Below are 45,796 nucleotides of genomic sequence, written 5' to 3'. Positions count from 1 at the left end.
GCGTTGCAGGAGTCGAAGCTGGAGAACCTCGGCCACCTCGGTGACCGTAACGACCACGACTCGCAGGGCCTGTTCCAGCAGCGTCCCTCCAGCGGGTGGGGCACGGTGGAGCAGATCACCGACCCCGAGTACTCCACCACCGCGTTCCTGAAGGGCCTCAAGCAGGTCGACGGCTGGCGCGACATGCCGCTGACCAAGGCCGCCCAGACCGTCCAGGTCTCGGCCTACCCCGACCACTACGCCCAGTGGGAACAGCAGGCCGCCGACCTCGTCGCCGAGCACTGGAACAAGTAAGAGGAACAACAGCGAGAGGCCGGCACCCCGAAACGAGGGGTGCCGGCCTTTACGCGTCCGCGACCAGCTCGACCTCGTACCCCTGCCCGTCGGCCAGATAGGCGGCGTAGCTGTCCGGGCCGCCCGCGTACGGGTGCCGGTCCGGGAACAGCAGCGTCCAGCCGTACTCGGAGGCGGCGGTGACCAGGCGCTCGACGGCGGCCGGCGGGCCGGCGTGGAAGGCCAGGTGGTTCAGGCCGGGCGCGCGCCTGTCGTGGGCGCGGCCGGTGAGCGCGGGTGACTCCTCCAGCACGATGTACGTCGCGCCGAGCCGCCAGGAGCGGCCGGCGGGCCAGTCCTGGTACGGCGTCCAGCCCAGCTCGCCGAGAAGCCAGCCCCAGGAACGACTGGCCGCCGCCAGGTCGGGTATCCACACCTCCAAGTGATGGAGGCCGCCGATGGTCAGCGCTTCCCGCCCGGCACCCATAGCACGTCGCCGTCCGGATTCGCCGTTCTTGACAGGATAAAGAGCAAATCGGAGAGCCGGTTGAGATACTTTGCCGGGAGAGGGCTGGTCCGGTCGGGGTCGTGTGCGACCAGCGCCCAAGCCGCACGCTCGGCGCGCCGGGCGGTCGTCCGTGCCACGTGCAGCAGTGCCGCGCCAGCGGTGCCGCCGGGGAGGATGAAGGAGTCGAGCTTGCTCAGGCGCGCGTTGTACTCGTCGCACCAGCCCTCAAGGCGCTCGACGTACTCCTCGGTCACCCGCAGCGGCGGGTACTTCGGGTCCGGCTCCACCGGCGTCGCCAGGTCGGCGCCGACGTCGAACATGTCGTTCTGCACGGATTCCAGCACGGCCCGCAGCTCGTCCGAGAGCTGCCCCAGGGCGAGCGCGACGCCGATCGAGGCGTTGCACTCGTCCACGTCCGCGTACGCGGCGATGCGCGGATCGGTCTTCGGCACCTGCTCGTTGTTGCTCAGCCTGGTCATGCCGGCGTCGCCGGCCTTGGTGTAGATGCGCGTGAGGTGGACGGCCATGACGCACAGCCTACGGATACCGGACCTGACGATCCCGGCCCGCCCGAGCCCGAGCCCGGTGGGGCCGGGGGACGCGGGAGATCCGGCGCTCAACGACGTCGACGTCATCCGGGTACGCGGTGACGCCCGGCTCGCCGGCACCGTGCACGTGGTGGGTGCGAAGAACTCCGCGTTGAAGCTGATGGCCGCCGCGCTGCTCGCACCCGGCCGCAGCGTGATCACCAACGTGCCCCGGATCACCGACATCGCGATCATGGGCGAGGTGCTGCGGCGGCTCGGCTGCGGCGTACGCTTCGGCCCGGACGACCCGGTCGACCCGATGGTGGCCCGCGGCGGTGTGGCGCGGTCCCGCTCGGTGATCATCGACGTGCCGGAGCGGCCGGGCACGGAGGCCGACTACGACCTGGTGCGGCGGCTGCGCGCGTCGATCTGCGTGCTCGGCCCGCTGCTGGCCCGCCGGGGGTACGTCCGGGTGGCCCACCCCGGCGGCGACGCCATCGGCTCGCGTGGCCTGGACATGCACATCGCCGGGCTGGCCCGGATGGGCGCGGAGATCTCCGGTGAGCACGGCTTCGTCATCGCCGAGGCGCCGGACGGGCTGCACGGCGCCGACATCGTGCTGGACTTCCCGAGCGTGGGCGCGACCGAGAACCTGGTCATGGCGGCGGTGCTGGCCCGGGGCGCAACGACGATCGACAACGCGGCCCGGGAGCCGGAGATCGTCGACATCTGCACGATGCTGACCACCATGGGCGCCCGGATCGAAGGGGCCGGCACGTCCACGCTGCACATCGTCGGCGTACCCGAGCTGCGCCCGGTCCGGCACGCCACGGTGGGGGACCGGATCGTGGCCGGGACCTGGGCGTTCGCCGCCGCGATGACCCGCGGCGACGTGACGGTGACCGGGCTGGACCCGGCGTACCTGGAGGTCGCGCTGGACAAGCTGGTCGCGGCCGGCGGCCTGGTCGAGACGCGGGGCGACGCCTTCCGGGTACGGATGGACGACCGCCCTCGGGCGGTCGACGTGGTCACGCTGCCCTACCCGGGCTTTGCCACCGATCTGCTGCCGATGGCGATCGGGCTGGCGGCGGTCAGCGACGGCGGCTCGCTCATCACCGAGAACATCTTCGACGGCCGGTTCATGTTCGCCAACGAGATGATGCGGCTGGGCGCGGAGATCCGTACCGACGGTCACCACGCCCTGGTGTGCGGCCGGGAACGGCTGTCCGGCGCTCCGGTGCGCGCGACAGACATCCGGGCCGGCGCCGGCCTGATCATCGCCGGGCTCTGCGCCGACGGCCTCTCCGAGGTCTCGCACGTGCACCACGTCGACCGGGGCTACCCGGACTTCGTGGCGGACCTGCGGGCGCTCGGCGTGGAGGTGGAACGCGGCACCGCGCCGGAGGAGCCGGACCTGGCCATCTGACGGCCGGGGCTTATCCCTCGTTAAGTAGGGTTCTGGCAGACGTTGCAGAACACGGCGAGGGAGAAGCAGATGGCGGGTCGACTCGCGGTCGTCGGTGCCGGGCTGATGGGCTCGGGCATCGCGCAGGTGGCGGCGCAGGCGGGCTGGCAGGTGACGCTGCGCGACATCGACGACGCGGCCACGAAGCGCGGCGTGGACGGTATCCGGAAGTCGCTGACGAAGTTCGCCGAGAAGGGCAAGATCGAGGCGTCCGACGTCGAGGCGACGCTGGGCCGGATCACGCCGACCACCGATCTGGAGGCCGCCGCCGACGCGGACATCGTGGTCGAGGCGGTCTTCGAGAAGATCGAGATCAAGCACGAGGTGTTCCGCGCGCTGGACAAGATCTGCAAGGCGGACGCGGTGCTCGCCACGAACACCTCCGCCATCCCGGTGACTCAGATCGCCACCGCTACCGAGCGCCCGGAGTCAGTCGTCGGCACGCACTTCTTCTCGCCGGTGCCGATGATGAAGCTCTGCGAGCTGGTACGCGGCTACAAGACCAGCGACGCGACGATGGACACGGTGAAGTCGTTCGCCGAGGGGATCGGCAAGACCGTGGTGGTGGTCAACCGGGACATCGCCGGTTTCGTCACCACCCGGCTGATCTGCGCGCTGGCGATGGAGGCGGTCAAGCTCGTCGAGTCCGGCGTGATCTCCGCCGAAGACCTGGACACCGCCTGCAAGCTGGGCTTCGGCCACGCCATGGGCCCGCTCGCCACTGTCGACCTGACCGGCGTGGACGTGCTGCTCAACGCCACCCGCAACATCTACACCGACACCGCCGACGAGAAGTTCTTCCCGCCGGAGCTGCTGCAGCGCATGGCCACCGCCGGCGACCTGGGCCGCAAGACCGGCCAGGGCTTCTACTCGTACTGACCGGCAGGTCCCGCCCCCGGCCCGCGCGGCCGGGGGCGGTTCACGTCCGGGGCCGGCTCACGGCCGGGGGCGGTTCACGTCCGGGGCCGGTTCACGGCCGGGGCGGGCTGAGCGCGGCGCCGATCAGCGCGAACGCGTCCGGGATGACCGTGCCCCAGTAGCCGAAGTTGTGCCGCCCGTCGGCCCAGGCGGCGCGGACCGGCTCCTCGGGCAGCACCCGGGCCAGCGCGCGTACGTCCTTGAGGAAGTTGTCCTGCCGCCCGCACCAGAGCCCGACGGGGGTGCCGCGCAGCTTTCCCACTCCGGTGAAGACCGCGTCGCCGGGGCTCACCGCGGGGGAGAAGGCCGCCGCCATCCGCAGCCACTCCGGGTACGTCTCGGCCAGCAGCAGCGCGCCGAAGCCCCCCATCGACCAGCCCCACACGGCCAGCCGGCTGCTGTCGAACCCGCGCCGGGCGCACCAGGTGGGCACCTCCTCGCGCACCATCCGCTGCGGGTCGTCCTCGCCCGAGGCGCGCCAGGACAGCCGCCCTCCGGCGGCGCCCGCGAGCGCGAACGGCGGGGCGCCCCGGCGTACCGCGTCGGTGAGGAAGCGGGCCAGCCCGAACCGGCCGTAGTCGCGCGGGGTGGCCGACGCGCCGTGCAGCACCAGGCAGACGGGCAGGCCGCGGCCGTCGCCGTACCCGTCGGGCACGGCCGTCCAGAAGTCCACCTCGCGACCACGTGCGGCGGACGCGATGCGGATCAGCCGTTCGTCGCCGGCCGGGGCGTCCGGCAGGGACGGCGCCGATCCCGGGCGGGGGCCGGAGAGTTGCCGGGCGGCCAGGCCGCCGACCACCGCGGCGCCGGCCACGCCGGCGGCGGTGCCGAGCAGGGTACGCCGGGACAGCGTGGGTGCCATGCCGGCGAGTGTGCCACCGCCAGGCGTGCGTTAAGAAGGGGCCCTTTCTCTACCGGAGGCGTTAAGAGGGGGCCCTTCCTTACACCTCAGCCGTCGCGCTTGGTGGTCCAGCGGAACGTGGTCAGGCAGAGCACCAGGCCGATGACGCACCACGCACCGAGGACCAGCGCGACGGTGCCCAGCTCGAACGACCCGCCCGGCTCCCGGGCGCCGAAGCTGTCCGGCAGGAAGACCGAGCGCAGTCCCTGGCACATCCACTTGAGCGGGAAGATCGCCGCCACCTGCTGCATCCAGGTGGGCAGGCTGGTGAAGACGAAGAACACGCCGGAGATGAACTGGAGGACCAGCGCGACCGGGGTGACCACCGCCGAGCCGCTGCGGGCGGTGCGGGCCAGCGACGAGATGGCGATGCCGCAGAGCGTGCAGGCGGTGATGCCGAGGATGGAGACCCAGGCGAACGTCAGCCACTTGGTGGTGGTCTGCGGCAGGTCCAGGTCGAACATCGCCACCGAGACGGCGAGCAGCAGCACGGTCTCGGCGATGCCGATGACCACCACCATGATCACCTTGCCGGCGAACCAGACCCACTTCGGCATCGGCGTGCCCCGGTAGCGCTTGAGCACGCCCCGGTCCCGCTCGATCGGGATCCAGATGCCGAGGTTCTGGAAGCTGACTGTCATCAGGCCGGTCGCGATCATGCCGGTGATGAAGTACTGCGTGTAGCTGACCCCCGGCGCGATCTCGTCACTGAAGATCGCCGCGAAGATCAGGATCATGATGATCGGGAAGCCCATCGTGAACACGACGGACTCCCGGCTGCGCAGGAACTGGGTGATCTCCAGCCGTCCCTGACGCAGCGCCAGCGCGCCCGCCCCGGACCGCCGGGCGGAGGGGGCGGCGACCGGGGCCGCCTGCTTCGTCGTGGTGCTCATGAGTGTCCGATCATCCGCAGGTAGACGTCTTCCAGGGTCGGCCGGGTCACGGTGAGGCCGGGTACCTCGCCGCCGAAGCGCGCGGCCAGGTCGGCCACCAGCGCCGTCGGCGTCGCGGTCTCCGCCGAGGCCGGCGTCCCGTCGGGGGTACGCCAGGAGACGGTCGCCAGTGACTCCTGCCGGTTGCCCAGCGCGTTCGGCGGCGCGACCTCGATCACCCGCCCGGCGGCGATCACGCCGACGCGGTCGGCGAGCGCCTCGGCCTCGTCCAGGTAGTGGGTGGTGAGCACGATCGTGGTGCCGGCTGCGGACAGGTCGCGGATCAGGTCCCAGAACTCGCGCCGGGCCTCCGGGTCGAAGCCGGTGGTCGGCTCGTCGAGGAAGAGCAGCTCGGGGCGGCCGATGATGCCCAGCGCGACGTCGAGGCGGCGCTTCTGCCCGCCGGAGAGGGTGTGCGTACGCGCCTTGGCCTTGGCGCCCAGCCCGACCCGCTCGACCACCTTGTCCGGGTCGTCGGCGCCCGGGTAGAAGCCGGAGAAGTGCCGGACCACCTCGATGACGCTGAGCTCGTCGAACTCGCCGGTGCCCTGGAGCACGATGCCGACCCGGGAGCGCCACCCGGCGTCGGGGTGGGCGGGGTCGGCGCCGAGCACGCGTACCTCGCCGGCGTCGCGCTGCCGGTAGCCCTCAAGGATCTCGACAGTTGTGGTCTTGCCGGCGCCGTTCGGGCCGAGCAGGGCGAACACCTCGCCCCGGTGGACGTCCAGGTCCACCCCGGCCACGGCGACGTTGCCGCCGTACGCCTTGCGCAGCCCTCGCACGGAAATCGCGAGCTCGTTCTCCATGCCGTCAAGTGTGCGTCGTGCGGTCGCCCGTTCGACTCCCGGGTCAGCTATATACGCGAGGTATACACTCGGTGTAGTCTCAGGTCGTGACGGTTCCCCTGACCCTGCTCGGGCTGCTCGAACGCGAGCCGAGCCACGGCTACGACCTCAAGCGCGACTACGACGCCTTCTTCGGGCGCGGCAAGCCGCTGCCGTACGGGCAGGTCTACTCGACGCTGAGCCGGCTGGCCCGCGACGGCAAGGTGGTGGTCGGCGACGTCGCTCCCGGGGCGGGGCCGGACCGCAAGCGCTACGTCATCACCGACCTGGGCGCCACCGAGGTGGAGCACTGGCTGACCGAGCCGGTCGAACCGGAACCGCACCTGCAGACCCTGCTGTTCACCAAGGTCGTGCTCGCGCTGATGCTCGACCGCCCGGCCGAGGAGTACCTGGACACCCAGCGCGCCGCCCACCTGCGCCGGATGCGCGAACTCACCGAGATCAAACGCAACGGCGAACTCGTCGACGTGATGCTCGCCGACCACGGCCTCTACCACCTGGAGGCGGACCTGCGGTGGATCGAGACGACAGGCGCCCGACTGGACGCCCTGAGAAAGAAGGTCCGACGATGAGCCCGATGATCGAGGCGCGGGACGTCACGTACGCGTTCGGCGAGACACCCGCCCTGCGCGGCGCGAGCCTCGCCGTGGCGGCCGGTGAGGTCGTCGCCGTGATGGGACCGAGCGGCTCCGGAAAGTCGACGTTGCTGCACTGCCTGGCCGGCATCCTGCGCCCCGACTCCGGCGAGGTCCGGTTCGACGGCGCCCGGATCGACACGCTCGGCGAGACCGACCGGAGCACGCTGCGCCGCGACAGCTTCGGCTTCGTCTTCCAGTTCGGCCAGCTCGTGCCGGAACTCACCGCGGCCGAGAACGTGGCGTTGCCGCTGCTGCTGCGCGGCGTCCGCCGCACCCCGGCGCTGCGCGCCGCGCGGGGCTGGTTCGAGCGGCTCGGCCTGGCCGGCCTGGAGCACCGCCGCTCGGGCGAGCTGTCCGGCGGGCAGGCCCAGCGGGTCGCGCTGGCTCGCGGCCTGGTCGCCGAGCCGCGTGTGCTGTTCGCCGACGAGCCCACCGGCGCGCTCGACTCGCTCACCGGCGAGGAGGTGATGACGCTGCTGATCGACGCCGCCCGCGAGCGCGGCACCACAGTCGTCCTGGTCACGCACGAGGCGCGCATCGCCGCGTACGCCGACCGGGAGGTCATGGTCCGCGACGGCCGGGTCAACGCGCCCGCCGGGGTCGTCTCGTGATCGGGCTGGCGCTCCGGCTCGCCGTCGCCGGTGGCAAGGAGGCGCTGCTCCGGCTGGTCGCCATCGCCGCCGCCGTCGCTGTCGGCTCCGGGCTGCTGCTCACCACGCTCGCCGGTGTGCACGCCGCCGACGCCCAGCTCACCCGGTACGCGTCGATGTACCCGCAGGAGACGGCCGACGGGTCCGCCGACCCGCTGCTGTGGTCCACCCGGACCGACTACTTCCGGGGCGATCAGATCATCCGCGTCGACGTCGCCGCGACCGGCCCCGACGCGCCGACGCCGGTCGGCGTTCCCCGCGTACCGGGGCCGGGCGAGTTCTACGCCTCCCCGGCACTGCGGAAGCTGCTGGCGACCGCCCCCGCCGACCAGCTCGCCGACCGCTACCCGGGCCGCGACCTCGGCGAGGTCGGGCCGGCGGCGCTCACCTCGCCGGACACGCTGCTCGTCCTGGTCGGCGGCACCCCGGAGCAGGTGGGGAAGCTGGACCAGGTCCGGAAGGTCACCCGGCTCGACGGCAACAGCGCTCCGCTGCCGGGGGCGGCGATCGACCTCATCCTCGGCGTGGTCGCGGGCGGCCTGCTGTTCCCCGTACTCGTCTTCATCGGTACGGCGACGCGGCTCGGCGCGGCTCGCCGGGAGCAACGGTTCGCGGCCATGCGGCTGGTCGGGGCCACGCCCCGGCAGATCTCGGCGGTCGCGGCAGTCGAGGCCGCGCTCGCGGCGGCGGCCGGCGCGGCGGTGGGTTTCGCGTTGTCCTTCGCGTTCCGTGGGCAGCTCGCCGGCATCCCGTTCACCGGCATGCCGTTCTTCCCGGACGACATGGTCCTTGGCGCGCCGGAAGCCCTGGTGGTGGCCCTCGGCGTGCCGGCGGGCGCGGCGGCTGCGGCCTGGCTCGCGCTGCGCCGGGTCCGGATCTCCCCGCTCGGCGTCACCCGCCGGGTCACGCCCCGGCCGCCCCGGGCGTACCGGCTGATCCCGCTCGCGCTCGGCCTGGCCGGGCTCGGCTTCGCCCTGGTGTACCGGCCCCCCACCTCGGACGGTCAGACCGCGCTGTTCCTGCCCGCGCTGCTGCTGATCATGGTCGGCCTGGTCGCGGGCGGCCCGTGGCTGACCATGGTCGGCGCCCGGGCGATGGCCGCTCGCGCCAGCCGGCCCGCCGCGCTCATCGCCGCGCGCCGGCTCGCCGACAACCCGGCCGCCGGGTTCCGCGCGGTGGGCGGGGTGATGCTCGCGCTGTTCGTCACGACGGTGGCGGTCGGCGTGATGGGGACGATCACGTACGAGCGCGGTCCCGCGCCCCGGGGTTCCCTGGAGGCCGGCCGGCTGTCGATGGTGCTGACGGACGACGCCCCGGCGCCCGGCACGCTGCTGGCCGACCTCGCGGCGATCCCCGGGGTCCGCAACCCGGTGCTCGTCCGGGAGAACCCGGTCCGGGAGAACGGCCGCGACCCCGGCGTGATCGCCTGCGCGGACATCCCGCCCGCGTACGGACGGTGCGCCGCCGGGGCGAGCGTCGCCGAGGTGCCGCCGGACCTGATCCCCTGGCGGGAGTCCGCCTCGGCCGACCGGATCTGGCCGGCGTCCCCGGTGGACCCGGTCGCGCTGCCCGGGCTGCCCGCCGCTTCGGTGGCGGTCGAGGCGGCGGACCCGGCCGCTGTCGAGCGCGCCCGGACGGTCCTCGAAGCCACCTTCCCCGCCTTCTTCGTGGCGCCGAACGTGCCCGGCGACTTCGAGGCCGACTTCGCCGACACGATGCGGGGCTGGCAGCGGCTGGCCGACATCGTCGTGGTGGCCGGTCTCGTGCTCGCCGGGTGCAGCCTGACCGTGGCCGTGGCGGCCGGCCTCAACGAACGGAAACGGCCGTTCAGTTTGCTCCGGCTCAGCGGCGCACCGGTACGGCTGCTGCGCCGGGTGGTGGCCCTGGAGAGCATGGTGCCGCTGCTGACAGTCGCCGTGGTGGCGGTCGGGATGGGGCTGGTCGCCGCGCACCTCTTTCTGCGCGCGCAGATGGACTACGACCTGCGCGTGCCGGGAGCCGGGTTCGCGGCGGTGGTGGCTCTCGGCGTACTGGGCTGCCTCGCGGTCGTCGCCGCCACCCTGCCGCTGCTGGAGCGGATCACCGGCCCGGAGACCGCCCGCAGCGAATGAGCCGCACGGTGGGCCGGTCGCACACCGGCCCACCGGCACGGGCGTCGGGTTGTGTGGTTTTCCACACTCTCTTTTACTGAACGGTAACTTAAACTCCGGCCATGGACGACGCGATGCCGGGACGGCTGCCCGAGCGGGACCGCCCGTGGGTGATGCGCACGTACGCCGGGCACTCCTCCGCCGCGGCCACCAACGCGCTCTTCCGCCGCAACCTGGCGAAGGGGCAGACCGGCCTGTCGGTCGCCTTCGACCTGCCCACCCAGACCGGGTACGACCCGGACCACGAGCTGGCCTCCGGTGAGGTGGGCCGGGTCGGCGTGCCGGTGGCGCACCTGGGCGACATGCGGGCCCTGTTCGAGGGCATCCCGCTCGCCGAGATGAACACCTCGATGACCATCAACGCCCCGGCGATGTGGCTGCTCGGCCTCTACGGCACCGTCGCCGCCGAGCAGGGCGCGGAGCTGAGCCGCTGTGCCGGCACCACGCAGAACGACATCATCAAGGAGTACCTGTCCCGGGGGACGTACATCTTCCCGCCGGCCGCCTCGCTGCGGCTGACCGCCGACGTGATCGCGTACACGCTGCGCGAGATGCCCCGGTGGAACCCGGTGAACATCTGCTCGTACCACCTCCAGGAGGCCGGCGCCACGCCGGTGCAGGAGGTCGGCTTCGCGCTGGCCACCGCCGTCGCCGTGCTGGACACCGTGCGCGACTCCGGCCAGGTGCCGCCCGAGCGGATGGGTGACGTGGTCCAGCGGATCTCGTTCTTCGTCAACGCCGGGGTGCGCTTCGTCGAGGAGATCGCCAAGATGCGCGCGTTCGGCGCGCTCTGGGACGAGATCACCCGCGACCGGTACGGCGTGGAGAACCCGAAGCAGCGCCGGTTCCGCTACGGCGTCCAGGTCAACTCGCTGGGCCTGACCGAGGCGCAGCCGGAGAACAACATCCAGCGCATCGTGCTGGAGATGCTCGGCGTCACGCTGTCCCGCGACGCCCGCGCCCGCGCCGTGCAGCTACCCGCCTGGAACGAGGCGCTCGGCCTGCCCCGGCCGTGGGACCAGCAGTGGTCGCTGCGCATGCAGCAGGTGCTGGCGTACGAGTCGGACCTGCTGGAGTACCCGGACCTGTTCGCCGGCTCGCACGTGATGACCGCGCTGGTCGACGACATCGTCTCCGGCGCCCGGGTCGAGCTGGAGAAGGTGCTGGAGATGGGCGGCGTGGTCACCGCCGTCGAGACCGGCTACCTCAAGAGCGCGCTGGTGGCCTCGCTCGCCGACCGGCGGCGGCGGATGGAGTCCGGCTCGGACGTGGTGGTCGGCGTCAACCGGTTCACCGAGACCGAGCCGTCCCCGCTCACCGCTGCGGGGGCCGAGGCGATCGAGCAGGTGGACCCGGCCGTCGAGGAGGCGGCCACCGCGGGCGTACGCGAATGGCGGGCCGGCCGGGACGCGGCGGCGGTGGAGGAGGCGCTGGCGAAGCTGCGCGCGGACGCTGCCACCACGGCGAACCTGATGCCGGCGACGCTCGACTGCGTGCGTGCCGGCGTCACCACCGGCGAGTGGGCGGGCGCGCTGCGCCAGGTGTACGGCGAGTACCGCGCGCCGACCGGGCTGGCCGGGGCGGTCGGCACGGCCGGTGACGCGACCCTCGCCGGGGTGCGGGAGCGGGTCGCCGCTACCGCCCGGGAGCTGGGCAGCGGCCGGCTGCGGCTGCTCGTCGGCAAGCCGGGGCTGGACGGGCACTCCAACGGCGCGGAGCAGATTGCGGTACGCGCCCGCGACGCCGGCTTCGAGGTGGTCTACCAGGGCATCCGGCTGACCGCCGGGCAGATCGTGGCGGCCGCCGTGGAGGAGGACGTCGACCTGGTCGGCCTCTCCGTGCTCTCCGGCTCGCACCTGGCCGCCGTGCCGGCGGTGCTGGACGGGCTGCGTGCCGCCGGGCGGGGCGACCTGCCGGTGGTGGTGGGCGGGATCATCCCGGCCGCCGACGCCGAGACGCTGCGGGCGGCCGGCGTGGCCCGGGTGTTCACGCCGAAGGACTTCGCGCTCACCGGCATCATCGACGAACTGGTGACAGTGATCCGCGAGGCCAACGCACTGGGGTGAAAGGAAGGGCCCCTTGTTAACGCCTCCGGTCAAGAAGGGGCCCCTTCTTGACACCCGCGCTGACGCGGCGCCCGCACGCGGGCGCCGCTTCAGCGCGGGTGGGTCAGCGGCTCTCGTAGGTCATGCAGTCGGCCATGTCCATGTCGGGGCCGACCGTGATGGCCGGGGCGTGACACTCCAGGTCGGCGTTGTGCCGGCAGTCGGCGCGCGAGCACGCGCCGACCTGGGCGACCAACTGGTCGATGCCGCCGCGCACCGGCATCTCCACGAACGTGTGGCAGTGGGCGTGGTCGCTGCTGCCGATCGTGATGGCGAACGCGTGGCAGTCGTTCGTGTGGTTGTAGGCGCAGGACCGGACGGCGCACTCCTGGACCCGGGGCATCTCCAATGACGCGGTCATCTTCCCGTACCTCCTTGGGTGTCTTGCCCCGATTTTAGAGGTTTCGGGAGTCGCTGCGGCTCAGACGCGGAAGCCGGCCGCGCGGGCCGCGGCGCGTTCCCGGCGCCGCTCCCGGCGACGGCGGAACAGCCAGGGTACGAAGATCACCAGAGCGACCAGGAACACCAGTACAAGCACCGGCAGCAGCAGCGCCACCACCGACATGATCACGCTCGTCGCGTCCTCGGCGGTGCTGGCCACCGGCGCGCCCACGCCGGCGGTGGTCGCGTTGATGACCGGCCGGGCGGCGGCCTTGAGCAGGTGCACGCCGAGCGCGATGGCCACGCCGACCACCACCGGCACCCACTGGTGGGTGGAGAAGAACGTGTCCGGGTCGCTCACGGTGACCGTCTCCGAGCCGGCGCCCGCACCGAACGCCAGGCCACCGGCGGTCGGCCGGACCACCGTCTGCACCACGTCGTTGACGTGGTCGACCACTGGCACCTTGTCGGCCACCACCTCGACCGCGAGCAGGACGGCGAGGATCAGCACCACCCAGCCGTTGCCGAGCCACTGCCAGCCGCTCGGCAGCTCGACCAGGTCGGTGTAGCGGGACAGCAGCCCCATCAGCAACAGCGGGATGTATGCGTTCAGACCCGCCGAGGCGGCCAGGCCGGAACCGGTGAGGACTTCGAGCACGATCTCAATATGGCACCGCCGTGCCAGTGGCGCTCGTCGGCGTCCACCGGGGCCTCCGCTACCCTCGGCGGGTGCGGTTGGTCATTGCGAAGTGCTCGGTGGACTACGTCGGACGGCTCTCGGCCCACCTCCCCCCGGCGACCCGGTTGCTCATGGTGAAGGCGGACGGGTCGGTGTCGATCCACGCCGACGACCGGGCCTACAAGCCGTTGAACTGGATGAGCCCGCCGTGCCGGCTGGAGGAGGCGCCGGGCGTCTGGCGGGTGGTGAACAAGGCCGGCGAGGAACTGCGCATCACCCTGGAGGAGATCTTCCAGGACACCTCGTACGAGCTGGGCGTGGACCCGGGCCTGCGCAAGGACGGCGTCGAGGCGCACCTGCAGGAGCTGCTCGCCGCGAACCCGGAGACGCTGGGGGAGGGCTTCACGCTGGTCCGGCGCGAGTACATGACCGCGATCGGGCCGGTCGACCTGCTCTGCCGGGACGCGGTCGGCGGTGCGGTGGCGGTCGAGGTGAAGCGGCGCGGCGAGATCGACGGCGTGGAGCAGCTCACCCGCTACCTGGAGCTGATGAACCGCGACCCGCTGCTCGCGCCGGTGGCCGGCGTGTTCGCCGCGCAGGAGATCAAGCCGCAGGCGCGGGTGCTCGCCACGGATCGCGGCATCCGCTGCGTGGTGGTCGACTACGACAAGCTGCGCGGCATCGAGCGCGACGAGCTGACGCTGTTCTGAGGCGCGGCCTCAGCGGCTCCGGCCGTACATCAGCTTGGCGATCTTGACGATGCGGGCGATGTCGGCCGGGGTGCGCTCGAACGTCATCGCCGGCAGCAGCGACCGGGCCCGGCGGCGGGTGACCGACTTGGGCCGGCCGAACTCGCGCAGCCCCTCCTCGCCGTGGATGCGGCCGATGCCGGACTCGCCGGTGCCGCCGAACGGCAGCGTCGACATGCCGGCGAAGGTCAGCGCCGAGTTGACCGAGGCCATCCCGGAGCGCAGGCGCCGCGCCACAGCCACCGCCCGCGCCCGGCCGAAGACCGAACCCCCGAGCCCGTACGGCAGCGCGTTGGCCCGCTCGACCGCCTCGTCCACGTCCCGGACGCGGTTGACCACGAGCGTCGGGCCGAACGTCTCCTCCCGCACGGCGGCCGAGTCCTCCGGCACGTCGACGAGCACCGTCGGGTGCACGTACGGCGGCTGGACCGCCTCCGGGCCGCCGAGCACCGCCCGGCCGCCCCGGCTGAGCGCGTCGTCGATGTGGCGGCGGATGATGTCGATCTGCGACGGCATGGTGATCGGGCCGAGGTCGGTCCCATCGGCGCCCACCGTGAGCCGCCCGGCCTTGGCCACGACCTTCTCCACGAAGGTGTCGAAGACCTGGTCGACCGCGTAGACCCGCTCGATGCCGATGCACGTCTGGCCGGCGTTCGTCATCCCGCCCCACACGCAGGCGTCGGCGGCGGCGTCCAGGTCGGCGTCGCTGTCCACGATCATCGCGTCCTTGCCGCCGGCCTCCAGCAGCACCGGCGTGAGCGTCTCCGCGCAGGCGGCCATCACCCGCTTCGCGGTGGCGGTCGAGCCGGTGAAGGCGACCTTGCCGACCCCGGAGCGGCACAGCGCCGCGCCGACCGCGCCGAAGCCGTGCACCACCTGGAACACCGGCTGCTCCGGCACCACCTCGGCGAACCTGTCGACCAGCCACTGGCCGACCGCCGGCGTGTACTCGCTCGGCTTGAACACCACGGCGTTGCCGGCCGCGAGCGCGTACGCGGCGGAGCCGATCGGGGTGAAGACCGGGTAGTTCCACGGGCCGATGACACCGATCACGCCGAACGGCTGGTATTCCAGGTGACCGCTGAACTCGGCGAGGACCAGGCGGGAGCGGACGCGGCGCGGACCGAGCACCCGCTGGGCGTTGCGGGCCGCCCAGTCGATGTGCTCCAGCGCGGTGAGGATCTCCACCACGGCGTCACCGACCGGCTTGCCGCCCTCGGTGTGCATCAGGTCGGCCAGTTCCTCGATCCGCCGGGCGAGCACGCCGCGCCAGCGCTGGAGGCGGTCCCGCCGGCCGGCGAAGCCGAGCCCGGCCCACCAGTCGCCGGCCGCCCGGGCGCGCTCGACGGCGGCGCGCACGTCCGCCTCGGTGGCCAGCGGGAAACTGCCTGCCTCGGCGCCAGTGGCCGGGCTGGTCGACACCAGCCGACCGTCGGAGATGAGCGGGGCGCCCGGCACATGCACAGCGGTCATGGCCGAAGTCTAGACCCGAGGATTACTCGTCGGTAGGTGTCGAACCGGCCGTACGCTGCGCCGATGATCAGCCCGTCGTATCGACGGAAGTGCCGTCCGAAACGGCGAACGGGAGATGACCGCCCGGGGTCGCGGGGGTGACCGCGCGGTGGTGCAAGCCACTACGGTGAGGTGGCAGGCTGACGCCGCGGGGCGATGTGGGGTGGAGGACTGTCCATGGAGGAGCATCCTGAGCTGATGCCGTTGCTGACGGTGTCCGGCGGGGCGATGCGCGGGCTCACGTTCCGGGTCGGCCAGGACGCGCAGGTGATCGGCCGGGCGCCGACCGCCGACATCGTGCTCGCCGATCCGCACCTGAGCCGGCGTCACGCCACCGTCCGGGCCACCCCGGAGGGGGTGATGCTCACCGATCTGGGCTCGACGAACGGCACCTGGCTCAACGACACCCGGGTGACCGGCAGTGTGGCGATCTCCGACGGCGACGTGGTCCGGCTGGGCCGCACCGACCTGCGTCTCTACGACCCGGGCGTGGCCCGGACCGACCCGGTCGGGATGAGCTTCGGCGCGATGCGCCGCGACCAGCGCCCCACTCTGCCGCTGCCCGTCCCCGGGCCGCGCCAGCCGATCGAGGCGCGCGAGGCACAGCCGGCCGACGTCAGCTAGACCGCCGGGCATCCGCTGGGCCCTCCGGGCCGGTGAGTGCCCGCACTCGCTGGACCCCAAGGCTGCTGACCGTCGGCACCCGCCGGGCATCGAGGCCGTGCTCGGCCCCAAGGTCGCTGCTTCCGGCGCCCGCTGACCCTACGCCCGCGCTGCCCCGGCGTCGCCCGGCCCGCGCGGCGAGCCCGCGCGCCCGACCCGCGCGCCGAGCCTCGTCCGCTGAGCCCACCGCCGCCCTCCCCGGTCCGCCCTCGCGCGATTGATCAAGGAGTTTGGGTACGGAAATGACTCCCGCGCTGACGCAAACTCCTTGATCACCGCCAGGGAAGGGTCGGCGGGCGGTCGGCGGAGGGGCGGCGGAGGAGGGTGGGCTGGGCGGGTTGGCGCTCCCGGGGTGTGGGGTGGGCCGGCGCCCACGCCTTGGCGGGGTGGTGTGTCGGTGGGGCACATGGACCGGGGTCGGCCGTCCGTGCCAGCATGCGCGGATGCGCAGCGCACGGCTCACCGTCCAGGCCAACGGCATCACCCAGGCGGTCCGCGTGGCCGGTCCACCGGACGGCGTACCGGTGCTGCTGGTGCACGGCAACGTCTCCTCCTCCGCCTTCTGGGAACCGCTGCTGGCCCGGCTGCCGGAGACGCTGCGGGTGGTCGCCCCCGACCTGCGCGGCTACGGCGGGACAGACACCGCGCCGGTCGACGCCACCCGAGGGCTCGCCGACTTCGCCGACGACGTGGCCGCGCTGCTCGACGCCCCGGAGCTGTTCCGGCCCGGCGCCCGGCCGGTGGTGGCCGGGCACTCGCTGGGCGGCGGTGTGGCGATGCGGCTGCTCGTCGACCGCCCGGAACGGATCGCCGGCCTGCTGCTGGAGGCGCCGGTGTCCCCGTACGGCTTCGGCGGCACCCGGGACCTCGACGGCACCCCCACCACGCCCGACTTCGCCGGCACCGGCGCCGGCGGCGCGAACCCGGACTTCGTGGCCCGGCTCGCCGCCGGTGACCGGAGCGCGGACGGCCCGACCAGCCCGCGCGCTGTGCTCCGTGCCGCGTACGTGGCCGACCCGGCCTCGCTCGGCGACGACGAGGACCTGCTGCTGGAGAGCATGCTGACCACCGCCGCCGGGGACGACAACTACCCGGGCACGGCTGTCGCCTCGCCGCACTGGCCGGGGACGGCCGCCGGGCCGCGCGGCGTGCTCAACGCGCTGGCCCCGGCCCACTTCCGGCTCGCCGACGAGCTGGTCGCCGCGCCGGTCAAGCCGCCGGTGACCTGGGTACGCGGCGACGCCGACGTGATCGTCTCGGACACCTCGCTGTTCGACCTGGCGTACCTCGGTCAGCTCGGCGTGGTGCCCGGCTGGCCCGGTGAGGTGGCGTGCCCGCCGCAGCCGATGGTGGGGCAGACCCGCGCGGTGCTGGACCGGTACGCGGCGGCCGGCGGGACGTACCGGGAGGTGGTGCTGCCCGGCTGCGGGCACAGCCCGCACCTGGAGCGGCCGGCGGAGTTCGTCGCCGAACTGCTGGCGCTGGCCGGGGAGAACGCCACCGCGTGAGGCACGGTGCGTGAAATATCCCACGGCGTCTCGACAACGCAGCGTCACGTGGCAGACTCCGGCGCATAACCTTAGCGGCCGTTCATGTCGCGGACGGCGGAGTCGAGCAGGGGAGGCCGGTCGTGGCGCGGGAGTTCACCAGGGTGGGCGTGGTGGGTCTGGGCACCATGGGTGCCGGCATCGTGGAGGTGTTCGCCCGCAACGGCATCGACGTGACAGCCGTCGAGATCTCCGACGGGGCGCTGGAGCGCGGCCGGGCCACGCTCACCGGCTCCACCGACCGGGCCGTGGCGAAGGGCAAGCTCGCCGAGGCCGAGCGGGACGCGCTGCTCGCGCGGGTCGACTTCCGGGTCGGGCTGGACGCGCTGCACGACGTGGACCTGGTGATCGAGGCGGTGCCCGAGCATCTCGACCTCAAGCAGCGGATCTTCGCCGAGCTGGACCGGGTCTGCAAGCCCGAGGCGATCCTGGCCACAAACACGTCCTCGCTGAGCGTCACCGAGATCTCCGTCGCCACCACCCGGCCCAACCAGGTCATCGGCATCCACTTCTTCAACCCGGCGCCGGTGATGAAGCTGGTCGAGGTGGTCCGCACGGTCGTCACCTCCGCCGACGTGGTCGCCGACGTGGAGGCGCTCTGCGAGCGGCTCGGCAAGGTCGACGTGACGATCAGCGACCGGGCCGGCTTCATCGCCAACGCGCTGCTGTTCGGCTACCTGAACCACGCGGTCGGCATGTTCGAGGCCCGGTACGCCACCCGCGAGGACATCGACGCCGCCATGAAGCTCGGCTGCGGCCTGCCGATGGGCCCGCTGGCGCTGATGGACCTGATCGGCCTGGACACCGCGTACGAGATCCTCGACACCATGTACCGGCGCGGCGGCCGGGACCGCCGGCACGCGCCGGCCCCGCTGCTCAAGCAGATGGTCACCGCCGGGCTGCTGGGCCGCAAGTCCGGTCGCGGCTTCTACACCTACGAGCGGCCGGGCTCGCCGAAGGTCGTACCCGACGAGTTCACGCCGCTGGTCGCGGACGCCGCGCTCGCCGACGGCGCCCGCGCCATCGCGAAGGTCGGCGTGGTCGGCTCCGGCACCATGGCCACCGGCATCATCGAGGTGTTCGCCAAGGCCGGGTACGAGATCATCTCGGTGACGCGGGGCGCGGAGAAGTCCGCGAAGGTCTGCGAGGCGGTAAAGACCTCGCTGAACAAGGGCGTGGTGCGGGGCAAGATCAGCGAGAGCGACCGGGACGACGCGCTCGGCCGGATCACCTGGTCCGCCACGCTTGAGCACCTGGCCGACGTCGACCTGGTGGTCGAGGCCGTGATCGAGGAGCTGAGCGTCAAGAAGGCGCTGTTCGCCAGCCTGGACGAGATCTGCAAGCCGGGCGTCGTGCTGGCCACCACCACCTCGTCGCTGCCGGTGATCGACGTGGCGATGGCGACCCAGCGCCCGGCCGACGTGATCGGCCTGCACTTCTTCAACCCGGCGCCGATCATGCCGCTGGTGGAGATCGTGCAGACCATCCGCACCTCCGCCGAGACGTCGGCCACCGCCCGCGCGGTCACCGCGAGGCTCGGCAAGACCGGCGTGGTCTGCGGCGACCGGTCCGGCTTCATCGTCAACGCGCTGCTGTTCCCGTACCTGAACGACGCGGTGAAGATGCTGGAGGCCAGCTACTCGACCGCCGACGACATCGACTACGCGATGAAGCTCGGCTGCGGCTACCCGATGGGCCCGTTCGAACTGCTCGACGTGGTGGGCCTGGACGTCTCGCTGGCCATCCAGCAGGAGCTGTACCTGGAGCTGCGTGAGCCCGGCTTCGCCCCGGCGCCGCTGCTGGAGCACCTGGTCACGGCCGGCTACCTGGGCCGCAAGTCCGGCCGCGGGTTCCGCGACCACACCCGGCGCTGACCGCTGTCAACAGCCGGGCCCGGTGACGGCGTCTTCGAGGTGTGACCTTCGAGGAGTACGTCGGCAGCCGCGGCCCGGCTCTGTTGCGTCTGGCCCGGCTGCTGACCGGCGACGCGCACCGCGCCGAGGACCTGACGCAGGACGTGCTGGCGCGCGCGTACGTGCACTGGCGGAAGATCGCCCGGGCCGACCGGCCCGACGTGTACGTGCGCCGGATGCTCGTCAACGCGAACACGTCCTGGTGGCGGCGGCGGTCCAGCCGTGAGCTGGCGGTGGACACGTTCGCCGACCGGCCCGGGCGCGGCGACCTCGGTGGCGAGGCGGCGGACCGGGACGAGATGTGGCGCCTGATCCGCGCCCTCCCGGACCGCCAGCGCGCCGTGCTGGTGCTGCGCTACTACGAGGACCTGGACGACGCCACGATCGCCCAGATCCTCGACTGCTCCCCGGTCACCGTCCGCACCCACGCGATGCGGGCGCTTGCCCACCTCCGGGAGCGCTGCGGCGTCCCGATGACGAAGGGGAGCCGGCCGTGACCGACCTCGACCAGCGGATCGCCTCGGTGCTGCGGGAGCAGGCCGAAGGGGAGATCGACACCGCACGCCTGCTGCGCGGCTCCCGCGCGTTGGGCAGGCGCCGGCAGGTACGCCGCCGGGCCACCGCCGGCACCGCGCTCGCCCTGGTCGGCGTGCTCGGTCTCGTCGGCGTGGTACGCGCGGACGTGGGCGGGCTGGCCGGGCGGATGCCCTGGACGGCCGCGACGCCCGAGGCGGCGCCACCCCTGGTGCCGCCGCTCGCCGACGGGGTGCCCGGGGCGCTTCAGCGTCCCGATCTGGTAGGTACCGACCCGCAGGTGCTGCACCTGGGCGTCGACACCACCCGGGCCCGCTATCTGGGCTGGTCCGTCCACAGCTCCAACCCGATCGAGTCGATCCGGTTCAGCGACGGTGAGGGACACCCGATCCTGCTCGAGGTCAGCCCGGTGGCGAAGGCTCTCGACAACACTTCGATCGACGGCTTCCCGACGCAGGCCGTCAGCGGCCGGCTGGCCTTCGACGGTGGCGTGCTGCGCGTCGCCGGTACTGACGGTCTGGTCACGTCGTGGCAGCCGTTCCCCGGTCTCTACGCCCGGGCGGCGACGCTCCGCGGTGACGTGGCCGCCCTGAAACGGGTCGCCGGCCTGGTGCGCTGGGACGAAGCCCGGCGATGCACCGGGCCGGTCCGACCGACCACGCTGCCGGCGAACGCGGCGGTGACGGGATGCTCGGTGGACGCGGCCGCCTTCCCGAAGGGCCTCACGGTTCAGCTCACCGTCTTCCGGGCACCTTCTTCATACATGTGGATGAAGCTGGTCCACGGGGCGGAGATGGGGGAGGACACGGGCCGCGCCAGCAACCGCGACCTGGGTGGCCGTCCGGGCTTCCGGTATCCGGGCGGCAACCGCCTGGAACTGCTCGGCCTGCCCAAGGTGCGGTTGACAGTCGACTTCGCCTGGCCCTTCCCCGGCGACGGACCCCCGGGCCAGGTGAACTTCACCGAGGCCGACGCGGCGACCGTGCTCGCCGGGACGCAGGTGGCACAAGACCTGACCCGCCCACAGACTTGGCCCTGACCGATCGCGCGAGCGATCTTGGTACGGAACTGCCCCTGAGAGGGCGTACCCGTACCAAGATCGCTCGGTTTCGGGGCATCGGCGGTGGGGTGGGGAGGGGCCGTAGGCTGGGATCGTGAGCCCCCGTCGCAACCGTCCCCGCCGGGACGAGATCGCCGCAGTGGACGGCGAGCGTGCCCGCCACGGCGTGCCGACAGTGCAGCAGTGGCGCGACGGCGACTGGCAGGTACGCGCGATCAGCGGCGGGGCGTCAGCCAAGACGTACCGCTGTCCCGGCTGCGACCAGGAGATCCGCCCCGGCGTGGCGCACCTGGTGGCCTGGCCGGCCGACGACCGGGGCGACCTGACCGACCGCCGGCACTGGCACTCCGGCTGCTGGCGGGCCCGGGACCGGCGTGGGCCGAACCTCCACCGCGGCCGGGGCGCCCCGCGCTACGGCTGAGCGATCTGGATCACCAGGTTCCCGTCCCGGTGGGCGGCGGGGCCGCCGACACGGGAGACTGGCAGGCGTGAGCACTCCGATTCGCGCGTCGTCGATCCTGCCCGGCCGCCGGGAGGACATCGAGCTGCACACCGCCGACGGGCTGACGCTCGTCGGCGAACTGGCCCGGCCGCTGGACCGCGAACCGGCCGCCACGCTGGTCTGCCTGCACCCGCTGCCCACCCACGGCGGGATGATGGACAGCCACGTGTTCCGCAAGGCCGCCTGGCGGCTGCCCGCACTGGCCGGCCTGGCCGTGCTCCGGTTCAACACCCGGGGCACCAGCAGCGTCCGCGGCACCAGCGAGGGAACCTTCGACGGCGCCGTCGGCGAGAAGTTCGACGTGGCCGCCGCGATCGAGTACGCCGAGTTCCACGAGCTGCCGAACATCTGGCTGGTCGGGTGGTCGTTCGGCACCGACCTGGCGCTGAAGTACGGCTGCGACCCGGCGGTGGCCGGCGCGATCCTGCTCTCCCCGCCGCTGCGCTTCTCCGCCCCGGAGGACCTGGCGGTCTGGGCCGATTCCGGCAAGCCGCTCACCGCGCTGGTCCCCGAGTTCGACGACTACCTGCGCCCGGAGGAGGCCCGGCAGCGCTTCGCCGCCGTGCCGCAGGCCGAGGTGGTGGGCGTGGACGGCGCCAAGCACCTCTGGGTCGGCGACGCGGAGAAGGTGCTGGACGAGATCGTCCGGCGGGTCGCCCCCGGCGTGCCGCTGCCGCTGCCGACCACCTGGGACGGCCCGATGGAGACCGGCGACGTCAGCGCGTACGCCGACCGTACGGTAGCCGCGTTCGCCGACACCCCGGTGCCCGGCCCGGCCCAGCGACGCGCCGAGTAACGGGTCAGCGCGCGTCCTGGCGGGGCAGCACCACCTCGCGCAGGATCAACTGCAACGCGGCGACCGTGGGTATCGCGATGAGCGCGCCCACCACGCCCAGCAGCGCCACCCCGAGCAGCGCGGCGAGCAACGCCGCCACCTCGTTCACCGACACCGCCCGGCGCATGATCTTCGGATAGAGCAGGTAGTTCTCCACCTGCTGGTAGAGGATGAAGAACACCAGGCACGCGATGCCCACCGGCAGGTCGGTGGCGAGCCCGACGAGCGTCACCACCACCGCGCCCAGCGTCGCGCCGATCTGCGGGATCAGGTCGGTCACCGCGACCACCACCGCCAGCGCGAACGGGTACGGCAGGCCGACCACCAGCGCGAACACGAACGTGGTCACGCCGGCCAGCACCGCGATGGCGAGCGCGCCGACCATGTACGCGCCGACCCGGGTCAGGATCTCGTCGCCGATCAGCCGGACCCGCTCCCGGCGCGAGCGCGGTGCCAGCGCGTACCCGAGTTCGCGCAGCTTGTCGAAGTACGCCAGGAAGTAGATCGTCAGCACCAGCACGGTGAGCAGGCGGAAGATCGTCCCGAAGATCAGTTGCGCCCCGCCGAGCACGCCGCCGAGCGCCCGCCCGATCGTGTCCGCGTTCGCCGCCGCCTGGACCCGCTCCATCACGTCGTACCGGATCACCAGGTCGTTCACTGTGGGATTGCGGCGCAGTTCCTCGACGTAGCCGGGTAGCTGCTGCACGAACTGGCCGGACTGGGTCACCACCGGCGGCACCAGCGCCAGCAGGCCGGCGACGATCAGCGCCAGCAGGGTGAGCGTCACCACCGCCACCGCCAGACCGCGCGGCACGCCCCACCTGCGCAGCCGGACCACCGCCGGGTGCAGGCCGACCGCGAGGAACAACGCGATCACCACGAGCACCAGGATGCCGGCCGCGTTGCGCAGGCCCAGGAACAGCGCGTACGCCAGCAGCACGCCGAGCGCGCCGGTGAAGCCGATCAGGAAGGCGCTGCGCCGCAGTGGCCGCCCCGGCACACCGAAGCGCCCGCTCGGCTCGAACTCACCCGGCTCGACGTCGGCGGGCCGCTCGCTGCTCGCCTCGATGCCGGTTCGCAGGCTCCTCGCGGCACCCGTGGTGTCGCTCGCGGCGGCGCGTGTGGTCTCGCTCGCGGGCTTCACCGGGCCGGCGATGTGCACGTCCGCGGCCTCGTCCTCGTGGGCGGCGGAGCCCTCCTGCGACACCCGTGCCTCCCGGCTCTCCCCGCTGCCCGGCGGCCCGCCGGTGACGTCCCCGGCCGACGCGCGACCCTCTGCCCGCAGGGTAGTCGCCGCCACCCCGCGCCGGCCATCCCACCACCACTGCCGCCGCGCTCGCCGGCCGGCGGTTCAGGGAAGTCGCGTGATCCGGGCGGGCCGGATGCCGCCACTTTGGCCGAAGTAGCGGCATCCGAGGCGGTCGGATCAGTCCTTGTCGACGGTGACGGCGCTGGGCTTGGCGCTGCGCTCGTCGGTGGTCGGCTTGGTGGGGCGCTTGCCGTTCTCGCCGGTGCTGGTGATCTTCGTCGGGGTGGCGCCCCGGCCACCCTCGCCCGGCACGGCGGCGACAGTCGGTTCGCCGTCGACGCCCGCCCCGGCGGGGGAGTCCATGGTGGTCACCGGCTCACCGACCGGCTTGGCCTTGCCCGCCTCGGCCGGCTCGCCGTCGCCCTTGGCCGGCGTGGTGCCCGTCGTGTCGGCCTTCGTGTCGGCCTTCGCGGCCACCGGCGCACCGCCACCGACCGGGACATCAGCCGGGGCGTCGCCGCCCGCCGGCTCGCCGTCGCCGGTCGAGCGGCCGGCGGACGCGGCAGTGGCGAGCTCGTCCGGGTCGACCGGAGTGGCCGCGATCCCGGCCGAGTCGGCGTCGCGCCGCAGGTCGCCGAGGCGGCGTTGCAGGTCGTCGGACTCCTGCCGCGACTTCCAGGTCTCGGTACGCAGGTCGGCCAGCTCCTGCTGCGCCTTGGCGATCTCCAGCATCACCCCGGCGAGCTGCTGCCGGCCGGCGGCCACCTCCTGCTGGGTGGCGGCCAGGTGCTGCTGGGTGGTGGCGAGGTGCTGCTGGGTCGTGGCCGCGTACTCCTCGAACTGGCGCCGCGAGGCCGCGACGTGCTCGTCGGCCTTGCGGCGCTGCGCGCCGGCGTCCGCCTCGGCACGGCGCAGCAGCTCGGCGGCCTCCAGCTCGGCCTGCTGCCGCATGCTGAGCGCGTCCGCCTCGGCGGCCTGCCGGACGTCGGCGGCGGTGCGCTCGATCTCGTCGCGCCGCGTGGTGTACGCCTGCTCCAGCTCCTCCTGCCGCTTGGCGTGCTGCTTGTCCAGCTCGTCCCGGCGCTTGGCGAACTCCTGCTCGGCGGCGGCCCGGCGCTGGGCCAGCTCCTTCTCCGCGCTGTCCCGCCGCTCGGTGACCTCCTTCTCCACCCCGGCCCGCCACGCGCCCAGCTCCTGCTGGGTCTGGGCGCGGGACTGCTGCACGTACGCCTCGGTCTCGGTGCGCATGCGCTGCACGTACGCCTCGACCTCGGCGCGGTTGCGCTTGCCGGCCTCGGTGGCCTCGGTGGTGAGCCGGCTGGCCTCGGCGCGGGCCCGGCCACGGGTGGCCTTGGCCGCCTCCTCCGCGTCGTCCACGATCTTCTTGGCCTCGGCCAGCGCCTTGGCGTGCGTGGCCCGGCCGGCCTCGGCGGCGGCGTCGGTGAGCCGCTTGGCCTCCTGCTGCCCCTTGGCGTGCACCTCCTTGGCCGCCTCGCGGAGCTGGTTCGCCTCCTGCTGGGCCTTGGCCAGCACCTCCTTGGCCGCCTCGCGCAGCCGGGCGGCCTCCTGCTGGGCCCGGGAGTGGATCTCCTTGGCGGTGTCGCGGAGCTGGGTGGCCTCCTGCTGGGCCTTCGCCAGCGCGTCCTGGGCGGTGCGGCGCAGCTTCTCGGCCTCGTCCTGCGCGGCCGTACGCAGCTTCGCCGACTCGTCCTGCGCGGCCTTGCGCAGCTGCGCCGACTCTTCCTTGGCGGTCTTGAGCGTGGCCTCGGCCTCGGCCTTGCGGGCGGCGGTGTGCCGCTCCTCCTCGGCCCGGCGGGCGGCCAGCGCGATCTCGAAGTCCTTCAGCGCCTGGGCGGCCTGCTCCCGCGCCTCCTCGACGATGTGCTCGGCGGCGGCGCGGCGGGCCTCGATCTCCTCGTTGGCGGCGCTCAGGATCTCGTCGGCCTGTTCCTCCGCCATGGTGAGGATCTGCTCGACGCGCGGACCCAGGTGCCGGAACGAGGCCCGGTCCACCACCCCCACCTGCTTGCGCACCTGGGCCAGGTCGCGCTGCAGCACCTCGACCTGACCGGCCAGCTTGTGGATCTGGGTGTACGCCTGTTCCCGCTCGGTGGTCAACGCCGCGATCTCGTGCTCCGCGCGAGCGACGTAGCGGTCGACCTGCCGTTTCTCGTACCCCCGAAGGGCGGACTCGAAGCTGGGCTCCGTCGTCACGTCCCCGCCGAGCGCGAACAGTTCCTCGCCGTGCGACATGCCCCCATCCTCACACGCAACCGGCTCTGCTGGGGCGATACGGACGCCCCTTCTGGGAGCTACTTCACCCTCCTGGCGAAACGGTCCGCACAAGCATGACGGCGCGGGGCGACACCGGTCACCCGGTGTCACCCCGCGCCGTGGCTCATGCCCCCGACAGCGGGTGTTCGGTCAGCCGGCCGACTCGGCCGTCACCTTCTGCGCGGAGGCGTCGGCCTTCGGCGTCTCGGTCTTGCCGCCGGCCGGCACACCCGGCACGATGCCGGCCAGGCCGGAGAGCATCTGCCCGAGCTGCGAGGTGACGGCGTCCTTCTGCCGGGTGAGGTCCTCGACCTCGCGGCGGGCCGCCTGGGTGGTCAGCTCGGCCTCGGTGCGGGCCTCGTTGAGCACCCGCTGCGCCTCGGCGCGCGCCTCGTTGAGCGTCTTGTCGGCGAGCGCCTTGGCCTTGTCGACTGTCTCGTTGGCGGTGCGCTCGGACTCGACCCGCCGGGACTCGGCCCGCTGCTCGATCTCCTTGGCCCGCTCCTGCGCGGCGCGTGCCCGCTGCTCGGCCTCGTTCACCAGCTTCTGGGTCTGCGCGACCTGGGCGGCGTGCCGCTCCGACTCCTCGCGCTCGGCCTTCTCCCGCCGCTCGGCGAGCTGGAGCTCCAGGGCCTGGAGGTCCTTGTCGCGCTTGTCGCGCGCGTCGGTGAGCAGCTTGGTCGCCTCGGCCCGCTTCTCCTCGGCCTCCCGGGCGGCCTTGGCCCGCTGCTGGGTGATCTCCCGCTCGGCGGTGGCGCGCAGCGTGGCGACCTCGCGCTCGACAGTCGACTTCAGCTCGGCGACCTCGTGCGCGGTGACCGTACGGAGCTGCTTGGTCTCCCGGTCGGCGTCGGCGCGCAGCGTGTCGGCCTCGCGGCGGGCCTGCACGCGAACCTCGGCGGCCTCCCGCTCGGCCGCGGTACGGACGCTGCCGGCCTCGCGCTCGGCGGTCGCCTTCATGGCGGCGGCCTCGGCGCGCGCCTTGTCGGTGATCTCACGCGCCTCGAGGCGGGCGGCGGAGAGGATGCCCTCCGACTCGCGCTTGGCCTCGTTGCGGTGGTCGTTGGCCTGCTCCTCGGCCAGCCGCAGGATCTGCTCGACGCGGGTGCCCAGGCCGGACAGGGTCGGCCGGCTGTTCTCCTCGAGCTGCTTGTTGGTCTCGGTGAGCTTCTGCTCCAGGGCGTTCTGGCGCTGCTCGGCCTGCCGCAGGCGGCGCTGCGCGTCGTTCATCCGCTGCTCGGCCTCGGCCCGGGCCTGCTCGGACTGGCTCAGGGCGGCGGTGAGGCGGCCGATGAAGTCGTCGACCTGGTTGGTGTTGTAACCACGCAGGCCAACGGTGAAATCGGGCTGTGAGTTCGCGTTATCGAAGAACGCGAGAGGGGAGGACTGCTGCTGGGGCATTGGGACATACTGGCAGACGCCCCAGGGTGGTTCGCAAGAGCGGTCGGCACCTTTCGCGTCCTGTTTACATGGTCAACTCGGTCGGCCGGTGACAACGGACCAACTGGCGATCTTGGCAGCTCCCGGGCGGGTGGGGCGGGTCGGGCTTCTGCGCGGAAGGCGGCGCGAAAAGGGCCGCGGGTCGGTACCCGCGGCCCTTTGTGCGTACGCCGGTCGAATGGTGCCCCGGTCGGCCGGAAAGGCAATCCCTGACGACCGTACGGTCAGTGACCGCGGAACCGGTTGATGGCGCTTTCGTGGCGCGAACGCATCTCGGTGTCGCGGACGCCGAGCCCGTCGGTGGGGGCGAGGCACCGGACGCCGACCTTGCCCTGGTGCGCGTTGCGGTGCACCTCGTACGCGGCCTGGCCGGTCTGCTCCAGCGCGTAGGTCTTCGACACGGTCGGGTGCACCTTGCCGAGCGCGACCAGCCGGTTGGCCTGCCACGCCTCGTGGTAGTTGGCGAAGTGGCTGCCGACGATGCGCTTGAGGTGCATCCACAGGTAGCGGTTGTCGTACTGGTGGTTGTAGCCGCTGGTGGAGGCGCAGGTGACGATCGTGCCGCCCTTCTTGGCGACGTAGACGCTGGCGCCGAACGTCTCCCGGCCCGGGTGCTCGAAGACGATGTCCGGGTCCTCGCCGCCGGTCAGCTCGCGGATGCGCTCACCGAAGCGCCGCCACTCGTCCTGGTCCTGGGTCTCCTCGTCCTTCCAGAACTTGAAGCCCTCGGCGGTCCGGTCGATGACCAGCTCGGCGCCCATCTTGCGGCACAGCTCGGCCTTCTCCGGCGAGGAGACCACGCAGACCGGGATCGCGCCGCCGTTGAGGGCCATCTGGGTGGCGTACCCGCCGAGGCCGCCGGAGGCGCCCCAGATCAGCACCACGTCGCCCTGCTTCATGTTCGCGCCGTGGTGCGAGACGAGCTGCCGGTACGCGGTGGAGTTGACCAGCCCGGGGCTGGCCGCCTCCTCCCAGGTCAGGTGGCGCGGCTTCGGCATGAGCTGGTTGGCCTTGACGATCGCCAGCTCGGCCAGGCCGCCGAAGTTGGTCTCGAAGCCCCAGATCCGCTGCTGCGGGTCGAGCATCGTGTCGTCGTGACCGGCGGAGTCCTCCAGCTCGACCGACAGGCAGTGCGCGACCACCTCGTCGCCGGCCTTCCACTTGGTCACGCCCGGCCCGGTACGCAGCACCACGCCCGCGGCGTCCGACCCGACCACGTGGTACGGCAGGTCGTGGCGGCGGGTCAGCTCGGAGAGCCGGCCGTAGCGCTGGAGGAACTTGAACGTGGGCAGCGGCTCGAAGATGCTCGTCCACACCGTGTTGTAGTTGATCGCGCTGGCCATCACCGCGACCAGCGCCTCACCCGGGCCCAGCTCCGGGACCGGCACCTCCTGCACGTGCAGGGCCTTGCGCGGGTCCTTGTCACGGGTGGCCATGCCCTCGAACATGCGGGTGTCCTCGGCACGCACCACCACGCCCCGGTAGCTCTCCGGCACGGGCAGGCCGGCGAGGCCGGCGAGCTCCCGCTCCGGCTGCGACGAACCCTCCGCCGCCATGATCGCTTCGAGGATGTCCTGCACGGTGACCTCCCGTTAGTCCGCACCCGCACAACGCGGGCAGGGGTGCTGCCATCGTCGGCGCCGGTGCGACGGGACCGCCATGTCGGCAATCGACACATTCCGGCACCGGTCGCGCTCCTGTCCGGCGGACGTTACTGAACGGTAGCTAAAGCGGGAAGCCCTCTGTGAAAAACTGCATCCACCGATGAGTGGAGCTGTCCGTGGGAACGCGCAAGCGCGCACGGCCGCGCGCGTTCCCACTTGTTAGGAAGGGCCCCTTCTTAACAGACGTCTGTTAAGAAGGGGCCCTTCCTTGCGGCTCAGGCGGGCTGGACCAGCTCGATCAGCACGCCGCCGGCGTCCTTCGGGTGCACGAAGTTGACCCGGGAGTCCGAGGTGCCGCGCCGGGGCGTGTCGTAGAGCAGCCGTACGCCGCGCTCGCGCAGCGCCGCGCACGCCACGTCGATGTCCGCCACCGTGTACGCGACCTGCTGGATGCCCGGCCCGCGCTTGTTCAGGAACTTGCCGATCGTGGTGTCCGGGGAGAGCGGGGCGAGCAGCTGCACCATGCCGCCGGAGGCGTCCGGCCCGACCGCGAGCATCGCCTCGCGTACGCCCTGCTCGTCGTTGGTCTCGGTGTGCACGCAGCGCATCCCGAAGGTGCGCTGGTAGAAGTCGATCGCGGCGTCCAGGTCGGCCACGGCGATCCCGACGTGGTCGATGCGGCGCAGGCCGATGTCTGTGACAAACTCGGCAGCGGGCTCGACGGGGGAGTTCTCAGCCATGACGCTAGTCTGACCGAACAATCGTTAAGGCGTACAGGTCGGCACCCCCTCGGAGGCAGGCAATGGCTTCGGTGATCGTCAGCGGCGCGCGGACCCCGATGGGGCGCCTGCTGGGCAACCTCAAGGACCTCCCCGCGACCCGGCTCGGTGGCATCGCGATCAAGGCGGCCCTGGAGCGCGCCGGCGTCGCGCCCGAGCAGGTCCAATACGTGATCATGGGCCAGGTGCTCCAGGCCGGCGCCGGGCAGATCCCGGCCCGGCAGGCGGCCGTCGAGGCCGGCATCCCGATGTCCACCCCGGCGCTGACCATCAACAAGGTCTGCCTCTCCGGGCTGGACGCGATCGCGCTCGCCGACCAGCTCATCCGGGCCGGTGAGTTCGACGTCGTGGTGGCCGGCGGCATGGAGTCCATGACGAACGCCCCGCACCTGCTGCTCGGGCAGCGCTCCGGCTACAAGTACGGCGACGTGACGGTCAAGGACCACATGGCCCTCGACGGCCTCACCGACGCCTGGGACTGCTGCTCGATGGGCGAGTCCACCGAGCGGCACGGCGCGAAGCACGGCATCACCCGCGAGGAGCAGGACGCGTTCGCCGCGGCCAGCCACCAGCGCGCCGCCGCCGCGCAGAAGAACGGCCACTTCGGCGAGGAGATCACCCCGGTGATCATCCCGCAGCGCAAGGGCGACCCGCTGGTGATCAGCGAGGACGAGGGCATCCGCCCGGACACCACCGCCGAGTCGCTGGGCCGGCTGCGTCCCGCCTTCACCAAGGACGGCACCATCACCGCCGGCAGCTCCTCGCCGATCTCCGACGGCGCCGCCGCAGTGGTCGTGATGAGCAAGGCCAAGGCCAAGGAGCTGGGCCTGACCTGGCTGGCCGAGATCGGCGCGCACGGCAACGTGGCCGGCCCGGACAACTCCCTGCACTCGCAGCCGTCGAACGCGATCAACCACGCCCTGAAGAAGGGCGGCCTGAGCATCGAGGACCTCGACCTCATCGAGATCAACGAGGCGTTCGCTGCGGTGGGCATCCAGTCCACCCGTGACCTCGGCATCAGCCCCGACAAGGTGAACGTCAACGGCGGCGCGATCGCGCTCGGCCACCCGATCGGCATGTCCGGCGCCCGCCTCGTACTCACGCTCGCGATGGAGCTGAAGCGGCGCGGCGGCGGCACCGGCGCGGCGGCGCTCTGCGGCGGTGGCGGGCAGGGCGACGCGTTGATCATCCACGTCCCGAACGGCGCCGAGAGCTGATTATCTGTGAGTGCGAGGAGTGAGCCGGGTTTGCGAGCCCCGCAGTCGCGAACGAAGGCGGCACTGTGAACGACGCAAGTAACGCCCCGGCGGCGGCCACCGGCCCGGTGCGCCGCAGCCGGGACGTACCCATGCTGGTGGAACGGGCCCGCGCGGGCGACCCCCGCGCGGTGGCCCGGCTGATCACCCTGGTCGAGTCCGGCGACGAGGTGCTGCCGCAGGTCGCGGCGGCGCTCGCGCCGTACTCCGGGCACGCCCAGGTGGTCGGCCTGACCGGTTCGCCGGGGGTGGGCAAGTCGACCACCACGAACGAGCTGGTACGGGCGCTGCGAGCGCGCGGCCACCGGGTCGGCGTGCTGGCCATCGACCCGTCCAGCCCGTTCACCGGCGGCGCCATCCTCGGTGACCGGGTCCGGATGCAGGACCACGCGACCGACCCGGGCGTCTACATCCGCTCGATGTCCAGCCGGGGTCACCTGGGCGGGCTCTCCGCCGCGACGCCGCAGGCGGTGCGGGTGCTGGAGGGCGCGGGCTGCGACGTGGTGCTGGTCGAGACCGTCGGCGTCGGGCAGGCCGAGGTGGAGGTGGCGTCGCTTGCCGACACCACGCTCGTGCTGCTCGCGCCGGGCATGGGCGACGCGATCCAGGCGGTCAAGGCCGGCATCCTGGAGATCGCCGACGTCTTCGTGGTCAACAAGGCCGACCGGGACGGCGCGGACGCGACGGTCCGCGACATCCAGGGCATGATCGCGCTCGGCGAGCGCGGGCCGGGGGAGTGGCGTCCGCAGGTGGTGCGCGCGATCGCCGCGCGCGCCGAGGGCATCGACGACATCGCCGCCGCCATCGACAAGCACCGCGAGTGGCTGGAGCGCCACGGCGAGCTGCGCCGCCGCCGGGAGGCGCGGGCCGCCGCCGAGATCGAGGCCATCGCGCTGGGCGTGCTGCGCGCCCGGATCGGCTCACTGCGCGACGGTACGCAGCTCCCGACGCTCGCGGCCAAGGTGGCCGAGGGCGCCCTCGACCCGTACGCGGCGGCCGACGAGCTGCTGGCCCAGCTCGGTTCCTGAAGGCGCGGCCGCCGGGTTCGGCCGGCCCGCCTCCGGGCTCAGAGTTCCGCGTCGGTGAGCGGGTTGGCGGCTCCGGGCCGGCTGACCGGAGCCGCCAGCATGCCGGCGATGGCGTCGGCGAGGAAGTCGCCGACGTCCAGCCAGCGCGGGTCCTGCCCCTCCTGCTCGGCCCGGGCCTCGACCTCGGCGGTGGCGGTCATGACGATGCGGGCGATCAGCGCCGACCGGCCGGCCACCACTCCCCGGTCGAGGTGCGCCAGGCGCGACGCCAGCGACGCGCGGGCCGGCAGGTCGACGAAGGCCGACTCGAACGCCTCGCGCATCAGCACCCGCAGCGTCGGGTCGTGCAGGGCCTGGGCGAGGAAGCGGGCCCGCCAACTCGGCCGGGGCAGGCTCGCGAGCACCGCCATGGACGGCTGTACGAGACTGCGCACGTCGCCGAGGACCGAGTCGGGCTGCTCGGGCATCGCCCGGCGAGGTCCGGCGAGGGCGTCCATGTGCCGGGCGACCAGTGCCCGGAGCAGGCCCTCCCGGCCGCCGAAGTAGTAGCGCACCGCCGAGTGGTTGGTGTTGCCGGCCACCTCGGCCACCCGGCGGTCGGAGACCTGGGCGATCCCCTCCTCGGCGAACAGGCGTTCGGCCGCGTCGAGCAGCGCGACGCGGGCTGCCTCCGACCGTGCCATGACCGCACCCCTCCTCGTGGACCGCGCGACTGTGGCGCAGGCCAAACCTAGTCGTTTCGTGGTCCGGTGCCGGCGTCACCTACACTACGTAAGTCAGCTGACTTACATTCTGGCCCGACGCGGCCGCGAACCCAGTCCGGAGCATGCCTGTGCCGTCCACCACCGACCCGGCGACCGCCGAGCCGAACGCCGCCGACCGCAAGGAACGGATCATCCGCTCGGTCGCCCTCTTCGTCATGCCGTTCCTCATGGTCACGATGATGTTCGCGACCTACGTGGCGACGATGCACTCCCCACACCCCCGGCAGATGCCGGTGGCGGTGGTCGGCAGCGGCGCCCAGGCGCAGGGCGTCGTCGACGCGCTCAACGCCACCCCCGGCGAGCCGGTCGAGGCCCGCCTGGTGACGTCCCGGGACGCCGCGGTCGAGCTGCTGCGGGACCGGCAGATCAGCGGCGCGCTGCAACTCCCGGCCGCCGGGTCGGACCAGGCGACGATCTTCACGGCCTCGGCGGCCGGGGCCTCCGCCTCCGCCACCGCCCAGCAGCTTCTCGCCCCGGTCGCGGTGCAGCAGCAGTGGACGTCAACGGTCGAGGAGGTCGCGGCGCTGCCCGACGAGGACCGGGCCGGCATCGCCGTGCTGTTCGCCGCGATGGGCATGATGCTCGCCGGGTACGTGCCGCTGAGCCTGCTCCTGATGGCCACCCCCCACCTGCTGCGCCTGCGGCGGTTCGTCCCGCTGGTCGCCGGCTGGTCCGCGCTGACCAGCACGATCGTCTGGCTGATCCTCGGCCCGGTCGTCGGCGCGGTGGACGGCCACTACCTCACGTTCCTCGGCGTCGGCATGCTCGCCACCGCCGCCGTCGGTCTCGCCCAGCTTCTGTTCACCAAGCTGATGGGGCCGCTGGCGGTCCTGCTCGGGATGCTGCTCTTCGTCGTGTTCGGCATGCCCGCGTCGAACCTGGCGCTGCCGGTCCACACGATGCCCGGGTTCTTCCAGTTCCTGCACGGCGTACTGCCCCTGCCGGCGGCCGGCGAGGCGCTGCGGTCGGCGCTCTACTTCGACGGCCGGGGCATCGGCGTCCACCTGCTGACGCTCGCCGCGTGGATCGTCGCCGCCGTGGCGCTCTGCCTGCTCAAGGAGCGCGGTGGGGCACCCATCCCGCAGGCACCGCAGGTCGACGGCCCGGACACGCCGCTGCCCGCGCTGGCCGGCGGGCCGCCGCGGTCCAAGCGATTCCGGTACGCGACGGTCGCGGCGTTCCCGCTGAGCATCCTTGTCGTCGTGGTGGGCCTGATGAGCTTCTCCATGCACAAGCCGGAGCCCCACGACATCCCGGTCGCGGTGGTCGCCGCCGTCCCGGAGCAGGCCGAGCGGGCCGCCGCCGGGCTGCGGGCGGGCCTGAACGGCGTCGTCGACATCTCCGTGGCCGCATCGGTGGACGAGGCCCGCGAGCGCATCCTCGCGCGTGACCTGGTCGCCGCGTACGTGCTGCCGTCCACGCCCGGTGGCGAGGCCACGCTGTACTCGTCCTCGGCCGCCGGGTCCAGCCAGCACACCATGGTCCAGACCATGTTCCAGCAGGTCGCGGCCGGGCAGCAGATGCCACTGGCGGTCACCGACGTGTCGCCGCTGAGCGAGACCGACACGATGGGCAGCAACAGCCTGTACGTCGGCATGTCCTGGATCATGTCCGGCTTCCTGATGCTCGCGGTGCTCCGGGGCGGGGCACCGCACATCCGGCGGCTGCGGCAGTTCCTGCCGATCCTCGGTGGCTGGGCGATCGGCATGTCCGCCTGGCTGTGGCTGCTGTTCGACGTGATCATCGGCGCGGTCAACGGGCACGCCCTGGAGATGATCGGCTTCGGCGCGCTCACCATCTTCGCCGTGTCGCTGGTGACCGCCGTGTTCACCCGTACCTTCGGCCTCGCCGCGATCATCCCGATGATGGTGGTCCTGATGATGGCCGGCGTGCCCGCGTCCGGGGGCGGCCTGTCGGTCTACATGGTGCCGGAGTTCTTCCGGACGCTCCAGGGCGTCCTGCCGCTGCCCGCAGCGGTGGACACGGCCCGGTCGCTCGTCTACTTCGGCGGGGTCGGCGTCGGACGGAACCTGGCCGTCGTGGCGGTCTGGGCGGCGGTCGGCCTGCTGCTCAACCTCGGTGTCGACCGCTGGCTCCGGCGTCGCGAGCAGGCAGCGGGCGGCGCCGGGCCGCACCCGGTGCCGGGCACCTCCGGCGGGCTGGACGGGATCGGCGAGCCGGCGCCGGCCGGGGCACGCTGAACCGGGCGGCCGTCCACTGCGGACCGCCTCCGCCTAGTACGCTCGCACCGCCCCACGCCGTCGGCGCGGGGCGGTGCGACGGGTGGGAGAGCATGGCTGACGAGGCGACCCAGGAACTTCAGGTGACGCCGGACGCGGTGGCGGCCGGGACCACGCACGTCTCCGACGAGGTGGTGGAGAAGATCGCGGTGGCCGCCGCCCGGGGGGTGCCCGGCGTGGCCGAGCTGGGCGGTGACGTGGCCCGGTTCTTCAACGCGGTGCTCGACCGGGTCGGGCTCGACCAGGTCGGCGACGCCCGGCGGGGCTGCACGGCCCACGTCACCGACGGCGCGGCCGTGATCAACCTGGTCCTCGTGATCGAGGCGGGCCACCCGGTTCCGCAGGTGACTGACGAGGTGCGGATCGCTGTCGCGTCCGCCGTCGAGGCGTACGGCCTGCGGGTCGACGAGATCAACATCAAGGTCGACGACGTGGCGATGGGTACGCCCACCGCCTGACGCGCGCCGCCCGGCTCAGTCGTGTGCCGGGCGGGTCAGCTCGACCTCGTCACCCGGCAGCAACTCCACGTCGCCCTCCGGGCCGTGGATCTCGAGCACCGGCACGCCCTCGTCCAGCAGCATGTTCCGGCGCTCGGCGCCGGTAGGCATCCGCGCGACGACTCTCGCGCCCGCGGCCAGCTCCACCTGCCTGCGTTGCGGCGTCTCCCGGACCCGCGTGCCGAGCGGACGGCTTGTGGTGACGAGCCCTTCCGACCGCAGCAGCGAAATCGCCATCCGGACCGCGTCGCGGCCGATCTGATGCTCCTGGCTGAGCCGCGACTCGCTGCCGACGCTCGCCCCGGGCGGCAGCGCGCCCGATTCGATCTGCTCTCGGATCAGGTCGGCGAGCTGGACGTAGACCGGCGTGTGCGAGCGCGGATCGATGGTCATGACGTAAGCCTTGTGCCCCGGTAGATCTGATCCATCAAGGCTTTATGGCAATGATGGATTGTAGCCATGTTGGATTCTTGCTCTGGTCGGAGCGTGTTCGCGCGGTAACCGGCGGACATGACTCCTTCGAGTGCGCTCGAGCCGGTCGCGGCACCACCCAGCCGGGCTGCTACCGGGCAGCCAACTACACGCCGTTGCGTCCCTGGCAGGTACGGGAACGGCGGTTCCGGACGACGCGGCTGGGCCGGCGCGGGCTCGACCCGGCCGAGGTGCAGGAGTTCCTCGACCGGGTGGCGCTCGACCTGGCCGACGTCTACCGGGCGTTCGGCGTCAGCCGGGAGGAGACCGCGCGGGTCCGGGACGCGCTGCGGCGCTGGCAGTCCGAGCAGGCGCAGAAGCGGATGAACACGGGAGTGTAGGGCCGATGAGCGAACGGTTCGTCATCCACCTGCCGGTGGTCGCCGGTGACCTGGCCGGCGCCGTACGCCTGGCCCGGGTCGTGGCCCGCTGGTCGGGCGTGCTCGCCCAGGCAGACCCGGGCGAGACCACCGTCTCGGCCGAGGACGAGCAGGGCGTACGCCATCGGGTCTTCTGCGATCTGCGGATGGTCGGCGGCCGGCGCTGCCTGCTGCGGGCCGACCACGACGGCCCGTGCGACCGCCGCCTCCTCCGGTGACCTGCCGCCCGGCCTGCGCACTCGTCGTGGCGGGCGGGGGCTGACCACCGGGCGGGTCGATGCACCGTACCGTTGTTCGCAGCGGCGCGAGGCCGCCGTGCGTCGGGAGGTTTCGCCATGCCGAAGGCTGTCTCGTTCGCTCCAGTGCGGACCGTGCGGGCGTACGAGGGGATCGTCCGGCAGGTCGAGGAGCGGATCGCCGCCGGGGATCTGCGGCCGGGGGACCGGCTGCCGAGCGAGCGCGAGCTGACGACGCAGTTCGACGTCAGCAGGTCCACTGTGCGCGAGGCGCTGCGTGTGCTGGAGAGCAGCGGCCTGGTCCGCTCGCGCCCCGGGGACCCCCTGGGGCCGCAGGTGATCGCCTCGACCGCCTCGGCGATGCGCAAGCTGTTCGCCCGGGTCGTGGACAGCCGGCGGCTCGGCGTGGCGGAGCTGCTCCAGTTCCGGATGATCATCGAGTCGGCGGCCGGATCGGTCGCTGCCCGGATGGCGTCACCGTCCGAGTTGGACGAGCTGGAGCAGGCGCTGGCGGGCATGCGGGACGCGGTGGCCGATGGCTACGAGGCGTTCAGCGCGGCGGACGTCCGCTTCCACGAGCACGTCGCGCGGCTGTCGGGGAACGAGTTGCTCGTGCTCTGCCTCGACGCGGTCCGGAGCATGGTGCTGGACCTCATCTCGACCAAGCTGGCGCAGGCGCCGGACCCGCAGGCCCTGATGGAGCGCACCCTGGCCCACCATCGCCGGGTCATCGACGCGATGCGGGCGGGCGAGGCGGACGAGGTGGCCCGGCTGACCCGCCAGGAGCTGCACCACTACTACGCCGAGTACGTGCCGGAGGAGCGGCGTTCGATGGTGGACGTATTGCTCTGATACCGCCTGATGTGGCCTGACCTGGGATTACCCGAGTGGGCCATTAGCTGGGCCAGGTCTTCCCTTCAACTGGTCTGACCAGTAGCCTCCCCCACATCGCTCGTCGTGTACCACGGGGGACCACCAGTTGACCAATGCATCGACCGCCCCGAATCGGGGTGGCGGTCGCACCGCTTCGCATAGGAGAAGCTGCATGAAGTCGTCCAGATTCGCTGCGATCGCCGCGGCAGCCCTGGTCGTCCCGGGACTCGCGCTCGTCGCGTCGCCCGCGTCGGCCAACCCCGCCGCCGGCGCCCCGGGCGCCCACAACGCCATCACCGACGTTCCCGGCATCCAGGTCGGCCAGGTGCAGTCCGACACCGCTCCGTACCTGACCGGCACCTCGGTCGTCTACATGCCGCAGATGTCGGTGGCCAGTGTGGACCAGCGCGGTGGCGCCCCCGCCACCAAGGAGACCGACCTGCTCAGCCCGCTCAACTCGAACCCGGGCGTCAACGCGATCCAGCTCGGCGGCAGCAGCATGTACGGGCTGTCGGCCACCAACGGCATCATCCGCTGGCTGGAGGACCGGGGCGAGGGCGTACGCGTCGGCGCCGGCGGCGTGGCCCCGATCGTGCCGGCCGCGGACATCTTCGACCTCGGCCGCGGCGGTGACCCGAAGGCGCGCACCTCCGCCGAGTGGGGTTACCTCGCGGCGCAGGCCACCTCGGACGGTCCGGTCCGCCAGGGCGGCGTCGGTGGCGGCACCGGTGCCCGCGGTGGCGGCCTGCGTGGCGGCGTCGGCACCGCCAGTGTCCACCTCGGCGACGGCATCTACGTCGGCGCGATGGTGATCGTCAACCCGGCCGGCTCCCCGGTCGACCCGGCGGACTGCACCCTGTACGGCGTCAAGTTCGGCATCGGCAACGAGTTCGCCGGGTACAAGGCGCCCAAGAAGCAGGAGTGCAACCCGCCGAGCACCGCCGCCCAGCAGCCGGCCAACACCACGATCGCCGTGGTCGCCACGAACGCTCCGCTGGAGAAGGCCGCCGCGCAGCGCATGTCCGGCAACGCGCACGACGGCATGGCCCGCGCGATCAGCCCGATCCACACCCTGGGCGACGGTGACACCGTCTTCGCCGTCTCCACCGGCAAGGGCGAGGCGCTGCAGATCAACGACCCGGCCGACACCCGTCAGCTGAACGCCATCTTCAACGCCGGTGCCAGCACGCTGGCCCGCGCCATTGCCAAGGCCGTCCTCTCGTCCGAGAGCATCGGCAACACCACCAGCTACTGTGACCGCTACCCCTCGGCCTGCAAGGGCATGAAGCAGCTCAAGCAGTGGCGTACGCAGGGCAACGCCCCCGACGTGACGCCGGAGACCTTCGCTCAGGCCACCCAGGCGCTGCAGCAGACGCCGGTCCCCGCGCCGGCCGCTGCCGACAACGGCAAGGACAAGCCCAAGCCGAAGCCGAAGGCCGCTCCGGCGGGCAACACCACGGAGCAGGAGTCGCAGAACGGCATGGTTCTCGCCTCCGGCAACACCGGTGGCCCCACGCTCTCCACGGGTGTGACCACGGGCCTGCTGGCCGCGGGCATCCTCGGCGTCGGCCTGCTGGGCATGCACCTGCGGGGTCGCCGACGGGCAACCACCGCCCGGCTGAGCTGACACACGCTGTCCCACCCGGCGCCGCGACTGTAGGCGCCTGACGATCGAGGCGGGCTTCGTCCACACGGACGGGGCCCGCCTCGCGTCGTTCCCGGCGCGCCCGCCCGACGGAGACGTCGTCCCCGATTGCGGGTGCGCCTCGTCGACCTTGGAGTTGTGGCACCTCACATACCTCGCTCACGGGGCACTCCGGGCGTCACAACTCCATGATCGACGACGGTGGGGCGCGCTCGGGCGCATAGGGAGCGGCGGCGGGAGTGGGTGCGGGACACCTCGGCCGGCAGGTGGCAGCGCTTCGAGGCCGACGGGCATCGGGACCGCGTCCACCGTTCAGCCGCGGCTTCCCCGCCTGGCGGCGAGTCCCCGGCCCCGTCCTGAGCCGAGGCGGCCGTGTCTGTCCGCGATCTCGGGCGGGCCTCGCGCCGACAGCGGGCTCGCCCGTACGACGGGCTCTGTGCACAGTCATTGGTGCGCGTCGCCTCATTCCAGGCGTGCCTGCCCGACCGCGAATCGCGGGCCTTACTGATTCCGCAGGACGCATCTGCGCGCGATCTCGGGCGAGCTTCGTCGACCTTGGAGTTGTGGCACCTCGTATATCTCGCTTACGGGACACTCCAGGCGCCACAACTCCATGATCGACGGACGCGCGTCAGAGCACGGGTGCGCCGGGGCGTGGGTCACCGGACGAAGTCGTCGATCTTGCACTTTGTGCCCCGGCAAAAGGGGTGAACCTCGCGCGCCGAGGGCCGAAACTGCAAGATCGCCGAGGGCGGAGGGCGGAGGGCGGAGGGCGGAGGGCGGAGGGCGGAGGGCGGAGGGCGGGGCGGGTGGGGTGGGAATGCGAGAAGGACCTGGTGGGCTGGGGAGCCCTACCAGGTCCTTCTGTGGGTGGAGCAGGTTACTTCTTCGACACCTTGGTGACGTCGAACGACTGGGTCACCGCGTCCTTCGGGTAACCCTCGACGCCGTCCCGGATCACCGCGAGGTTCGGCAGCAGGAACAGCCAGTCGCTGGCGGCCTCCTGCGAGATGACCTTCGCGGCCTCGGCGAACTTCTTGTCCCGGGTCGCCGCGTCCAGGGCCGTGTCGGCCTCCTGCATGAGCTGGGTGACGGCCGGGTTCTTGTAGCGGTGGTAGTAGCCCGGCTCGCCGTAGCGGACCAGGTCACGCGGCTCGACGTGGGCGATGATCGACAGGTCGTAGTTGGCCTTGCCGAACACCTTGTCGAGCCACTGCGGCATCTCGACGTTGTTCTGGGTCACCTTGATGCCGACCTCGTTCAGCTGCGAGGCGACGAACTGCGCCGACGCGCGGGCGTAACCCGGCGGCGGGACGTCCATGGTCAGGGTGAGCCCGTTCGCGTGGCCGGCCTCGGCCAGCAGCTGCTTGGCCTTGGCGGGGTCGTGCGGGAAGTCGCCGGTGCGGTCCTCGTACCACGGGTCGCTCGGCGGCACCATGCTGCCGATCTTCGTGCCGTACCCGGACCAGACGGTCTTGATGAGCGCGTCGTGGTCGATCGCGTGGCGGATGGCCTGGCGGACGCGGGCGTCGGCCAGCGGGCCCTTGCCGTTGTTCATGGCCAGGACGACCTCACCTGTCGTCTTGCCCTCGACCACCTCGAACTGCTTGTTGCCCTTGAACACCTCGAGCAGCTGCGGCGCCTGGATGTTCGCCACGATGTCGAGCTGACCGGAGAGCATCGCGTTGTTCAGCGCGTTGGCGTCGGTGATGTAGCGGAAGACGGCGGAGGCGACCTTCGCCTTCTCGCCCCAGTAGCCGTCGTGGCGGGCCAGCGTGATGCTGTCGCCGCGGTTCCACTTGTCGAACTTGAACGGGCCGGTGCCGTTCGGCTTCGTGCCGAGGTCGGTGGCGTTCTCCTTGAGCACCACGCCGACGCGGCCGGCGACGTCGAACAGCCAGCTCTGGCTCGGGCGGGACAGCGTGACGTCCACGGTGGTGGCGTCCGGCGCCTCGACGGTCTTCACGACGGTCATCTGCGACTTGAACGGGTTCGTCGAGCCTTCCGCGGTCACCCGCTTGAAGCTCCACACCACGTCCTGCGCGGTGAGCTTCTGACCGTCGTGGAAGGTGACGTTGTCGCGGAGCTTGAACGAGTACTTGGTGCCGTCGTCGGACACCTTCCACTCGCTGGCCAGCAGCGGCTCCACCTCACCGGTGTCCGCGTTCTGGCGCACCAGGCCCTCGTACACGTTGTAGAGCAGGACCTGCGGGATCGCGGCGCCGGCCTCGGCGGTCAGGTCGAGGCTCACCGGCTCCAGGTAGGCGCCGAGGGTGACGGTGCCGTTGCCGGAGCCACCCCCGGTGGTGGTCTCCGAGTCGTCGCCATCGCTACTGCACGCGGTCAGAGCCAGCGCCGTGGCGAGCAGCACGGCGGGCAGCGTTATCTTCAGCCGATTCATTCGTGTGTCCCATCGCGAAGAACGCCAAGGGCGCTCGTAGCCTGTGAGCCGGGACACTAGGAGCGTGGTACCCGATGCAAAAGGGCCAGTTCAGCGGGGTGGGCAGGTACCAATCGTCGCCCGGGGAGCCAGCGGTGGCCCGGTTTCGGGCGGCCGGGCGGCAACGGGCGCGGGAACACGCGGTGACACCGCCACGAACGGCTCTCAGCAGGTGAGATGCGGTTTTCGGCGGGCACGCCAGGTCCGTCCGTGAGGTCCCCGAACGTTGCCCGCGACGTCGTACGGGAGGTGGCCGTTCGGCGCTGCCCACGTCCCCGTACGCCCGACCCCGTCCAGCCGGGGTGCCAGGCGAAAAAGGTGGCGGCGGGGTCCACCCCGCCGCCACCTCGATCAGCCGATGACGCGCTACGCCGGCAGCGCCTCCGCCTGGTACGCGCCGTCGGCGATGGCGGCGGCGACGGCGTCGCCGAAGTCCTCGGTCGACATGCCCATCTCCGGCCCGCGCATGGCGCCCAGGCGCGGCAGGACCGCCTTCACGCCGTCCTCCAGGCTGCGCGCCGCGTCCGGGTGGCCCAGGTGCTCCAGCATGAGCGCGGCGCTGAGGATCGAGCCGGCGGGATTGGCCCAGCCCCGGCCGGCGATGTCCGGCGCGGAGCCGTGCACCGGCTCGAACATGCTCGGCGCCGACCCGGTCGGGTTGAGGTTGCCGCTGGCCGCCAGGCCGAGACCGCCCTGCACGGCCGCGCCCAGGTCGGTGATGATGTCGCCGAACAGGTTGTCGGTGACCACCACGTCGAACCGCTCCGGCTGGGTGACCAGGTAGAGGCACATCGCGTCGACGTGCACGTAGTCCACCTCGATGTCCGGGTACTCCGCGGCGACCTCCTCGAAGGTCCGCTGCCACAGGTCGCCGGCGTACGTCAGGATGTTCGCCTTGTGCACCAGCGTGACGTGCTTCCGGCGGCCCAGGGCCTGCCGGAAACCGTGCCGGATGAGGCGTTCGACACCCTTGCGGGTGTTCACCGACTCCTGGGTGGCGATCTCGTCCGGCCCGCCCCGGTGGATGAAGCCGCCGGCGCCGACGTAGGCGCCCTCGGTGTTCTCCCGCAGGATCACCAGGTCGCACTGCTCGGGACGCAGCCCGCCGATGGGCGAGGGCACGCCTGGCAGCAGCTTCACCGGCCGCAGGTTGACGTACTGGTCGAATGCGGTCCGCAGGTGGATGACCAGGCCGCGTTCGAGCACGCCGGGTGGCACCGACGGGTCGCCGACGGCGCCGAAGAGAATGGCGTCCGCCTTGGCCAGTTCCTGTTCCACGTCCGGCGGCACGACCTGGCCGGTTATCCGCCAGTAGTCCGCGCCGAGTTCGTAGTCTTCCCACACCAGGTCGAGCCCGAACCGTCGGGCGGCGGCGTCGCACGCCTTGACCGCCTGCGCGGTGACCTCCGGTCCGATGCCGTCGCCGGGCACCAGCGCGATTCGCTGGGCGCTCATTAGTCCACCCCTGTCCGCGTGCAGGAGACCGTCACCTGCCATCGCCCGGCCAAGCGTGGCGGGAACGGGCCCTCCGCAACAGGTCCAGGTCTCCGGCTAGGCTAGTACCAGCGGGACGCGGATGGCGTGTGCGAGGCGTGCGACGACGGGACTGGGCGAGACCCCCGCGGGAGTGGGAGGTCGAGGTGGCGGACTTCCTGCTGCCGGTCAACCCGCAGAGCACGGTTCCGCTCTACGAGCAGATCATCACCGGGCTCGAGGACGCGATCCTCGCCGGGCAGTACGACGACGGCCCGCTGCCGAGCACGCGCCGCCTGGCCGAGTCGCTCGGCGTCTCCCGGAACACGGTGCTGACCGCGTACGACCGGCTCATGGAGCAGGGCCTCATCGTGACGGTCCCGCGGCGCGGTCTCTACGTCTCCTCCGACGCGGTGGTGCGGATGCGGGCCGCGCGGCGGACCGCCCGCTCGCCGATGCGGCCGATCGACTGGGAGTCGCGGCTGCCGGAACCGCCCCCCACGCCTGTGCACCGGGATCCGGCCTGGGCGCGGGCGCCGTTCCCGTTCGTGGTCGGCCAGCCCGACCCCAGCATGTTCCCGATCGGCGCGTGGGAACGGGCGCAGCGTGAGGCGCTGCGGCAGGACGGGCTGTCCCGGGTCATCGGGGACGCCGGCCAGGCCGACGACCCGGAGCTGGTGCGTCAGCTCTGCGAGCACGTGCTGCCCGCGCGCGGCATCTCCGCGCACCCCGACCAGGTGATGATCACGCTGGGTTCGACGCACGCGCTGCACCTGCTGGCGAGCGTCCTGGTCCGGCCGGGCAGCGTGGTGCTGGTCGAGGACCCGGGCTACCCCGACGCGCGGACGATCATGCAGATGGCCGGCGCCGACGTGGTGCCCGGCCGGGTCGACGAGGACGGCCTGGTCGTCGAGGACCTGCCGGCCGACCTGCACGGCGCCCAGCTGGTGTACGTCACGCCGAGCCACCAGTATCCGACCGGCGCGACCATGTCGGCGTCCCGGCGGGAGGAGCTGCTGCGCCGGGCCGGCGCGGCGGACGCGGTGGTGATCGAGGACGACTACGACCCGGAGATGACGTTCCGGGGGATGCCCGCGGTGGCGGTGCGGGCGCTGGACGACGAGGACCGCGTCGTCTACCTCGGCAGCTTCAGCAAGCTGCTGGCGCCCGGGCTGCGGCTCGGCTACGTGGTGGCGTCCCCGGCGCTGGTGGACGCCATGCGGGCCCGCTCCCGCTACGTGCTGCGGCACCCGCCCGGCCCGATGCAACGGGCCCTCGCGCAGATGATCGCCAGCCGGGACCTGGCCCGTCACGTACGCCGCGTCCGCGCGCACTATCAGGGCCTGTACGAGGAGATGGTGCGGGCGGTCGAGCGGCACGTGCGCTGGGGCCCGCAGCCGGTGCCGCGTGGCGGGCTGGCCCGGTGGCTGACCGGCCCGCCCGGGCTGGACGCCGGGGAACTCGCCCGCGAGCTGCGCCGGCAGGGTGTCCTGCTCGACCCCGGGGCGCCGTACTGGGCCGCCCGGCCCGCGCCGCGTCACCACCTGCGGCTGGGGTACCAGGTGATGCCGCTGGACCGCATCGACGAGGGGGTGCGGCGGGTCGCCGCGGCCGTAGAAGACCAGGTCCGGCCAGGGCTGGTACCCCCGCCGGCCCGGAAACTGGACGTTCCCCTTCGGGGTCGGAGTTCGTAACCTCCGACGCCATGACGTCGGACACCCATGCCTCACTCCGCGCCGGCCATCTCGTCGACGAGCAAGCCGTCGTGTCGCTCACCCAGGACCTGGTCCGCATCCCCTCGACCTGGGACGCGGAGCGCGGGCGCAGTGAGCAGCCCGTGGCGGAACTCGTCGCGGAGGTCATGCGGGGCTTCGGGTGGCGGCCGGAGGTCACCGAGGTCGTTCCCGGGCGCCCCAACGTCGTCGCGGTGGTGGACGGTGGTCTGCCCGGCCCGACGCTGATGTTCGAGGGGCACACCGACGTCGTCACCGAGGGCTCTCCCGCGGAATGGACGGTCGACCCGTTCGGCGGCGACATCGTCGACGGGCGGCTGTACGGTCGCGGCTCCGCCGACATGAAGGCCGGTGTCGCCGCGATGATCCACGCGACCCGGGCCGTCGAGCTGGCCGGGCCGTTCCCGGGCCGGATCGTGGTGGCGGCCCTGGTGGACGAGGAGGGCCAGATGCTCGGCGCGAAGCACTTCACCACGACCGCGCTGGCCCGCGAGGTGGACGCCGCGATCATCTGTGAGCCGGAGGCGGAGGAGATCTGCGCGGTCGCCAAGGGCGCGGTCCGGCTGCTCGTCACCTGTACCGGCAAGATGGCGCACGGCGCGATGCCGCAGCACGGCCGCAACCCCGTGCCCGCGGTCGCCGAGCTGGTCGCCGCGCTCGGCCGGTTCCAGCAGGAGCTGCAGGCGGACCCGGGTGAGCACGAGCACCTCGGCCCGACGTACCTGACCCCCACGGTCCTGGACGCCGGTTCCGCCGACCAGCTCAACGTCATCCCCGGCCGCGCCGTGCTCGGCGTGGACTGCCGGACCGTACCCGGTGTCGACCACGCCGCCCTGGCCGCGCGGGTCCGCTCCGACGCCGACGCCATCGGCGCCCGGCACGGCGTCACCTTCGCCGTCGAGGTCGTCGACGACAGGCCGTGCGCGGTCACCCCGGAGGACCACCCGATCTCGCTTGCCGTGGCCGGCGCGCACCGCGCCGTCACCGGCGCCGAGCCGGTCTTCGGCGGCGTGCCCGGCGCGACCGACGGCACCATCCTGTGGCGTGACAGCGGCATCCCGAACGTGGTGTACGGCCCGGGCCCGAAGTGGATCGCCCACCAGCCCGACGAGTACGTCGAGGTCGAC

General features: G+C 72.5%; 41 protein-coding genes and 1 pseudogene (1 of these 42 running past the window's edge). 25 read left to right on the top strand and 17 right to left on the bottom strand.

Annotated features, from left to right (window positions below; translation table 11 throughout):
* Positions 1–294, top strand: a pseudogene (locus AB0B20_RS24270) (hypothetical protein); the annotation flags it as partial.
* A gap of 49 nt (positions 295–343) precedes the next feature.
* Here the strand turns inward: AB0B20_RS24270 and AB0B20_RS24265 are convergent.
* Positions 344–760 (bottom strand): VOC family protein, encoded by a 417-nt coding sequence (locus tag AB0B20_RS24265; protein WP_357473664.1) that lies wholly within the window; start codon positions 758–760, stop codon positions 344–346.
* On the bottom strand, positions 736–1,308 hold the full coding sequence (locus AB0B20_RS24260) for a cob(I)yrinic acid a,c-diamide adenosyltransferase (RefSeq protein WP_013475364.1): 573 nt from the start codon (positions 1,306–1,308) through the stop codon (positions 736–738). The genes AB0B20_RS24265 and AB0B20_RS24260 overlap by 25 nt, the downstream gene beginning before the upstream one ends.
* Between AB0B20_RS24260 and murA the strand changes: the two genes are divergently transcribed.
* The gene (murA, locus tag AB0B20_RS24255; RefSeq protein WP_357473659.1) at positions 1,307–2,734 is read left to right on the top strand and encodes a UDP-N-acetylglucosamine 1-carboxyvinyltransferase; all 1,428 of its coding nucleotides are present in this window, start codon (positions 1,307–1,309) and stop codon (positions 2,732–2,734) included. The two genes, AB0B20_RS24260 and murA, sit on opposite strands and share 2 nt — an antisense overlap.
* Before the next feature lie 69 nt (positions 2,735–2,803).
* Complete coding sequence (locus tag AB0B20_RS24250; protein ID WP_135241796.1) at positions 2,804–3,652, top strand: 3-hydroxyacyl-CoA dehydrogenase family protein; 849 nt, start codon at positions 2,804–2,806, stop codon at positions 3,650–3,652.
* A 91-nt stretch (positions 3,653–3,743) separates the two neighbouring features.
* Here AB0B20_RS24250 and AB0B20_RS24245 read toward each other — a convergent pair whose 3' ends face one another.
* The 3 genes from AB0B20_RS24245 to AB0B20_RS24235 form a co-directional block, all read right to left on the bottom strand.
* Positions 3,744–4,553, bottom strand: coding sequence for an alpha/beta hydrolase-fold protein (locus tag AB0B20_RS24245; RefSeq protein ID WP_357473656.1), 810 nt, complete (start codon positions 4,551–4,553; stop codon positions 3,744–3,746).
* Positions 4,554–4,639: 86 nt separating this feature from the next.
* Positions 4,640–5,485 carry an ABC transporter permease gene (locus AB0B20_RS24240; RefSeq protein WP_357473653.1) on the bottom strand — a complete coding sequence of 282 codons (846 nt, stop codon included), beginning with the start codon at positions 5,483–5,485 and terminating at the stop codon, positions 4,640–4,642.
* The gene (locus AB0B20_RS24235) at positions 5,482–6,330 is read right to left on the bottom strand and encodes an ABC transporter ATP-binding protein (RefSeq protein ID WP_357473650.1); all 849 of its coding nucleotides are present in this window, start codon (positions 6,328–6,330) and stop codon (positions 5,482–5,484) included. Before AB0B20_RS24235 ends, AB0B20_RS24240 begins: the two co-directional genes overlap by 4 nt.
* Before the next feature lie 86 nt (positions 6,331–6,416).
* Here AB0B20_RS24235 and AB0B20_RS24230 point away from each other — a divergent pair, with 86 nt between their 5' ends.
* The 4 genes from AB0B20_RS24230 to AB0B20_RS24215 all read left to right on the top strand — a co-directional run bounded on the left by AB0B20_RS24230 (position 6,417) and on the right by AB0B20_RS24215 (position 11,873).
* Complete coding sequence (locus tag AB0B20_RS24230; RefSeq protein ID WP_357473647.1) at positions 6,417–6,941, top strand: PadR family transcriptional regulator; 525 nt, start codon at positions 6,417–6,419, stop codon at positions 6,939–6,941.
* The gene (locus AB0B20_RS24225) at positions 6,938–7,618 is read left to right on the top strand and encodes an ABC transporter ATP-binding protein (RefSeq protein WP_357389296.1); all 681 of its coding nucleotides are present in this window, start codon (positions 6,938–6,940) and stop codon (positions 7,616–7,618) included. The genes AB0B20_RS24230 and AB0B20_RS24225 overlap by 4 nt, the downstream gene beginning before the upstream one ends.
* Positions 7,615–9,768 carry an FtsX-like permease family protein gene (locus AB0B20_RS24220; protein WP_357473644.1) on the top strand — a complete coding sequence of 718 codons (2,154 nt, stop codon included), beginning with the start codon at positions 7,615–7,617 and terminating at the stop codon, positions 9,766–9,768. The genes AB0B20_RS24225 and AB0B20_RS24220 overlap by 4 nt, the downstream gene beginning before the upstream one ends.
* A gap of 101 nt (positions 9,769–9,869) precedes the next feature.
* Entirely contained in the window at positions 9,870–11,873 is a 2,004-nt protein-coding gene (locus AB0B20_RS24215; RefSeq protein WP_357473641.1) for a protein meaA, read from the top strand.
* Between the two features lie 103 nt (positions 11,874–11,976).
* Here the strand turns inward: AB0B20_RS24215 and AB0B20_RS24210 are convergent, their stop codons facing one another.
* Together AB0B20_RS24210 and AB0B20_RS24205 are read right to left on the bottom strand one after the other, a co-directional pair.
* The gene (locus AB0B20_RS24210) at positions 11,977–12,273 is read right to left on the bottom strand and encodes a DUF1540 domain-containing protein (RefSeq protein WP_128137340.1); all 297 of its coding nucleotides are present in this window, start codon (positions 12,271–12,273) and stop codon (positions 11,977–11,979) included.
* A 60-nt stretch (positions 12,274–12,333) separates the two neighbouring features.
* The gene (locus tag AB0B20_RS24205) at positions 12,334–12,951 is read right to left on the bottom strand and encodes a DUF4126 domain-containing protein (RefSeq protein ID WP_357389303.1); all 618 of its coding nucleotides are present in this window, start codon (positions 12,949–12,951) and stop codon (positions 12,334–12,336) included.
* Between the two features lie 71 nt (positions 12,952–13,022).
* On the opposite strand from AB0B20_RS24205, the gene nucS reads away from it, so the two are divergent.
* Positions 13,023–13,682 carry an endonuclease NucS gene (nucS, locus tag AB0B20_RS24200; RefSeq protein ID WP_030503891.1) on the top strand — a complete coding sequence of 220 codons (660 nt, stop codon included), beginning with the start codon at positions 13,023–13,025 and terminating at the stop codon, positions 13,680–13,682.
* A gap of 9 nt (positions 13,683–13,691) precedes the next feature.
* On the opposite strand, the gene AB0B20_RS24195 is transcribed toward nucS, so the two are convergent.
* Positions 13,692–15,194 (bottom strand): aldehyde dehydrogenase family protein, encoded by a 1,503-nt coding sequence (locus tag AB0B20_RS24195; RefSeq protein ID WP_357473637.1) that lies wholly within the window; start codon positions 15,192–15,194, stop codon positions 13,692–13,694.
* 216 nt (positions 15,195–15,410) lie between these two features.
* Here AB0B20_RS24195 and AB0B20_RS24190 point away from each other — a divergent pair, with 216 nt between their 5' ends.
* The 7 genes from AB0B20_RS24190 to AB0B20_RS24160 all read left to right on the top strand — a co-directional run bounded on the left by AB0B20_RS24190 (position 15,411) and on the right by AB0B20_RS24160 (position 22,248).
* Complete coding sequence (locus AB0B20_RS24190) at positions 15,411–15,857, top strand: FHA domain-containing protein (protein WP_357389307.1); 447 nt, start codon at positions 15,411–15,413, stop codon at positions 15,855–15,857.
* A gap of 482 nt (positions 15,858–16,339) precedes the next feature.
* A complete protein-coding gene (locus AB0B20_RS24185; RefSeq protein WP_357473634.1) occupies positions 16,340–17,404 on the top strand; it encodes an alpha/beta hydrolase in 1,065 nt (354 codons plus the stop codon).
* A 122-nt stretch (positions 17,405–17,526) separates the two neighbouring features.
* The gene (locus tag AB0B20_RS24180) at positions 17,527–19,317 is read left to right on the top strand and encodes a 3-hydroxybutyryl-CoA dehydrogenase (RefSeq protein WP_357473631.1); all 1,791 of its coding nucleotides are present in this window, start codon (positions 17,527–17,529) and stop codon (positions 19,315–19,317) included.
* Positions 19,318–19,358: 41 nt separating this feature from the next.
* Entirely contained in the window at positions 19,359–19,853 is a 495-nt protein-coding gene (locus AB0B20_RS24175; protein ID WP_357473627.1) for a SigE family RNA polymerase sigma factor, read from the top strand.
* Complete coding sequence (locus tag AB0B20_RS24170) at positions 19,850–20,929, top strand: hypothetical protein (protein ID WP_357473624.1); 1,080 nt, start codon at positions 19,850–19,852, stop codon at positions 20,927–20,929. The genes AB0B20_RS24175 and AB0B20_RS24170 overlap by 4 nt, the downstream gene beginning before the upstream one ends.
* A gap of 160 nt (positions 20,930–21,089) precedes the next feature.
* On the top strand, positions 21,090–21,371 hold the full coding sequence (locus AB0B20_RS24165; RefSeq protein ID WP_357473667.1) for a hypothetical protein: 282 nt from the start codon (positions 21,090–21,092) through the stop codon (positions 21,369–21,371).
* 67 nt (positions 21,372–21,438) lie between these two features.
* On the top strand, positions 21,439–22,248 hold the full coding sequence (locus AB0B20_RS24160) for an alpha/beta hydrolase (RefSeq protein ID WP_357473621.1): 810 nt from the start codon (positions 21,439–21,441) through the stop codon (positions 22,246–22,248).
* A gap of 4 nt (positions 22,249–22,252) precedes the next feature.
* Here the strand turns inward: AB0B20_RS24160 and AB0B20_RS24155 are convergent, their stop codons facing one another.
* From AB0B20_RS24155 to mce, 5 genes are all read right to left on the bottom strand, one after another.
* Positions 22,253–23,356, bottom strand: a complete 1,104-nt coding sequence (locus AB0B20_RS24155) for an AI-2E family transporter (protein ID WP_357389361.1) — start codon at positions 23,354–23,356, stop codon at positions 22,253–22,255.
* A gap of 357 nt (positions 23,357–23,713) precedes the next feature.
* Positions 23,714–25,789, bottom strand: coding sequence for a hypothetical protein (locus tag AB0B20_RS24150; RefSeq protein ID WP_357473618.1), 2,076 nt, complete (start codon positions 25,787–25,789; stop codon positions 23,714–23,716).
* Positions 25,790–25,960: 171 nt separating this feature from the next.
* Positions 25,961–27,211, bottom strand: a complete 1,251-nt coding sequence (locus AB0B20_RS24145; protein WP_357389320.1) for a DivIVA domain-containing protein — start codon at positions 27,209–27,211, stop codon at positions 25,961–25,963.
* Between the two features lie 263 nt (positions 27,212–27,474).
* Positions 27,475–28,830, bottom strand: a complete 1,356-nt coding sequence (gene ccrA, locus AB0B20_RS24140; protein WP_357389322.1) for a crotonyl-CoA carboxylase/reductase — start codon at positions 28,828–28,830, stop codon at positions 27,475–27,477.
* Between the two features lie 299 nt (positions 28,831–29,129).
* Positions 29,130–29,594 (bottom strand): methylmalonyl-CoA epimerase, encoded by a 465-nt coding sequence (gene mce / locus AB0B20_RS24135; RefSeq protein ID WP_357473615.1) that lies wholly within the window; start codon positions 29,592–29,594, stop codon positions 29,130–29,132.
* A 62-nt stretch (positions 29,595–29,656) separates the two neighbouring features.
* Between mce and AB0B20_RS24130 the strand changes: the two genes are divergently transcribed.
* Positions 29,657–30,850, top strand: coding sequence for an acetyl-CoA C-acetyltransferase (locus AB0B20_RS24130; RefSeq protein ID WP_357473612.1), 1,194 nt, complete (start codon positions 29,657–29,659; stop codon positions 30,848–30,850).
* Between the two features lie 65 nt (positions 30,851–30,915).
* Positions 30,916–31,917, top strand: coding sequence for a methylmalonyl Co-A mutase-associated GTPase MeaB (meaB, locus tag AB0B20_RS24125; protein ID WP_357389328.1), 1,002 nt, complete (start codon positions 30,916–30,918; stop codon positions 31,915–31,917).
* Positions 31,918–31,955: 38 nt separating this feature from the next.
* Here meaB and AB0B20_RS24120 read toward each other — a convergent pair whose 3' ends face one another.
* Complete coding sequence (locus tag AB0B20_RS24120; protein ID WP_357389330.1) at positions 31,956–32,600, bottom strand: helix-turn-helix domain-containing protein; 645 nt, start codon at positions 32,598–32,600, stop codon at positions 31,956–31,958.
* A 143-nt stretch (positions 32,601–32,743) separates the two neighbouring features.
* Here AB0B20_RS24120 and AB0B20_RS24115 point away from each other — a divergent pair, with 143 nt between their 5' ends.
* Positions 32,744–34,882, top strand: a complete 2,139-nt coding sequence (locus AB0B20_RS24115; protein WP_357389332.1) for an ABC transporter permease — start codon at positions 32,744–32,746, stop codon at positions 34,880–34,882.
* A gap of 92 nt (positions 34,883–34,974) precedes the next feature.
* Positions 34,975–35,379: an Asp23/Gls24 family envelope stress response protein gene (locus tag AB0B20_RS24110; protein ID WP_262014031.1), complete on the top strand. Its 405-nt coding sequence runs from the start codon at positions 34,975–34,977 to the stop codon at positions 35,377–35,379.
* Between the two features lie 15 nt (positions 35,380–35,394).
* Here AB0B20_RS24110 and AB0B20_RS24105 read toward each other — a convergent pair whose 3' ends face one another.
* Complete coding sequence (locus AB0B20_RS24105; RefSeq protein ID WP_030503874.1) at positions 35,395–35,811, bottom strand: winged helix-turn-helix domain-containing protein; 417 nt, start codon at positions 35,809–35,811, stop codon at positions 35,395–35,397.
* A gap of 77 nt (positions 35,812–35,888) precedes the next feature.
* Here AB0B20_RS24105 and AB0B20_RS24100 point away from each other — a divergent pair, with 77 nt between their 5' ends.
* From AB0B20_RS24100 to AB0B20_RS24085, 4 genes are all read left to right on the top strand, one after another.
* Positions 35,889–36,230 (top strand): DivIVA domain-containing protein, encoded by a 342-nt coding sequence (locus tag AB0B20_RS24100; protein WP_357389334.1) that lies wholly within the window; start codon positions 35,889–35,891, stop codon positions 36,228–36,230.
* Between the two features lie 5 nt (positions 36,231–36,235).
* Positions 36,236–36,487 carry a hypothetical protein gene (locus AB0B20_RS24095; RefSeq protein WP_357389336.1) on the top strand — a complete coding sequence of 84 codons (252 nt, stop codon included), beginning with the start codon at positions 36,236–36,238 and terminating at the stop codon, positions 36,485–36,487.
* A 117-nt stretch (positions 36,488–36,604) separates the two neighbouring features.
* Positions 36,605–37,357, top strand: a complete 753-nt coding sequence (locus AB0B20_RS24090) for a FadR/GntR family transcriptional regulator (RefSeq protein WP_357389338.1) — start codon at positions 36,605–36,607, stop codon at positions 37,355–37,357.
* 193 nt (positions 37,358–37,550) lie between these two features.
* Complete coding sequence (locus AB0B20_RS24085) at positions 37,551–39,005, top strand: P1 family peptidase (RefSeq protein WP_357389340.1); 1,455 nt, start codon at positions 37,551–37,553, stop codon at positions 39,003–39,005.
* Positions 39,006–39,903: 898 nt separating this feature from the next.
* Here the strand turns inward: AB0B20_RS24085 and AB0B20_RS24080 are convergent.
* Both AB0B20_RS24080 and AB0B20_RS24075 read right to left on the bottom strand, forming a co-directional pair.
* Positions 39,904–41,424: an ABC transporter substrate-binding protein gene (locus AB0B20_RS24080; RefSeq protein WP_357389341.1), complete on the bottom strand. Its 1,521-nt coding sequence runs from the start codon at positions 41,422–41,424 to the stop codon at positions 39,904–39,906.
* A 405-nt stretch (positions 41,425–41,829) separates the two neighbouring features.
* The gene (locus AB0B20_RS24075) at positions 41,830–42,918 is read right to left on the bottom strand and encodes a 3-isopropylmalate dehydrogenase (protein ID WP_357473607.1); all 1,089 of its coding nucleotides are present in this window, start codon (positions 42,916–42,918) and stop codon (positions 41,830–41,832) included.
* Between the two features lie 185 nt (positions 42,919–43,103).
* On the opposite strand from AB0B20_RS24075, the gene AB0B20_RS24070 reads away from it, so the two are divergent.
* Positions 43,104–44,630 (top strand): PLP-dependent aminotransferase family protein, encoded by a 1,527-nt coding sequence (locus tag AB0B20_RS24070; protein ID WP_357389345.1) that lies wholly within the window; start codon positions 43,104–43,106, stop codon positions 44,628–44,630.
* An 11-nt stretch (positions 44,631–44,641) separates the two neighbouring features.
* On the top strand, positions 44,642–45,796 hold the 5' portion of the coding sequence (locus AB0B20_RS24065; protein WP_357473604.1) for a M20 family metallopeptidase. It continues 90 nt past the right edge of the window; only the first 1,155 of its 1,245 coding nucleotides appear in the window; it begins with the start codon at positions 44,642–44,644; its stop codon lies off the right edge, out of view.

Origin of the sequence: Micromonospora sp. NPDC049151 (assembly GCF_040648395.1) — a bacterium.
In the GTDB taxonomy this organism is placed as follows: Bacteria; Actinomycetota; Actinomycetes; order Mycobacteriales; family Micromonosporaceae; genus Micromonospora.
This window is presented reverse-complemented; position numbering and strand designations above follow the sequence as displayed.

Excerpts from the sequence above, each read along its gene's own strand:
- AB0B20_RS24265 (WP_357473664.1), bottom strand. The coding sequence starts at position 760 with ATGGGTGCCGGGCGGGAAGCGCTGACCATCGGCGGCCTCCATCACTTG.
- murA (WP_357473659.1), top strand. The coding sequence starts at position 1,307 with ATGACGCACAGCCTACGGATACCGGACCTGACGATCCCGGCCCGCCCG.
- AB0B20_RS24260 (WP_013475364.1), bottom strand. The coding sequence starts at position 1,308 with ATGGCCGTCCACCTCACGCGCATCTACACCAAGGCCGGCGACGCCGGC.
- AB0B20_RS24250 (WP_135241796.1), top strand. The coding sequence starts at position 2,804 with ATGGCGGGTCGACTCGCGGTCGTCGGTGCCGGGCTGATGGGCTCGGGC.
- AB0B20_RS24245 (WP_357473656.1), bottom strand. The coding sequence starts at position 4,553 with ATGGCACCCACGCTGTCCCGGCGTACCCTGCTCGGCACCGCCGCCGGC.
- AB0B20_RS24240 (WP_357473653.1), bottom strand. The coding sequence starts at position 5,485 with ATGAGCACCACGACGAAGCAGGCGGCCCCGGTCGCCGCCCCCTCCGCC.
- AB0B20_RS24235 (WP_357473650.1), bottom strand. The coding sequence starts at position 6,330 with ATGGAGAACGAGCTCGCGATTTCCGTGCGAGGGCTGCGCAAGGCGTAC.
- AB0B20_RS24225 (WP_357389296.1), top strand. The coding sequence starts at position 6,938 with ATGAGCCCGATGATCGAGGCGCGGGACGTCACGTACGCGTTCGGCGAG.
- AB0B20_RS24215 (WP_357473641.1), top strand. The coding sequence starts at position 9,870 with ATGGACGACGCGATGCCGGGACGGCTGCCCGAGCGGGACCGCCCGTGG.
- AB0B20_RS24210 (WP_128137340.1), bottom strand. The coding sequence starts at position 12,273 with ATGACCGCGTCATTGGAGATGCCCCGGGTCCAGGAGTGCGCCGTCCGG.
- AB0B20_RS24195 (WP_357473637.1), bottom strand. The coding sequence starts at position 15,194 with ATGACCGCTGTGCATGTGCCGGGCGCCCCGCTCATCTCCGACGGTCGG.
- AB0B20_RS24190 (WP_357389307.1), top strand. The coding sequence starts at position 15,411 with ATGGAGGAGCATCCTGAGCTGATGCCGTTGCTGACGGTGTCCGGCGGG.
- AB0B20_RS24185 (WP_357473634.1), top strand. The coding sequence starts at position 16,340 with ATGCGCAGCGCACGGCTCACCGTCCAGGCCAACGGCATCACCCAGGCG.
- AB0B20_RS24150 (WP_357473618.1), bottom strand. The coding sequence starts at position 25,789 with ATGTCGCACGGCGAGGAACTGTTCGCGCTCGGCGGGGACGTGACGACG.
- AB0B20_RS24145 (WP_357389320.1), bottom strand. The coding sequence starts at position 27,211 with ATGCCCCAGCAGCAGTCCTCCCCTCTCGCGTTCTTCGATAACGCGAAC.
- mce (WP_357473615.1), bottom strand. The coding sequence starts at position 29,594 with ATGGCTGAGAACTCCCCCGTCGAGCCCGCTGCCGAGTTTGTCACAGAC.
- AB0B20_RS24130 (WP_357473612.1), top strand. The coding sequence starts at position 29,657 with ATGGCTTCGGTGATCGTCAGCGGCGCGCGGACCCCGATGGGGCGCCTG.
- AB0B20_RS24120 (WP_357389330.1), bottom strand. The coding sequence starts at position 32,600 with ATGGCACGGTCGGAGGCAGCCCGCGTCGCGCTGCTCGACGCGGCCGAA.
- AB0B20_RS24115 (WP_357389332.1), top strand. The coding sequence starts at position 32,744 with ATGCCTGTGCCGTCCACCACCGACCCGGCGACCGCCGAGCCGAACGCC.
- AB0B20_RS24110 (WP_262014031.1), top strand. The coding sequence starts at position 34,975 with ATGGCTGACGAGGCGACCCAGGAACTTCAGGTGACGCCGGACGCGGTG.
- AB0B20_RS24105 (WP_030503874.1), bottom strand. The coding sequence starts at position 35,811 with ATGACCATCGATCCGCGCTCGCACACGCCGGTCTACGTCCAGCTCGCC.
- AB0B20_RS24095 (WP_357389336.1), top strand. The coding sequence starts at position 36,236 with ATGAGCGAACGGTTCGTCATCCACCTGCCGGTGGTCGCCGGTGACCTG.
- AB0B20_RS24090 (WP_357389338.1), top strand. The coding sequence starts at position 36,605 with ATGCCGAAGGCTGTCTCGTTCGCTCCAGTGCGGACCGTGCGGGCGTAC.
- AB0B20_RS24085 (WP_357389340.1), top strand. The coding sequence starts at position 37,551 with ATGAAGTCGTCCAGATTCGCTGCGATCGCCGCGGCAGCCCTGGTCGTC.
- AB0B20_RS24080 (WP_357389341.1), bottom strand. The coding sequence starts at position 41,424 with ATGAATCGGCTGAAGATAACGCTGCCCGCCGTGCTGCTCGCCACGGCG.
- AB0B20_RS24075 (WP_357473607.1), bottom strand. The coding sequence starts at position 42,918 with ATGAGCGCCCAGCGAATCGCGCTGGTGCCCGGCGACGGCATCGGACCG.